Annotated in this window: 42 protein-coding genes; 25 read left to right on the top strand and 17 right to left on the bottom strand. The window is 71.7% G+C overall.

What is annotated here, in order from left to right; all coding sequences use genetic code 11:
- Positions 1-241: 241 nt before the first annotated feature.
- Positions 242-847 (bottom strand): DUF1992 domain-containing protein, encoded by a 606-nt coding sequence (locus tag DEI89_RS15835; RefSeq protein WP_110905024.1) that lies wholly within the window; start codon positions 845-847, stop codon positions 242-244.
- 92 nt (positions 848-939) lie between these two features.
- Between DEI89_RS15835 and DEI89_RS15830 the strand changes: the two genes are divergently transcribed.
- Positions 940-2,004, top strand: coding sequence for a sodium:calcium antiporter (locus tag DEI89_RS15830; protein ID WP_110905023.1), 1,065 nt, complete (start codon positions 940-942; stop codon positions 2,002-2,004).
- Here the strand turns inward: DEI89_RS15830 and DEI89_RS15825 are convergent.
- A complete protein-coding gene (locus tag DEI89_RS15825; RefSeq protein WP_110905022.1) occupies positions 1,991-3,805 on the bottom strand; it encodes a glycoside hydrolase family 15 protein in 1,815 nt (604 codons plus the stop codon). The two genes, DEI89_RS15830 and DEI89_RS15825, sit on opposite strands and share 14 nt — an antisense overlap.
- Positions 3,806-3,956: 151 nt before the next feature.
- Here DEI89_RS15825 and DEI89_RS15820 point away from each other — a divergent pair, with 151 nt between their 5' ends.
- The 6 genes from DEI89_RS15820 to DEI89_RS15795 all read left to right on the top strand — a co-directional run bounded on the left by DEI89_RS15820 (position 3,957) and on the right by DEI89_RS15795 (position 12,336).
- Complete coding sequence (locus DEI89_RS15820; RefSeq protein WP_110905021.1) at positions 3,957-5,123, top strand: RtcB family protein; 1,167 nt, start codon at positions 3,957-3,959, stop codon at positions 5,121-5,123.
- Positions 5,124-5,245: 122 nt separating this feature from the next.
- Positions 5,246-6,103, top strand: coding sequence for a DUF1206 domain-containing protein (locus DEI89_RS15815; RefSeq protein ID WP_146236830.1), 858 nt, complete (start codon positions 5,246-5,248; stop codon positions 6,101-6,103).
- A 116-nt stretch (positions 6,104-6,219) separates the two neighbouring features.
- The gene (locus tag DEI89_RS15810; protein WP_110905019.1) at positions 6,220-7,764 is read left to right on the top strand and encodes a GAF domain-containing serine/threonine-protein kinase; all 1,545 of its coding nucleotides are present in this window, start codon (positions 6,220-6,222) and stop codon (positions 7,762-7,764) included.
- Positions 7,765-7,822: 58 nt separating this feature from the next.
- On the top strand, positions 7,823-10,162 hold the full coding sequence (treS, locus tag DEI89_RS15805) for a maltose alpha-D-glucosyltransferase (protein WP_258366279.1): 2,340 nt from the start codon (positions 7,823-7,825) through the stop codon (positions 10,160-10,162).
- 94 nt (positions 10,163-10,256) lie between these two features.
- Complete coding sequence (locus DEI89_RS15800; RefSeq protein ID WP_110905018.1) at positions 10,257-11,132, top strand: SMP-30/gluconolactonase/LRE family protein; 876 nt, start codon at positions 10,257-10,259, stop codon at positions 11,130-11,132.
- A gap of 97 nt (positions 11,133-11,229) precedes the next feature.
- Entirely contained in the window at positions 11,230-12,336 is a 1,107-nt protein-coding gene (locus DEI89_RS15795) for an alpha/beta fold hydrolase (protein ID WP_110905017.1), read from the top strand.
- A gap of 121 nt (positions 12,337-12,457) precedes the next feature.
- Here the strand turns inward: DEI89_RS15795 and DEI89_RS15790 are convergent, their stop codons facing one another.
- The 4 genes from DEI89_RS15790 to DEI89_RS15775 all read right to left on the bottom strand — a co-directional run bounded on the left by DEI89_RS15790 (position 12,458) and on the right by DEI89_RS15775 (position 15,127).
- The gene (locus DEI89_RS15790; RefSeq protein WP_110905016.1) at positions 12,458-13,258 is read right to left on the bottom strand and encodes an SDR family NAD(P)-dependent oxidoreductase; all 801 of its coding nucleotides are present in this window, start codon (positions 13,256-13,258) and stop codon (positions 12,458-12,460) included.
- A 13-nt stretch (positions 13,259-13,271) separates the two neighbouring features.
- Entirely contained in the window at positions 13,272-13,778 is a 507-nt protein-coding gene (locus DEI89_RS15785) for a Dps family protein (RefSeq protein ID WP_110905015.1), read from the bottom strand.
- Between the two features lie 108 nt (positions 13,779-13,886).
- The gene (locus DEI89_RS15780; protein ID WP_110905014.1) at positions 13,887-14,402 is read right to left on the bottom strand and encodes a MarR family winged helix-turn-helix transcriptional regulator; all 516 of its coding nucleotides are present in this window, start codon (positions 14,400-14,402) and stop codon (positions 13,887-13,889) included.
- A gap of 167 nt (positions 14,403-14,569) precedes the next feature.
- Positions 14,570-15,127: an NADPH-dependent FMN reductase gene (locus DEI89_RS15775; RefSeq protein WP_110905013.1), complete on the bottom strand. Its 558-nt coding sequence runs from the start codon at positions 15,125-15,127 to the stop codon at positions 14,570-14,572.
- Positions 15,128-15,254: 127 nt separating this feature from the next.
- On the opposite strand from DEI89_RS15775, the gene DEI89_RS15770 reads away from it, so the two are divergent.
- From DEI89_RS15770 to DEI89_RS15750, 5 genes are all read left to right on the top strand, one after another.
- Positions 15,255-16,895, top strand: coding sequence for a glycoside hydrolase family 13 protein (locus DEI89_RS15770; protein ID WP_110905012.1), 1,641 nt, complete (start codon positions 15,255-15,257; stop codon positions 16,893-16,895).
- Between the two features lie 122 nt (positions 16,896-17,017).
- On the top strand, positions 17,018-19,249 hold the full coding sequence (locus tag DEI89_RS15765; protein WP_110905011.1) for a DUF11 domain-containing protein: 2,232 nt from the start codon (positions 17,018-17,020) through the stop codon (positions 19,247-19,249).
- Between the two features lie 111 nt (positions 19,250-19,360).
- Positions 19,361-20,002, top strand: coding sequence for a DUF308 domain-containing protein (locus DEI89_RS15760; RefSeq protein WP_258366276.1), 642 nt, complete (start codon positions 19,361-19,363; stop codon positions 20,000-20,002).
- Positions 19,999-20,262 carry a hypothetical protein gene (locus tag DEI89_RS15755; protein ID WP_110905010.1) on the top strand — a complete coding sequence of 88 codons (264 nt, stop codon included), beginning with the start codon at positions 19,999-20,001 and terminating at the stop codon, positions 20,260-20,262. The genes DEI89_RS15760 and DEI89_RS15755 overlap by 4 nt, the downstream gene beginning before the upstream one ends.
- Positions 20,263-20,347: 85 nt before the next feature.
- Complete coding sequence (locus tag DEI89_RS15750; RefSeq protein ID WP_309146538.1) at positions 20,348-21,733, top strand: MFS transporter; 1,386 nt, start codon at positions 20,348-20,350, stop codon at positions 21,731-21,733.
- Between the two features lie 92 nt (positions 21,734-21,825).
- On the opposite strand, the gene DEI89_RS15745 is transcribed toward DEI89_RS15750, so the two are convergent.
- Positions 21,826-22,734 (bottom strand): LysR family transcriptional regulator, encoded by a 909-nt coding sequence (locus tag DEI89_RS15745; protein WP_181421697.1) that lies wholly within the window; start codon positions 22,732-22,734, stop codon positions 21,826-21,828.
- A gap of 48 nt (positions 22,735-22,782) precedes the next feature.
- On the opposite strand from DEI89_RS15745, the gene DEI89_RS15740 reads away from it, so the two are divergent.
- Together DEI89_RS15740 and DEI89_RS15735 are read left to right on the top strand one after the other, a co-directional pair.
- Positions 22,783-24,042, top strand: a complete 1,260-nt coding sequence (locus tag DEI89_RS15740) for an MFS transporter (RefSeq protein WP_110905007.1) — start codon at positions 22,783-22,785, stop codon at positions 24,040-24,042.
- Between the two features lie 158 nt (positions 24,043-24,200).
- Positions 24,201-24,866, top strand: coding sequence for a hypothetical protein (locus DEI89_RS15735; protein WP_146236829.1), 666 nt, complete (start codon positions 24,201-24,203; stop codon positions 24,864-24,866).
- A gap of 72 nt (positions 24,867-24,938) precedes the next feature.
- On the opposite strand, the gene DEI89_RS15730 is transcribed toward DEI89_RS15735, so the two are convergent.
- The gene (locus tag DEI89_RS15730) at positions 24,939-25,841 is read right to left on the bottom strand and encodes a cation diffusion facilitator family transporter (RefSeq protein ID WP_375537780.1); all 903 of its coding nucleotides are present in this window, start codon (positions 25,839-25,841) and stop codon (positions 24,939-24,941) included.
- A gap of 47 nt (positions 25,842-25,888) precedes the next feature.
- On the opposite strand from DEI89_RS15730, the gene DEI89_RS15725 reads away from it, so the two are divergent.
- Both DEI89_RS15725 and DEI89_RS15720 read left to right on the top strand, forming a co-directional pair.
- A complete protein-coding gene (locus DEI89_RS15725) occupies positions 25,889-26,560 on the top strand; it encodes a DUF4166 domain-containing protein (protein WP_110905004.1) in 672 nt (223 codons plus the stop codon).
- A 19-nt stretch (positions 26,561-26,579) separates the two neighbouring features.
- Positions 26,580-27,563 (top strand): epimerase, encoded by a 984-nt coding sequence (locus DEI89_RS15720; protein WP_110905003.1) that lies wholly within the window; start codon positions 26,580-26,582, stop codon positions 27,561-27,563.
- Here DEI89_RS15720 and DEI89_RS15715 read toward each other — a convergent pair.
- On the bottom strand, positions 27,535-28,596 hold the full coding sequence (locus DEI89_RS15715) for an EamA family transporter (RefSeq protein WP_258366275.1): 1,062 nt from the start codon (positions 28,594-28,596) through the stop codon (positions 27,535-27,537). The two genes, DEI89_RS15720 and DEI89_RS15715, sit on opposite strands and share 29 nt — an antisense overlap.
- A 71-nt stretch (positions 28,597-28,667) precedes the next feature.
- Here DEI89_RS15715 and DEI89_RS15710 point away from each other — a divergent pair, with 71 nt between their 5' ends.
- The gene (locus DEI89_RS15710; protein ID WP_110905002.1) at positions 28,668-29,582 is read left to right on the top strand and encodes a LysR family transcriptional regulator; all 915 of its coding nucleotides are present in this window, start codon (positions 28,668-28,670) and stop codon (positions 29,580-29,582) included.
- A 267-nt stretch (positions 29,583-29,849) separates the two neighbouring features.
- Here the strand turns inward: DEI89_RS15710 and DEI89_RS15705 are convergent, their stop codons facing one another.
- From DEI89_RS15705 to DEI89_RS15695, 3 genes are read right to left on the bottom strand one after another with little or no spacing between them, the layout of a single operon-like run.
- Positions 29,850-30,296: a hypothetical protein gene (locus DEI89_RS15705; RefSeq protein WP_110905001.1), complete on the bottom strand. Its 447-nt coding sequence runs from the start codon at positions 30,294-30,296 to the stop codon at positions 29,850-29,852.
- The gene (locus DEI89_RS15700; RefSeq protein ID WP_110905000.1) at positions 30,293-31,426 is read right to left on the bottom strand and encodes a hypothetical protein; all 1,134 of its coding nucleotides are present in this window, start codon (positions 31,424-31,426) and stop codon (positions 30,293-30,295) included. Before DEI89_RS15700 ends, DEI89_RS15705 begins: the two co-directional genes overlap by 4 nt.
- The gene (locus DEI89_RS15695; protein WP_110904999.1) at positions 31,423-31,965 is read right to left on the bottom strand and encodes a hypothetical protein; all 543 of its coding nucleotides are present in this window, start codon (positions 31,963-31,965) and stop codon (positions 31,423-31,425) included. The genes DEI89_RS15700 and DEI89_RS15695 overlap by 4 nt, the downstream gene beginning before the upstream one ends.
- Before the next feature lie 133 nt (positions 31,966-32,098).
- Between DEI89_RS15695 and DEI89_RS15690 the strand changes: the two genes are divergently transcribed.
- Positions 32,099-33,241: a geranylgeranyl reductase family protein gene (locus tag DEI89_RS15690; RefSeq protein ID WP_110904998.1), complete on the top strand. Its 1,143-nt coding sequence runs from the start codon at positions 32,099-32,101 to the stop codon at positions 33,239-33,241.
- A 47-nt stretch (positions 33,242-33,288) separates the two neighbouring features.
- On the opposite strand, the gene purB is transcribed toward DEI89_RS15690, so the two are convergent.
- The 3 genes from purB to DEI89_RS15675 form a co-directional block, all read right to left on the bottom strand.
- Positions 33,289-34,674, bottom strand: a complete 1,386-nt coding sequence (gene purB / locus DEI89_RS15685) for an adenylosuccinate lyase (protein WP_110904997.1) — start codon at positions 34,672-34,674, stop codon at positions 33,289-33,291.
- Positions 34,671-35,183, bottom strand: coding sequence for a low molecular weight protein-tyrosine-phosphatase (locus DEI89_RS15680; RefSeq protein ID WP_110905026.1), 513 nt, complete (start codon positions 35,181-35,183; stop codon positions 34,671-34,673). Before DEI89_RS15680 ends, purB begins: the two co-directional genes overlap by 4 nt.
- 74 nt (positions 35,184-35,257) lie before the next feature.
- Positions 35,258-35,659: a phage holin family protein gene (locus tag DEI89_RS15675; RefSeq protein WP_110904996.1), complete on the bottom strand. Its 402-nt coding sequence runs from the start codon at positions 35,657-35,659 to the stop codon at positions 35,258-35,260.
- A gap of 52 nt (positions 35,660-35,711) precedes the next feature.
- Between DEI89_RS15675 and DEI89_RS15670 the strand changes: the two genes are divergently transcribed.
- The 6 genes from DEI89_RS15670 to DEI89_RS15645 all read left to right on the top strand — a co-directional run bounded on the left by DEI89_RS15670 (position 35,712) and on the right by DEI89_RS15645 (position 42,163).
- A complete protein-coding gene (locus DEI89_RS15670) occupies positions 35,712-36,818 on the top strand; it encodes a histidinol-phosphate transaminase (RefSeq protein ID WP_110904995.1) in 1,107 nt (368 codons plus the stop codon).
- Positions 36,819-36,823: 5 nt separating this feature from the next.
- A complete protein-coding gene (locus DEI89_RS15665) occupies positions 36,824-37,960 on the top strand; it encodes a thiamine pyrophosphate-dependent dehydrogenase E1 component subunit alpha (RefSeq protein ID WP_110904994.1) in 1,137 nt (378 codons plus the stop codon).
- An 86-nt stretch (positions 37,961-38,046) separates the two neighbouring features.
- The gene (locus DEI89_RS15660) at positions 38,047-39,006 is read left to right on the top strand and encodes an alpha-ketoacid dehydrogenase subunit beta (protein WP_110905025.1); all 960 of its coding nucleotides are present in this window, start codon (positions 38,047-38,049) and stop codon (positions 39,004-39,006) included.
- Between the two features lie 44 nt (positions 39,007-39,050).
- Positions 39,051-40,634 carry a dihydrolipoamide acetyltransferase family protein gene (locus tag DEI89_RS15655; protein ID WP_110904993.1) on the top strand — a complete coding sequence of 528 codons (1,584 nt, stop codon included), beginning with the start codon at positions 39,051-39,053 and terminating at the stop codon, positions 40,632-40,634.
- A 109-nt stretch (positions 40,635-40,743) separates the two neighbouring features.
- Positions 40,744-41,319 carry a GNAT family N-acetyltransferase gene (locus DEI89_RS15650; protein WP_110904992.1) on the top strand — a complete coding sequence of 192 codons (576 nt, stop codon included), beginning with the start codon at positions 40,744-40,746 and terminating at the stop codon, positions 41,317-41,319.
- Between the two features lie 109 nt (positions 41,320-41,428).
- Entirely contained in the window at positions 41,429-42,163 is a 735-nt protein-coding gene (locus DEI89_RS15645) for a GntR family transcriptional regulator (protein ID WP_110904991.1), read from the top strand.
- Between the two features lie 61 nt (positions 42,164-42,224).
- On the opposite strand, the gene DEI89_RS15640 is transcribed toward DEI89_RS15645, so the two are convergent.
- Positions 42,225-42,677: a PTS glucose transporter subunit IIA gene (locus DEI89_RS15640; RefSeq protein WP_110904990.1), complete on the bottom strand. Its 453-nt coding sequence runs from the start codon at positions 42,675-42,677 to the stop codon at positions 42,225-42,227.
- The gene (locus tag DEI89_RS15635) at positions 42,674-42,910 is read right to left on the bottom strand and encodes a glucose PTS transporter subunit EIIB (RefSeq protein WP_110823137.1); all 237 of its coding nucleotides are present in this window, start codon (positions 42,908-42,910) and stop codon (positions 42,674-42,676) included. Before DEI89_RS15635 ends, DEI89_RS15640 begins: the two co-directional genes overlap by 4 nt.
- A gap of 180 nt (positions 42,911-43,090) precedes the next feature.
- On the opposite strand from DEI89_RS15635, the gene DEI89_RS15630 reads away from it, so the two are divergent.
- Positions 43,091-44,359, top strand: coding sequence for a PTS transporter subunit EIIC (locus DEI89_RS15630; RefSeq protein WP_110904989.1), 1,269 nt, complete (start codon positions 43,091-43,093; stop codon positions 44,357-44,359).
- Positions 44,360-44,480: the final 121 nt, after the last annotated feature.

The following is a 44,480-nucleotide window of genomic DNA, read 5'->3' as shown; positions in this document are numbered from 1 at the left end:
CCTGACCGGCACCACCGTCCACGTCTCCGACGACGCCGCGAAGCTGCTCAACGACACCTTCAAGACCGACGCCGTCACGGGCGGCCTGCTCGTCGGCACCGCCACCATCACCGCCCAGATCAAGTGAGCACGATCAAGTAACACCCCGATCTGACACACCACGACAACGCCGCCCCGCACCCGCGAGGCGGCGTTCTCGCGCGTCCGGTCCCAGCGCGACGGCCGGGAGGCCCGGATCACCTCACCCGCGTCGGCGCCACCACCGGGACGGTCGGATCTCGGCCGCATGCGCGGCCGCAGCCGACGCGGCGGCCGCGGCACGGGCCTCCCGTCGGTCCCGCCACCGCGCGACCTCGGCGTCGACGTCGCGCATCGGCGTGACCACCGGCGGCCCGCCGAGGAGTTGCCGACGCGCCTCCTTCACACGCGCGTTGAAGTCCACCAGGACGTCCCGGACGTCCGACTCCACTGAGAGTGCGTCCAGGTGGTCGTCGAGCTCGGCGTCCTCGGTCCGCAGGGCGAGGGCCGGCGGCGCGATCCCGCGGATGTCCTCACGCTCGATCTTCGACTTGATCCACCAGTCCGGGTCGTGCTGGCCGTCGAGGCCCGGCAGCGGCTTGCCGTGGTACGGATTGCCCTCGAACACCCCGCGGCGCTCGGCCTCCGCGATCCGGGCACGGGCGTGGGCGGCGACGTCGGCGGCCTTGAGCAGCTGTCGTTCCTCGCGCTCGGCACGGACCTCGTCCGGGTCGAGGGAACCCCGTTCGACCTCGCTGTCCACGAGCTGCTGGTAGCGGTACCGCGCGGCCTTCCGCAGGCGGTCCATCCGGGCGTCGACGTCGTTCATCGTCGGGCCATGATGCCCTGGACCCCCGACGAAGCCGTCCAGCCGGCGCGTACCGGAGGACGACCCAGCCGTCGGGGTGCATCGTCACCCTCGTGGATACCCTGCCCCTCTGGTTGCTCGTCGTCGTCTTCGTCGCCGGTGCGGCCGTGATCTGGATCGCCGGCATCCAGCTGTCCAAGACGACCGACGTGCTCGACGCCCGCCTGCACCTCGGCAGTGCGCTCGGCGGGCTCATCGTCCTCGCCGTGGCGACGAACCTCCCCGAGATCGCGATCACCGTCAGCGCCGGCCTCTCCGGCTCGATCGAGGTCGCCGCGGGCAACATCCTCGGCGGCATCGCGATCCAGACCGTCGTCATCGCCGTGCTCGACGCGTTCGGCAGGCGCGGGAAGGGCGTCAAGCCGATCACCTACCGCGCCGCCTCGTTGACGCTGGTGCTCGAGGCGCTCGTCGTCGTCGCCGTCCTGGCCGTCGTCATCGCGGGCAGCCAGCTCCCGCCGGACCTCGTCGTCGCGCGGCTCACCCCCGACGTCGTGCTCATCGCCGTCATCTGGGCCGTCGGGCTCCTCCTCGTGCAGCGAGCCGGCACGGGACTGCCGTGGCACGAGAGCGGGCACGCGCCGGACGCCAGCCCGCATGCATCCGGCCACCGCACTCGCAAGCAGGACACGACACCGGCGATGAGCACCCGGAAGGCGGTGGTCGTCTTCACGGTGTCCGCCCTCGCGACCCTCGTCGCCGGTGTCGTGCTCGAACGGGCCGGCGACGCGGCTTCGGGTCAGATCGGACTGTCCGGCGTGCTGTTCGGGGCGACCGTCCTGGCCCTCGCGACGAGCCTGCCGGAGATCTCCACGGGCCTCCAGGCCGTCAAGCAGGGCGACGACAACCTGGCAGTGTCCGACATCTTCGGCGGCAACGCCTTCCTGCCGGTGCTGTTCCTCGTCGCCACCGTGCTCTCGGGCAAGGCGGTGCTGCCGCAGGCGAACGCGAGCGACGTGTACCTGACGGCGCTCGCGGCGCTGCTGACCCTGGTCTACGCGGTGGGGCTCGTGTTCCGGCCGCAGCGGCGGATCGTCGGGATGGGCATCGACTCGTTCGTCGTCGTCGTGCTCTACCTGGTGGGGGTCGCCGGCCTGGTGGCGATCACGGTCGGCTGACCTCCTCGATGGTCAGCGCGGCCTGGATGAGCGCCAGGTGCGACAGCCCCTGCGGGAGGTTGCCCATGAACTCGCCGTCCTCGCTGATCATCTCGCTGAACAGACCCACCTCGTTCGCCTGGTCGACCATCTCGTCCATCAGGTGTTCCGCGTCGTCGTGCCGGCCCACGCACGCCATCGCGGCGGCCAACCAGAACGAGCACGCGACGAACGGCGACTCCTCGTCCTCGATGCCGGAGTACCGGTAGACGAGTGGGCCGCGCTGCAGCTGCTCCTCGATCGCCCGGATCGTCGACTCCATCCGGGGCCCACGGTCGAACGTCGACATCGCGTGCAGCAGGATCGAGGTGTCCAGGGCGTCCGAGCCCGGGTACATCACGTAGTGGCCGAGCTCCTCGTCCCATCCGTGCTCGCCGACCCACTGCTCGATGAGCTCGCGGTTCTCGACCCACTTGTCCCGCGGGCCGTCGATCATGCCGGCGTCGTGCAGCTCGACCGCGGCGTCGAGCGCCTGCCAGCAGCCGATCTTGCTCGTGACGTAGTGCTGCGCGTCCTCGAGTTCCCACATGCCCGAGTCCCGTTCCACCCAGCGGTGGCAGGCGTCGTCGGCCAGGTCCTGCAGCACCGACGCGGTCTTCCGGTCGAGCACGTTGCCGGCGTTGACGTACTGGCGCATGATCGCGAAGACGTCACCCCAGACGCCGAGCTGCAGCTGGTCACCGGCGCGGTTGCCGATGGTCACGGGTCCGATGCCGGTCCACCCCGGGACGTCACGCTCCTCGACCGTGTCGCTCTTCGAACCGTCCAGGCCGTAGAAGATCGGCATCGTCTCGTCGTGTTCGGCGATGGTCCGCATCACCCACGAGACGGCCGCGTGCGTCTCCTCGCGCAGGCCGAAGCGCGTGAGCGCGTTGACCGTGTACGCGAGGTCCCGGACCCAGGCGAACCGGTAGTCCCAGTTCTTCCCGCCGTCGCGGTTCTCCGGGAGGCTCGTGGTCGGCGCCGCCGCGATCGCTCCGGTCGGCGAGGAGATCAGCAGCTTCAAGGCGAGGGCGCTCCGCTGCACGGCCTCGGACCATGGTCCGTCGTAGGAGAACTCCGTCGACCACGTCGACCAGTTCTCGATCGTGCGGTCGATGCCCTCCATCGAGCGCTGCGGGTCGGGCATGAAGATCGGTTCGTCGTGCGTGCCCACGATCGTCAGGATGTGCTTCGACCCCTCGGTCGTGTGGAAGCGTCCCGAGAACCGCGGCCCGTCGTCGTGCACCGGTTCGAAGCCCTGCTCGACGACCGCGATGGTGATGCCGTCGATCCCGATGACGGTGCCGTTCACGGTGTCGAGACGTTCCGGCTCGGCGGTGTTCAGCAGCGTGCCCGGGACGACGGCCCACTCCATCTCGACGGACCCCTCGACGCCCTGCACGCAGCGGCCGATCTCGGCCCACGGCAGGCGACCGGCGACCCCCGTCACCATCGCGTCCGTCACGGTGGCCTGTCCTGAGGACGTCGTCCAGGTGGAGAGCAGGACGTTCGTCCCCGGTATGTACTTCCGGGAGACCGAGGCGTCGTCGTCGACCGGCCGGAGGGCGACGTGCCCACCGTGCTCGGCGTCGAGGATGCTCGCGAACACCGGTGGCGAGTCCATCGCGGGGATCGGCAGCCAGTCGATCCGGCCGTCCCGGGCGATGAGTGCCACGGTCCGGCCGTCACCGATCGCGCCGTAGGAGCGGAGCGGGACGTACCCGTCGGTGCGCTCCTCGTTGTCGGTGGCGTCGGGGGTGTCCCGTGTCCGTTCGGTCATGGCTCCATCGTGCCCGGAACCGCTCGACGTGCCGCGGACGCCACGTACCCCGGATGTGCCCTCGTGCAGGTGTTCGTGGGCACGCTACGCTTCTCGGTTCTGCCCGGACGGGCGGACCGTCACCCCGACGTCGTCCGACAGGGACACCACCATGCAGAAGATCACGAACCGCTTGCTCTCCTGGGCCTCGATGCTCGAGGAGAGCACCGAGCAGCAGGCCCGCACGACCGCGGACATGCCCTTCGTCTACCCGCACCTCGCGCTGATGCCGGACGCGCACCTCGGGCTCGGCGCCACCGTCGGGTCGGTCATCCCGACCCTCGGCGCGGTGATGCCCGCCGCGGTGGGCGTCGACATCGGCTGCGGCATGATCGCGGTGCGCACCGGGTTCCATCGCTCCGACCTACCGACGGACCTCCGGTCGCTCCGGGAGTCGATCGAACGGGCGATCCCGGTGTCCGCCGGGGCGTCGAACCGGACGATCGTCGAGACCGCCGCCCCGCGCATCGCCGACCTCGAAGCCCGGGCCGAGCGGGCCGGCTTCGACCCGGCCGGGGCGCTCGCCAAGTGGCGGAACCAGCTCGGCACGCTCGGCTCGGGCAACCACTTCATCGAGGTCTCGCTCGACGAGGACGGCCGGGTCTGGCTGTTCCTGCACTCCGGCTCCCGTGGTGTCGGCAACAAGATCGCCCAGCGTCACATCGCGGTCGCCAAACACGCCATGGAACGCTGGTGGATCGAGTTGCCGGACCCCGACCTCGCCTACCTGGTGGAGGGCACCGCGGAGTTCGACCGGTACATCGCCGAACTGCGGTGGGCGCAGCACTTCGCCCTGCTCAACCGCGAGGAGATGATGGACCGCGTCGTCCGGCAGCTCGCGGGCGTGGTCGACAGCGAGGTGCAGGAGCTCGAGCGGATCAACTGCCACCACAACTTCACCCAGCGTGAGGAGCACTGGGGCAAGTCGGTCTGGGTGTCCCGCAAGGGTGCGATCCAGGCGAGGTCCGGGCAGCCCGGGCTCATCCCGGGGTCGATGGGCACGGCGTCGTACGTGGTCGAGGGGCGGGGCAACAAGCCGTCGCTCGAGTCTTCGCCGCACGGCGCGGGCCGGTCGTACTCGCGGTCTGCGGCCCGGCGCACGTTCACACACGAGCAACTCCGGCAGGCGATGGTCGGCATCGAGTACCGCGACACCGACGCGTTCCTCGACGAGATCCCGGCCGCGTACAAGCCGATCGACCAGGTGATGGCGGACGCCGCCGACCTGGTCACGGTGCGGCACACGCTGCGGCAGATCGTGAACGTCAAGGGGGACTGACCCCGCGACACGACGACGGACGGGAGGCCCGTGACGGCCTGGCCACGGGCCTCCCGTCCGCCGCGGCCTCACCGGACCGGGACCGGCCGGACAGGGACCGCGTGGTCGGGCAAGCTCATGGGGTGACCGACGCAGCACAGGACGCAGCCCGCGAGACCGGACGACAGGCGCGCCGGGCCGCCGACAGCCGGTGGTTCGAGACCACGGCCAGGGCCGGGTTCGTCGGCACCGGCGTCGCGCACCTGCTCATCGGGTACCTCGCGGTGTTGCTCGGCATCGGCACCGCCGCGGCCGGCAGTGGCGCGCAGGGCTCGCAGTCGGGGGACACCGACCAGTCCGGCGCCCTCGCGCAGCTCGCCTCGGTGCCCGGCGGGGTCGTGCTCCTCTGGATCGTCGCCGTCGGGACCGCCGCACTGACCGTCCGACTCGTCGTCGAGGCCGTCGTCGGCGGGCGCACCGACGACGCGCGCGCCTGGCTGGCCCGGGCGTCGAACGTCGGCAGGGCCGTGGTCTCCGGAGTGATCGCGTACTCCTCGGCCAGTCACGCGCTCGGTGCGGGGAAGAGCTCGAGCGGGTCGACGCGGAGCGCGGCGGCCACGGCCCTCGCGACACCGGGCGGGGTCGTGCTCCTGTTCCTCGTCGCGGCCGTCGCGATCACCATCGGCGTCGGCCTCGTCGTGATCGGCCTCCGCGGGTCGTGGGAGAAGAAGCTCCGTCCGCAGCCGCGGTCCCTGCGTCGGCCCGTGGCGGTGCTCGCGACGCTCGGCTACATCGCGAAGGGGGTCGCCGTGGTCATCGTCGGGGTGCTCGTGGCCGTGGCGGCCGTCCGGAGCGACCCGGACCAGGCGAGCGGGCTGGACGGGGCGTTCGATGCCCTCCGGTCGATGCCGGGAGGCTCCGTCGTGCTCGTCGTGGTGGGGCTCGGGTTCGCGGCGTTCGGCGTCTACAGCTTCTTCCGGGCACGGTACGCGCGGATCTGACCGCGCCCACGGGATCGTGGCGGACGGTGCGGCCCCCGTGATGGGATGATGCATCGTCGAGTTCTCGACACCAGCGTCGGCGCATCGCGAGTCGCCCACACCGAAGACGAGGAAGCATGGTTCCGACGGAGGGACAGCAGGAGAGCGCTGCGCTCCTGGCAGGCCGGTACCGCTTGGAGCAGGTGATCGGTCGCGGCGGCATGTCCGTCGTCCACCGGGCGTGGGACGAGAGCCTGGACCGGCCCGTCGCCGTGAAGCTCTTCCACCCCGGCATCGTCGACATCGCGCGCCAGGAAGCCGAGCAGGGCGTCCTGGCCTCGCTCGACCACCACAACCTGGTCAGCCTGCTCGACGCCGGCGTCGTCGAGGACGAGCGCGGGTCCGTGCAGCGGTTCATCGTGATGGCGCTCGTGCACGGCCAGGACCTCGAGGAGCGGTTGTCGCTCGGGCCGCTCGCCTCCCGGCACATCGCCGAGATCGGTTTCGACATGGCCGAGGCGCTCGACTACATCCACGCGGAGGGCGTCGTCCACCGCGACATCAAGCCGTCGAACATCCTGCTCGTCGACTACGGCAACGGGTCCGACCGAGCGCGGGCGCGACTCACCGACTTCGGGATCGCCCTGGCCGCCGGGGTCGAGCGACTCACCGCGGACGGCGTGACGACCGGGACTGCCGCGTACCTCAGCCCGGAGCAGGCGCGCGGCACCGAGGTCGGCCCGGCCAGCGACGTGTACTCGCTCGGCCTGGTGCTGCTGCAGTGCTTCACCCGGCGGCGCGAGTTCCCGGGATCGCTCGTCGAGTCGGCGCTGGCGCGGCTGTCGCGGGACCCGGTGGTCCCGGAGCCGTTGCCCGAGCACTGGCGGCAGGCGCTCGCGGCCATGACCGCGCAGGACCCGGCGGCTCGGCCGGTCGGCGGTGAGCTGGTCGCGTTGCTCCGACACGTGGTGATCGCGGACACGGCAGCGGACGAGCCGCAGGCTGACGTCCCACCGACGACGGGGCCCACCACCGGGGCGCCCGGCGGCACCGCTGCCGCCGCGGCGGGCACGGCCGACAGCGTCCCGGCGCGCCCGACGACGCTGGATGTCCTGCCGGAGGAAGCGCTGCAGCGGACCACCGCGATGGCGGCCCGGCTGTTCGACGCGCCGATCGCCCTCATCGAGGTGCTCGACGAGGACCGGGAGTGGTCGCAGTCCTACGTCGCGGACGGCATCGACAAGTCCGCACGGAGCATCACCTTCCGCAACGGCTTCGCACCGGTGCCGGTCCCGGTCGTGATCCCGGACGGGTCGACCCACCCTGAGATGCGGAACAGCCCGCTCGTCACCGGTCCGCTCGGCATCCGGTTCTACGTCAGCGTGCCCCTGGTCCGCCACGACGGCGTGACGATCGGCACCCTCGCGGTGCTCGACTCGCGTCCCCGCACGGCCGACGACGCCGACATGGCGAACCTGCGGGACCTCGCCGCACTGGCGGTCACCCAGCTGGAGCTCCGGCAGGAGTCCCTGCGCACCAGCGACGCGTTCCCCCTGCCGCACACCGGGGGAGCGCACACCGTCGGTCCCCGCACCGGAGGCTCCCACGCGGGGGCCCTGCACACCGGTGGCAGGCACACCGGGGATGTCCGCGCCACGCCGGAGCCGGACCGCGCTGGCTGACCACCGGTGAACCGGCGGTCGTCCCCGGCATCGCGTGACTAGCGTGGGGTCCGTGGACATGGACGACGAGGCATCCCGGATGGACGAGCGGGTCGCGGACGAGCAGATCACCGGCGACCGGCTCCCGGTGGGTGGTGTCCCGGAGCGGGGCGCCGACCAGGGCGACGACGAACCGGGCACCGAGGACACGACGTCGTCGGTTCCCGAGATCACCTACGACGAGCAGCTGTACCCGGCGCGACCCCGTCGCCTGCGGCCCCGGGTGAACCTGCGCGGCGGCAGTCTGCAGCGCCGGTTCTCCGACCCGCGCGCGGCGAACGGTGAGAACCCCGCCTACATCGAGTGGCTCGTCCGACAGTCGATGCTCAAGGACGCGGACGTCCTGAGTCGCCAGCTGTCGGGGACGCCCGCCATGTGGCGGAACCCCTACGCCCGACCGGACGCCCGGCGTGCCGTGGCGACCTCGGACGTCTGGTTCACGGCCTACCCGATCTCGCTCATCACCCGCCAAGGGGAGTCCTTCCTGACGGCGCTCGCCGACCCCGAGCTGTGGTCGGCGTTCGAGCAGATCGGCATCAACGGCGTGCACACCGGCCCGGTGAAGCGCGCCGGCGGCATCCGCGGCTGGCAGGAGACCCCCAGCGTCGACGGCCACTTCGACCGGATCGGGACGCAGATCGACCCGACCTTCGGCGACGAGGAGACGTTCCAGCGGATGACCGACGTCGCCGAGGAGCACGGCGGCAGCATCATCGACGACATCGTCCCGGGGCACACCGGCAAGGGTGCCGACTTCCGCCTGGCCGAGATGGCGTTCAAGGACTACCCCGGGATCTACCACATGGTGGAGATCCCGCCGGAGGAGTGGCACCTGCTCCCGACCGTGCCGGAGCACCGCGACTCGCTCAACCTGGACGCCGCGACCGAGTCGGCCCTCGCCGAGCGCGGCTACATCATCGGTGAGCTGCAGCGGGTGATCTTCCACCAGCCCGGGGTCAAGGAGACGAACTGGAGCGTCACGGCCCCGGTCGTCGGCGTCGACGGCACCACCCGGCGCTGGGTCTACCTGCACTACTTCAAGGAGGGGCAGCCGTCCGTCAACTGGCTCGACCCGACCTTCGCCGGCATGCGTCTGGTGATCGGTGACGCCCTGCACTCGCTCGGCGACCTGGGCACCAGCGCGCTCCGGTTGGACGCCAACGGGTTCCTGGGCGTGGAGAAGAGCGCCGAAGGTGCACCGGGCTGGTCCGAGGGACACCCGCTCTCGCACGCGGCGAACCACGTCATCGCGGGCATGGTGCGCAAGGTCGGTGGCTTCACCTTCCAGGAACTCAACCTGACGATCGAGGACATCCGTGACACCGGAGCCGTCGGCGCCGATCTGTCGTACGACTTCATCAACCGGCCGGCGTACCACCACGCCCTCGCCACGGGTGACACCGAGTTCCTCCGTCTGACCCTCCGCACCTCGCTGGAGCTCGGCGTCGAACCGGTGAGCCTCGTGCACGGTATGCAGAACCACGACGAGCTCACCTACGAGCTCGTGCACTGGGCGACCCTGCACCAGGACGACGTCTACACGTTCCACGGCGAGGAGACCACGGGTGGAGCGCTCGCCGAGCGGATCCGCGCGGACCTCACCGAGGCGCTGACCGGCGAGGCCGCGGACTACAACCTGGTGTTCACGACGAACGGCATCGCCTGCACGACGGCGTCGCTCATCGCCGCGACCCAGGGGCACACGACCCTCGACGACATCGAGGACGAGGACGTCCCGCAGATCCGCGACGCGCACCTGCTGCTCGCCGCCTTCAACGCCTGGCAGCCCGGGGTCTTCGCGATGTCCGGGTGGGACCTGCTCGGGTCGCTGACGCTCCCGCGGGAACTCGTCACCGACCTCATCGCCGAGGGCGACACCCGGTGGATCGAGCGCGGCGCACACGACCTGCTCGGCGTGGCACCGGACACCGAGCGCTCTGCGTCCGGCATGCCGCGGGCCCGCTCCCTCTACGGTCCGCTGCCGGAACAGCTCGAGCGGCGGGACTCGTTCGCGTCCCGGCTCAGCGAGCTCCTGCGGGTCCGCACCGAGTACGGCATCGCGTCGGCACGCCAGGTGGACGTCCCCGAGGTCGCGCACCGCGGGATGCTCGTGATGGTGCACGAACTCGAGTCGACGGACGAGACGGGTGAGCCGGTCGTGCAGATCACCGTGCTCAACATGACGGACACCGCGCTCGACGGGACCATCCGGTCGGAGTCGCTCCCGCACGGTGCGACGGTCCTCGACGCCACGGACCACAGCGAGCTCGGCACCGTCGACGACCTGTGCAGCTTCCCGCTGAGCATCGGCGCGTACGGCTCCCGCTTCCTGGTGCTCCGCCGCACGACCGAGCAGTGACGACGGCGCCGGCCGCCGTCCCGGTCCCGCGTGATCGGGACGGCGGCCGGTCGGCTGAACCCCGGCGGACCACGGCACCGGTAGACCGGAGGACATGACGACGAGCGCCACTGCCGGTCCTGCCACCGTGTTCTCCGACGTGCAGGTCACCCTCGCCGAGAGCATCGTGTGGGACCCCGACCAGGGGGTCGCCCGCTGGGCGGACATCCCGAACGGCACCCTCATGACCGCGGACGCGGACGGCCGGGTGCTGCGCACCGCCGAGCTCGGCCCGCCGCTGGCCTCCTTCCAGCCCAGGGCGGGCGGCGGCTTCGTCGCAGCACAGGACGACACCGTGGTGCTGACCGACGACGAGGGTCACGTCGAACGACAGCTGGCGAGCGTCGAGCACGCGAACCAGGAGATGCGCTTCAACGAGGGCAAGTGCGACCCGTTCGGACGGTTCCTGGTCGGCAGCATGGACCCGACGGACGGACCGCCCGCCGGGGTGCTGTACGCGTTCTCGCCGGACGGGTCGGTGCGGGTCCTGCGGACCGGGTTCGGCACGACCAACGGCATGGAGTGGAACGACGACGGCTCCGAGATGTACGTCACCGACACCGACACGGAGACGATCTACCGTGGCTCCTACGGCCCGGACGGTGTCCTCGGCGACCTCGTGCCGTTCATCCAGGGGTCAGCACACGACGGGCTCGTGCGCGACGACGCGGGCTGCTTCTGGGGCGCGATCTACGGCGAGTCCCGGGTCGAGCGCTACGGCCCGGACGGCACGCACCTCGAGACCGTCGAGATCCCGGCGCCGAACGTGACCTCGGTGGCGTTCGGCGGCACGGACATGTCCCTGCTGCTCGTCGGGACCGCGCGGGAGAACATGACCGAGGAGCAGCTCGCCCGGGCGCCGCACTCCGGTTCCGTCTTCGCGGTGCCGACCAGCGTGCACGGCCGTCCGGCCTTCCCGTTCGGCGGCTGAGTCCTGCCGCAGTCGATCCGGGTGCGGACCGGCATCGCGGGGACGGTCGCACGGCCGCGGTAGCCTGGGCGACCGCCAGTGACCGCGAGGAGCGCCAGTGAACGACGTGCACCACCCGGGGGGCCCCTTCCCACCCGGCGCACCCGACCCCGGCGGTGCTCCCGCCCGCACCACCGACCCGGCCCTCGAGGTCCGCGTCCACCGTGTCGCCGTCGACGGCACGCACGTTCGCGTCGGTTCCTCCGGGCAGCCCGGTGACCGTGCGTTCGTGCTCGTCGCGGGACCCGGCATCGCGGAGACCTCCCCCGAGCGGCTCGTGTCGCACCTCGACGGGAACGGCCCGGTGCACGCGCTGGACCTGCCGGGCTCCCCGGGAGTGCCGTGGTTCCGGGGAGCCGTCTCGATCGAGCGCTACGCCGATGCGGTCGAGCAGGTCATCGACCACCTCGGGTTGCACGACCCGGTGCTCATCGGCCACTCGATGGGAGCGCAGGTCGTCGTCGAGGTCGCGGCCCGTCGACCGGACGTCTCCGACGTCGTGCTCATCAGTCCGGTCCTCGAGCCGGGTTCGCGGTCGGTGTGGAAGGCCACGATCCGGTTCCTGCGGTCGGCGGTGCACGAACCATCCGCGGTCCGCTGGCACGGGGTCACCACGTCCGCGCTCGGTGGGTGGCACTGGTTCCGCACGCTGTTGCCGGCGATGATCGCCTACCCCATCGAGGAACGCGCCGCCGACGTGCAGGCACACACCCTGGTCGTCCGCGGCGAGCACGACGCGCTGGTGCCACGCTCCTGGATCCGACGCCTGGCCCGGGTGCTCCCGTACGCGGTCCTCCGAGAGGTCGTCGATGGTGCGCACTCGGTGATGCAGGCCCGGGCCGACGCGGTCGCACGGATCGTGGTCGCGCACGTCGACGGTCGTCTGCGGGACCGTGGCGTCTCGTCCCTGCAGCGTGTCCGTGACGACTCGATCGCGTCCGACCTCGACCGCCTCAGCGCGACGGACCGCTGGCTCGTGGTGCGGTCCCGCTTCCTGCAGCTCATCGGCAGGGCGGAGCGCGACGACGAGCAGCTCGGAGCGGCGGAGCAGGCGCACGTCGGCGCGACGACGGACGGAGACGGGGCGCCGGTCGTCCCCGGGGTCCGCGGGACAGTGGCCGACACGGCCCATCCCCGGCCCCGCGGCGACCGCCGCCCGTTCTGACCCGCGGGCGCACGGCAGGCCCGTCACCGGTTCCGCAGAGCCGGTCACGGGCCTCTCGTGTGAGCGTCCCGACCGACCGTCGGCGGCATGCCGACCGTCTGTCCAGGGCGCACGCGTGCGCTCAGATGGTGGCGACGGAGCCGGAGTCGACGCGGTAGTTCGAGCCGTTCACGAAGCTGGCGAGTTCGGAGCAGAGGAACGCCACCACGTTCGCGACCTCTTCCGGCTCACCACGACGCTTGAGCTCCAGGTACGGGCGCTCCTCGTCGAGGAAGCTCGAGATCGCCTCGTCGAACGACGTGCCGAGCTGCTTCGCCCGCTTGTCCATCATGGCGTCAGTCATCGGGGTGTGGATGAATGCCGGGGAGACGGTGTTCACGAGCAGCCCCTCCTTCGCGTAGGACCGCGACAGGCCCTTGGCGAACGACAGCACCCCGGCCTTCGCTGCGCAGTACGGCAACTCGTCGTCGTACGGTTGCGTGGCGTCTTCGGACACCAGGTAGACGATCCGCCCCCAACCGCCGTTCCGCAGGTCCCCGATGAACTCGCGGGTGATCCGGACCGGCCCCATCAGGTCGACGTCGAGCGTCTCCTGCCAGCCGGCCTCGTCGATCTCGTGGAACATCCCCTGGGCGCCGGTGACGCCTGAGGACTGCACCAGGATGTCGATCTCGCCGACCGCGTCCCGCACCTGCTCGTGCAACGCGGCGAGGCTCTCGGCGCTGCGGACGTCCGCAGCGAACGCGTGGAGTCTGCCGGGCGGCGCCTCGAGCTGGTCGGCGCTGGTGTCGAGTCGGCTCTGCTCGATGTCGGTGACGACCACGGTGGCACCCTCCGCCAGGAGGATGCGCGCGGTGTTCCAGCCGATGCCGGAGTCACCGCCGAAGACGAGCGCGGTCTTGCCCTGGATGCCGAGGTCCACGTGTGGCCCGGACTTACTCGTGCTCAGATGCTTCGGCCACCGCGGCGGTCGTCGCGCTCGCCAGCGGCGTCCGGGGGGCACGGTTCTCTGCACTGACCATCCAGGCGAGCTGCTCGAGGCGCTCGATGAAGCCGTGCAGCAGGTCGGCGGTCGTCGGGTCCTCGTCGTCGACCTCGTCGTGCACGTCGCGCATGGTCGCGGTGGCCTGGTAGAGGCGCAGCGTGACCAGGTCGATGGCATCGTGCGTGAGCACCTCGCCGTCGGGGAACGCGTCGAGGTGGGTGCCGGCAGCGACGGTCGCGGCACGGCCGTCCGGGACGGCGTAGAGCGCGCGCATGCGCTCCGCCATGTCATCGGCGAACTCACGAGCCGCGTCGACGATCTCGTCGAGCTGCAGGTGGAGGTCACGGAAGTTGGTGCCGAGGATGTTCCAGTGGGCCTGCTTGCCCTGCAGGTGCAGGTCGATCAGGTCGACGAGGACCTTCTGCATGTTGGCGGCGAGCTTGTCCGATGCGTGCATGTGACGACTCCTTCTTCGCGGGACTGACCCTTCTGGTCTACGCGCTCCGCGACGACGAGTTCCCAGTGGGTGTCGAGGAACCGTGGCCCGGGCATCCCGACCGGGACGTCAGTGCGCGACGACGGGCGGGTCGACCTGGTCGACGGCGATGCGCATCTCCTCGAGGAACATCGCGACGACGCGGGCGTCGGTCGAGGACAGGTCCTCGGCGATCTGCATCATGCGGCGGTGCATGATGCCGAGCGTGGCCCGGACCTCGGCGTCGGTCTCGGTGGTCGGCACGATGATGAGCCCGCGGCGGTCGGTGGGGTGCGGCTCACGACGCACGTGCCCGCTCTTGACCAGACGGTCGACCAGGATCGTCGTCGAGGCGGACGAGATCTTGAGGTAGGCGGACAGGTCCTTCGGGCTGACCGAGCGGCCGGCGCGCTGGGCCTGCAGCAGGTGGCGGACCGCCAGCAGGTCCGTCTCGCCCATGCCCATCGAGTCACGGGTACGGCGGCGCATCGCCGTCTCGGAGGCCCGGTAGCGACGCAGTGCGTTCAACACGGCGACACCGCGCTGGGTGGCGTCGTCGTCCGGGAACCAGTAGCCGGACGGCTCCTCGATCTCCTGCGTCGTCATCCGATGATGGTAATCCGTCTGGTGACGAGGCTGCCGAACGATCTCCTGGACATGACGGACGGGAGGCTGCCCACCCGCTGGTGGGGAGCCTCCCGTTCGTCGTCGGTCGTGCTGGTCCGTGTCCTGTCCTGTCGTGTCGGTTCGGGTCCGTCGCGACGTCGGGTGGGCTACGCGGCGACGGACTCGTCGGCGGCGTCGGCGAGCGCGGTCAGGGCGCCACGGACGAGGCCGACGACCTCTTCGTCCTCACGCGGGTGCGTCTCGGCGAAGCGGACGACGGACTGCGGGATCGCGACCTTGACGTCCTCCAGGACCTTCGCGCCCGCGATGCCGGCGGCCTTGCGGGCGTCGTCGTGGGCCCAGACGCCGCCGTACTGGCCGAACGCCGACCCGATGACCGCGAGCGGCTTGCCGGAGATCGGCGACGAGCCGAACGGACGCGAGGCCCAGTCGAGTGCGTTCTTCAGCACGGCCGGCATCGTGCCGTTGTACTCGGGGGTGACGAGCAGGAGGCCGTCGGCGTCGGCGACGGCCTGACGGAACGCGACCGCAGCGGCCGGCGGGGTGTCGCCGTCGATGTCCTCGTTGTAGAACGGCAGGTCCACGATGCCGTCGAAGACCGAGAGCTCGATGCCCTCTGGAGCGTGCTGGACGGCTGCCTCGGTGAGTTTGCGGTTGATGGATCCGGCGCGGAGGCTGCCCACGAGGGCGACGATCTGGGTCATGACGTTCCTTCTGGTCGTGATGGTTCGACCGACAACCAATCCATCCCGCGCGGGATTCCCGCGCTGACCAGGCGGGCGTGTCCCGGGCCTCCCGACACGCGGAGCAGCCGTCGGTAGTGTCGGCCAGGTGACCCCGAGACGCACGCCGAGCGACACGCCCCGCACCACCGACCCGAACTGGTGGCGGCAGGCCGTCGTCTACCAGGTGTACCCGCGCAGCTTCGCCGACTCGGACGCGGACGGCATCGGGGACATCGCCGGCGTCACCAGCCGGGTGCCCTACCTGGCGGAACTCGGTGTGGACGCGCTCTGGCTCTCGCCGTTCTACCCGTCGCCCCTCGCCGACGGCGGGTACGACGTCGCCGACTACCGCGACGTCGACCCGAAGCTCGGTTCCCTCGATCAGATCGACGAGCTCATCCACGCCGCCCACGAGCACGACCTGCGCGTGATCGTCGACCTCGTGCCGAACCACACCTCGGACCAGCACGAGTGGTTCCGTGCCGCGCTCGCCGCGGCGCCCGGTTCCCCGGAACGGGCGCGCTACGTCTTCCGCGAGGGTGCCGGGACGGACGGCGAGCAGCCGCCGAGCGACTGGGTGTCCAACTTCGGCGGCAGCGCCTGGACCCGGGTCCCTGACGGACAGTGGTACCTGCACCTGTTCGCGCCGGAACAGCCCGACCTGGACTGGTCCAACCCCGAGGTCCACCAGGACTTCGAGCACACCCTGCGCTTCTGGTCCGACCGCGGGGTCGACGGATTCCGCGTGGACGTCGCGCACGGGCTCGCGAAGGACCTGTCGGAGCCGTACCGCCCGTCGAACGAACAGCAGCTGCCGCTCGACGGCTCAGACCCGCTGTACGACCGCGACGAGGTGCACGAGATCTTCGCCGCCTGGCGGAAGGTGCTCAACAGCTACTCGCCGCCCCGTGCCGCGATCGCCGAGGCCTGGGCGCCGGCGCCCCGCCGCGTCCTGTACGCCCGGCCGACCGAGCTCGGGCAGGCGTTCAACTTCGACCTCCTCGAGGCGCCGTTCGACGCGACCGAGTTCCGCACGCTCATCGCGCAGAACCTGGACGGAGCGCAGACCTCCGGGGGCTCGAGCACGTGGGTGCTCTCGAACCACGACGTCGTGCGGCACGCCACCCGGTACGGGCTGCCCGACGGTACGGACACCGACGAGTGGCTGATGACGGACGGGCAGACGCCGCCACTCGACCGTGACGGGGGACTCCGACGCGCGCGGGCTGCGACCCTCCTCGTCCTCGCGCTGCCCGGGTCGTCCTACGTGTACCAGGGCGAGGAACTCGGCCTGCACGAGGCGCCCGCGATCCCGCACGACCAGCTGCAGGACCCGAAGTGGCCCCGGACCGGGCACACCGTCAAGGGCCGGGACGGCTGCCGGGTGCCGATCCCCTGGACCGAGACCGGACCCTCGTTCGGCTTCGGTGACGCCGCACCGCACCTGCCGCAGCCGTCGGACTTCGGCGCCTCGAGCGTCGAGGCCGAGGACCGGGTGCCCGGTTCGACGCTGTCCTTCTACCGGGAGGCGCTGTCTGCCCGTCGGCGCCTGCAGCAGGGCGAGGAGCTCGAGTGGATCGAGACGTCGTCGCCCGAGGTCGTCGCGTTCGCGCGGCACGACGGGTGGCGGTCGTACACGAACTTCGGCGCCGAGCCGGTGCCGATGCCCGAGGGCGCCGTCGTGGTGACGTCCGCGCCGCTCACCGACGGCGAGCTCCCCGGGCACACCACCGTCTGGTTGGCGTAGTCGCGGGAGGGCCGCCCACCACCTGACCAGCTCCTCCTGCACAGCAGCCAGGCTCGCAGCGTCGCTCCACAGGTCGTCGACCAGGCCCCTGGGGGAGATCGCCGCGGCGCCACGATCGTGGCATGACACATGACACGAAGCGCACCGGTCCACCTCCGTTCCCCGCACCTCCGGACGTCCGGCCAGGGCTCCGTCGCCGGGCTGCTCGACGGGGGCTGCGGCGCTGGGCAGCCGGGGCGGCGGTCGCCGTCGCTCTGGGCGCGGCGACCCCGCTCGGCGTCAGCGGGACCGCCGCGGCGGACGACCTCACCTTCCCGTTCTCGACCGGGTTCGCCACCGCGGACGGCGGCACGCTGAGCGGTGACGCCCACATCGTCGACGGTCGACTCCGCCTGACGGACGCCGTCTTCAACGCTGCGGGTGCCTGGGCGATGGACGACTCGTTCCCGTCCGACCGTGGACTCGACATCGAGTTCGACTACGCGATGTACACCGAGGACGCGCAGGGGGCGGACGGCCTGCTCCTGTCCCTGGCCGACGGCTCCGTGCCACCGGGTGTCGGCGCCTACGGTGCCGCCCTCGGGTACTCCTGCCGGGCCGCGGACACCCAGGGACAGTCGACCTGCACGTTGCCCGGTCTGCCGGGCGCGTTCGCGGCCGTGGCCCTCGACCAGTACGGCAACTTCTCGCTGCCGTTCAACGACAGCGGCCCCGGTCGCACCCCCGACACCGTGACGATCCGGGGTTCCGGTGACGGCACGACCGGGTACCGCTTCGTCCAGCACGCCGTGATCGACGGCGGGGTGGCGACCGGTTCCCGCGTCCCGCGGAAGGTGCGTGTCGTCCTGCAGCCCGAGGACGACGGCCTGACCCTCACCGTCCGGCTGTCCTTCCCGGGCGGTGCCGACCGCACCGTACTCGACCACGTGCAGTTGCAGGGCCCGGGCCAGGCGCCGCTCCCGGAGACCCTCCGGCTGGGTTTCACCGCGGCCACCGGGTCGTTCCGGAGCGTGCACGAGATCGACGCGCTCCGTGTGGCCCAGCCCGCCGACCTCCGTGTCGAGCACGACATGCCGCCGGTCGTCGCCGGGGACCGTGTCCGGTACACCGTCACGGCGTCGAACGTCGGGGTGAACGCATCCGACCCGAGCCCGGTGACGGTGGACGTCCCCGACCAGCTCCGTGACGTCACGTGGACCTGCAGCGTGCCCGGCCCCTCGACCTGCCGCGACGCGTCGGGGAGCGGGGACGTCTCGACCGCGGTCGGACTCACCCCCGGTGCTGCGGCGACGTTCACGATCGAGGGGCGACTCGACCCCGGGGCCTCCGGTCAGATCGCGAGCACGGCGACGATCGACACCGCTCCCGGGTTGTCCGACACGAACCCGTCGGACAACACCTCGCGGGATGCGGCGCCCGTTGCCACGATCGCCCAGGTGTCGACCGACAAGAGCGTGACCCCGGGACAGGTCGAGCCGGGTGACGAGCTCGAGTACACCGTGACCGCACGCAACGACGGCCCGTCGACCGCGCGCGACGTGGGGGCCGTCGACGACCTGCCGGCGCAGCTGACGTTCGTCGGTCCGGGTGGCTCGGGTGGTGCGTGCACGGCTGCGGGGCAGCGGGTGACGTGCACCGGTGGCGGGGACCTGGCTCCGGGACAGGAGCACGCCTTCCAGTTCCGGGCGCGGCTCGACCCGCAGTACTCCGGAGACGGTTCCGACGTGGTGAACGTGGCCACCGGGACTTCCCCGACCGACCCGGACGGTGGCGAGGAGTCGCCGGAGGTGCCGATTCAGGTCGTCGACCCGGACGAGCCGGGTGAGCCAGATGGGCCGGGTGACCCGGACGGGCCGGGAGAGCCTGACGGGCCGGGTGACCCGGACGGGCCCGGTGAGCCGGACGGGCCCGGCGACCCGGACGGGCCGGGCGACCCGGACGGCCCCGGCGGGACCGGAGGGCCGGACGCGACAGCGACGCCGGGCACCGGCGGGCTGCCGGGCGCGGTCTCCGGACCGGGCGGGCCGAGCGCCTCGACCCCGGCGGGCACCGAGCCGGGGGACGCAGCACCGCCACGGGCGGGCGCGCTGGCCTACACGGGAGTGCAGGGACTGGCGCTCGTGGGGCTGACCGGGCTCCTGCTCACGACCGCCGGGGTCATCGTGTGGGTGCTCCGCCGCCGCCGGACCCATGACGGAGCGGAGTCCACCGAGTCGTGGCAGGTCACCGAGCAGAGCGCCGAGACGGGCCGGTGCGCGCAGACGGACCAGTGCACGCAGGCGGGACAGTGCGCAGGCCGGTGCTCTGGATCGGGCCTGTTCTCCGAGTTGGCCCAGCAGGCCGGACGGGGGTAGGACACCGGCGGGGTGGGTGCACCGCCCACCCCGCCGCGGTCCCGCCGGACAGGTGCCCACATCGACGGCGGTAGGATCGACCGTACGAACCGACAGCCCGAGAGAGGTCCCGTGTCCCACTCCGTGGACGACGCCGCGCAGCGAGCACGGTACTGGCCGGTCCCGGTCCTCCGGGCCGTTCCGGCAGCCGTGATCGCGATGGTGATCACGTTCTCCCCGAACCACTCGGCCGGCTTCGGCCTGGTGCTGTTCGGTGTCTTCGCCCTCGTGGACGGCGCGGTGCTCGCCTGGGGCAGCGCGTCCCGACTCCCCGGGGACGACCGCTCACGACGCTCGGGTCTCGCGCAGGCTGCGCTCTCGGTCGTGGCCGGTGTCGCGGCGCTCGCGTGCAACGGCCTCGGACTGCCGGCGTTCATCACCCTGGTCGTGGCGTTCGCCGTCCTGACCGGCGCACTCGAACTGTCACAGGGTCTGCGGGCCCGTCGGCGCTCGCCGTTCGCCCGCGACTGGACGACGGTCGGCGGCCTCACGCTGTTGCTCGCGATCGCGTTCCTGCTGACGCCGCCGGACTACTCGCAGCAGCTCGGCGGGGTGGAGCGGGTGACCGGCACCCTCGACGCGTCGATCGTCCTGGTCGGTCTCCTCGGCGCCTACCTCGCCATCGCGGCGGTCTTCCACCTGATCGCCGGCCTCTCGCACAAGTGGGGAACGGCTGCCCCGGCGGTCGCCCCGGACGGAGCACCACACGCATGAGCACCCCCACCCGCCGCGACCGTCTGCGTCCCGCCGAGCTCCTCGGGATGTCCGCCGTGATCGCGGTCGTCGTCGGGCTCGTCGTGCTGATGTCGACGCGTGAACCCACGCTGTCCTTGATCTTCTTCGGCGTGAGCTTCGTCGTCGTGGTCGTCGTCATGGCCATGCTCCAGCTGACCTCGACCACCGACCAGGACGACAACGACATGCTCGGCGGCCACAACACCCCCGGACGAGGAGACGACGACGGCTTCCACTGAGTCCACGACCCGACGAACCACGTCGGGATCGCACCGGCCCGAGCAGGGTGATCCGCGCCTCCCGGCTCGCTACCGGCACCGGTACCTGATCCTCGCGGTCTGCTGCATGAGCCTGTTCATCGTGTCGATGGACGCCACCGTGGTGAACGTCGCACTGCCGTCCATCGGCCGCGAACTCCACAGCACGATCTCCGGCCTGCAGTGGACCATCGACGCCTACACGCTCGTCCTCGCCAGCCTGCTGCTGCTCTCCGGTTCGACGGCGGACCGCATCGGCCGGCGCACGACGTTCCAGGTCGGGCTCGCGCTCTTCACGGCCGGGTCGCTGCTGTGCTCGCTCGCCCCGAGTGTCGGCTGGCTCGTCGTCTTCCGCATGGTCCAGGCGGTCGGCGGGTCCATGATGAACCCGGTCGCGATGAGCATCATCACGGCGACCTTCGACGACGCGAAGGAGCGAGCCCGCGCCGTCGGCGTCTGGGGTGCGGTCGTCGGTGTCTCGATGGGCGTCGGACCGCTGGTCGGCGGCGCGCTGACGGACACCGTGGGGTGGCGGGCGATCTTCCTCATCAACGTCCCGATCGGGATCGCCGCGGTCGTGCTGACGTTCCTCTTCGTCCCGGAGTCGCGTTCGCCGAAGCCGCGGAAGCTCGACCCGCTCGGGCAGGGCATCGTCATCGTGCTGCTCGCGAGCCTGGTCGGCGGTCTCATCGAGGGTCCGCGCCTGGGCTGGGCATCGCCTGGCGCGCTCGGACTCTTCGTCCTCGCGGCCGCGGCGCTGGTCGCCCTCGTGGTCGTCGAGGGGCGCACCGCCGAGCCGCTGATCGACCTCCGGTTCTTCCGGAGCATCCCGTTCTCCTCCGCCGTCGGCACCGCACTCGTGGCGTTCGGTGCGAACGGGGCGTTCCTGTTCCTCAGCGCGCTCTACCTCCAGGAGGTCCGGGGGATGACCCCGTTCGAGGCGGGCCTCTGGACGCTTCCCTCCGCCCTGATGACGATGCTCGTGTCGCCGATCTCCGGCCGGCTCATCGGCACCGTCGGTACGAGGGTGCCGCTCGTCCTCGCCGGCATCGGGATCGCCGGTGCCGGTGCGGTCCTGACGACCGTGCAGGCGTCGACGCCGATGTGGGTCCTCGTGGCGGCGTTCGTGCTGTTCGGCTTCGGGTTCGGCATGGTGAACGCACCCATCACGAACACCGCGGTGTCGGGGATGCCCCGCGCCCAGTCCGGCTCCGCTGCCGCCGTCGCCTCGACCAGCCGGCAGACCGGGGTGTCGCTCGGAGTCGCCCTCGCCGGGACGGTCACGGGAGCGAGCGCGGTCGCGACGGTCGGGTCCGGGTTCGCGGTGGCCACGCACCCGATGTGGTGGATCGTCGTCGGGATCGGCGCGGCGATCGTCCTCGTGGGCTTCCTGTCGACCACGGCGGCCGCACGACGGTCCGTCGAGAGCATCGCGCCGCTGCTCCGCGGCTGACGCACGGGCGGCGGTCCCGCTCGGTGCGGCCACCCGGCGCTGGGACGCCACCGCCCGGGACGTCCGTGCCCGGGACTTCCGTGCCCGCGACGTCAGCGCCGCGCTGCGACGATCGCCCGGGCCAGCGCCTGCGTCGCCCGGTTGGGCTCCGGGACGCTGCGCATCGCGAGTCCGATCCGGAGCGGCTCGACCTCGTCCTCGAGCTCCAGCACGGCACCGTCGTGGCGGACGCCCGAGTCCGGGACGACGCCCACGCCGATGCCCGCCGACGCGAAGCGCACCACCGCGGGCATGTCGTTCATCTCGGCGACCACCCGGCGCCGGATGCCGAGCCGGTCGAGTACACCGTCCAGGATCATCCGGTTGGCGAACCCGTGCGCGGTGTCCACGAAGGACTCGTCAGCCAGTTCCGCCAGCGACACCGAGGAGCGACCGGCGAGCGGGTGGTCGGCGGCGACGAACACCCGGAACGGCATCTCGCGCAGGGGTTCGACGACGACGCCGGACGGGGTCGTCGGCAGGCCGGTGTACGCGAGGTCCAGCCGTCCCGCGACCAGGTCCTGCACGAGCCCCGTGGTCCCGCTCGGTGAGGTCATGAGCTCGACGGCGACCAGCGGATGGCGCTGCCGGAAGCCGCGCAGGACGCCGGTCAGGTCGACGACGTCCATGCTCGTGAAGATCCCCAACCGGACCCGGCCGCGGAGTTCGGCGTCGGACACCGCGGCGACGTCGCGCATCCGGTCGAGCGACTCGAGGACGGCGCGGGCATGGGGCAGCAGGTCCTCGCCGGTGGCGGTCAGGACGAGGCGTCGGCCGCCGCGTTCGAAGAGCCGCACTCCGAGCGTCCGTTCCAGGCTCGCGATGCCGGCCGACACGGTCGACTGTGCAGCCCAGAGCCGTTCGGCCGCACGGGTGACGCTGCCCTCGGCCGCGACGTTGAGGAACTGTTCGAGCAGGCGGGTCTCCATGCCACCATCATCGATGATCTCGATGGCGCACATCAAGATGATCCGTTTGACCCGATGAACGGGCCGCGCGAGCATCGGAGCATGTCAACCGTCATCGAACCTCCGGCGACCGGCTCACCGGCCACGGCTCCGGCCCCTCGCGGCCGTCTTGCGCACACCCGCCGGCGCCACGGCTACGGCTTCTGGGCCGTCGCCTTCGCGTTCACCTCGGTGATGGCCTTCGCGACCGTCCCCGCGCCGCTCTACGTCATCTACCAGGCACGAGACGGTTTCCCGACCTTCACCACGACCGTCGTCTTCGCCGCCTACGGGCTCGGTGTGGTCGGGTCCCTGTGGCTCGCCGGGCACCTCAGCGACGTGCACGGTCGTCGCCCGCTCATCCTCGTCTCGATCGCGCTGGAACTCGTCGCCGCGGTCCTGTTCCTGGTCTGGAACGACGTGACGGGTCTGATCGTCGCGCGACTCGTCACCGGTCTCGGCGTCGGGACACTCACCGCCACGGCGACCGCGCACCTCGGCGAACTCAAGGTCCGGGCGACCGGTGACGAGTCCTCCGCGAAGGGCGCGAGCGTCGCAGCTGGCGTGGTGAACCTCGGCGGACTCTCCCTCGGCGCGCTCATCGGCGGCGCGCTGGCCGAGTTCGTCGGACGGCCGCTGATGGTCCCGTACGTGGTGTTCGTCGTGGCACTCGTGATCGCGTTCGTGGTCGTCCTCGCCGTCCCGGAGACCGTCGACCGTCCGACCGAGCCCGTGCCGTACCACCCGCAGCCGCTGCGGGCACCCGAGGGCCAGGGCGCCGCGTTCTGGGCCGCCGGCACCGGTGCCTTCGCCGCGCTCGCCGTGCAGGGGCTCTTCACGTCGGTCGCGCCGACGTTCCTCGGCACCACCTTCCACGTGACCGACCGGCTGGCCGCCGGTGCGACGACCTTCGGCGTCTTCGCCGCGAGTGCCCTGTCCCAGGTGGTGTTCGCGAAGCTCCCGCAGCGCACCCAGATCCGTCTCGGCGTCGTCCTGCTGGTCGGCGGGCTCGCCGTCCTCGCGGTGTCCGCGGTGGTCCTCCAGGTCGCCGGCTTCATCGGTGGTGGCGTCGTCGCGGGTGCCGGCGTCGGCCTCCTCTTCCGCGCCTCCATCGGCAGCGCCGGTGCCCTCGTCGGCCCGGAGGAGCGCGGCGGGGTCCTCGCGGCCACCTTCCTCATCGCCTACGCCGGGCTCACCGTGCCGGTCGTCGCGGTCGGCGCCGCGCTGCTCGTACTGCCCACCCTGCCGGTCCTCATCGGGTACGTGGTGCTCGTCGCGGCGCTCGCGGTCTTCGCCGGAGCCCGACTGGCCGCACGCGCCTGACCGGCACGCGCCTCCCGGCCGAGACGGGCCTGTCTGCGAGAGACGCCGCGGACTCGGCGAGACGCCGCCGGATCCAGCGGCGTCTCGTCCGCTCGGCGGCGTCTCGGGCATGCGGCCCTCCGGCCGGGAGGCCCGCACCCCTCCGGCATACTGGCCGCATGCCCGCCCAGCGCTCTCGTTCCACCCTGACCGGCACCGCCGCTGTGGTCGCCGCCGTCGTCGTGATCGGCGGCTTCGCGCTGACGAACGCCCGTGAGGGTGACGACGCCGTCCTCTCCGCGGCTCCCTCGGCAACGGCGACCGCTCCGGCCGGCCAGGGCGCCGACACCGGCAGCACCGACACCGGCAGCACCGACACCGGCAGCACCGAGACCAGCAGCGACAGCAGCGTCGCGGTCATCACCCGCAGCGGCCCGGACCTGCCCGGCACCGCGGTCCTCGACCGGTGCGCGTCGGACGGCCGCGCCTCGGTCGCGCGGTACGACACGGCCGCACTCGGCGAGGTCGTGCTGCAGTGCGGCACCTCGGCGCAGGGCTACGAGCACATCCGCGTCCGGCACACCCGCGACTGGCAGGACGTCCTGGCGGGGCACACCACGCAGCGGGACTGGGACGACGCCATGCTCACGGCGGTGCGGGCGGCGCTGACGAATCCGCAGAAGGGGCTTCCCGTCGACGCCGGGGACGGCAAGGTCTGTTACGCCGCACCCGTCCGCTTCGACGACGGCAGCACGCCCAGCCCGGACGGGTTCGTCAAGGTGATCGTCTCGGCGACCACCGAGCGGGTGATCACCGCGTACCCGACGCGCGACTCCGACTGCTGACCAGCTGGCGCCGGCCGGCCACCACGCCGAGACGATCGTCGGCATCGGCATCGGCATCGGCATCGGCACCGGTCAGGCGTGCACCTCGTGTTCGTGCCGCTGGTGCGAAGCGGGCTCGAGCTGGAACGTGGAGTGCTCGACCGGAACGTCGAAGTGCTCGGCGACGCACTGCTGCAGCTCGTCGAGGATCGCCGGCGCGTGCGCGGTCGTGAAGCAGTGGTCGTCCACCACGACGTGCGCGGTGAGGTTCGGGACGCCCGTCGACACCAGCGTGGCGTGCAGGTCGTGCACCGCGATGACGTGGTCGAGCTCCAGGATGTGTCCGCGGACGGCGTCCAGGTCCAGGCCACGCGGGGTCGCCTCGAGCAGCACGTCGGCGGTCTCGCGCAGGAGCTTCACGGCCCGGGGCAGGATGAGCACGCCGATGAGCAGTGCGGCGACGGAATCGGCTCGCTGCCACCCGGTCAGGAACAGCACGACGGCCGCGACGATGACGGCGACGGACCCGAGGGTGTCGTTGAGGACCTCGAGCCGAGCGGCCCGCGAGGTGAAGCCCTCACCGGATGCCCGGACCAGCACCGCGAACGCGACGAGGTTGCCGATGAGCCCCACGAAGCCGAAGACCAGCAGCGGTCCGGCGCCGATCTCCTCCGGGACGAACAACCGTCGCACCGCCGAGATCACGACGTAGACGCCGACGGCGAGCAGGATCGCCGCCTGGGCCGTCGCGCCGAGGACCTCGGCGCGCTGGTACCCCCAGGTGCGCCGTGCGGTCGGGATGCGCCGGGCGAGCCGGGTGGCGACGAGGCCGATCCCGAGCCCGCCGGTGTCGACGACCATGTGCCCGGCGTCGACGAGCAGTGCGAGCGACCCGGTGACGACCGCGCCGACGATCTCGGCCAGCAGGATGCTCGCCGAGATGCAGAACGCGATCAGCAGCGCACGCTCGGACGCGTGTCCGTGCTGGTGTCCCATGTCGCCCATCGTAGGAGCCGCCTCCGACGGCGTGCCAGGATCGGAGCGTGACCGGGTCGCCGTACCAACTGAGCGCGCCCGACGACGGCCTCGCGGCGCTCCACCCGCGGCTCCGCACCTACTTCGGGGCGGTTCCGCCCGGACACGTCGGCCGCGGCACCGGCGTCTTCTCCGTCGTCGGCACCCCGAGGCGCTGGCTCTGGCCGCTCCTGGCCGCCTTCGCGCGGGACGGGGTGATGTTCCCGGTGTGGGAGCACGACGTCCCGTTCACGGTCGAGAACCGCCCGGTCCAGGTGCGTCGCGGACGGCCGGGAACGGACCCCGGCCGGGAGGCGCGCCCAGCGGTCCGCGCGCACCGCACCTTCCACTTCGCGAACGGTGACCGCACCATGGTCGACGCGATCACGGCGGAGCCGGAGGGACTCGTCGACCACCTCGGCCACCGCGGCCGGGTGAGCGCGCTGCTGGCGGTCGAGGTCCCCGTGGCCGGACCCGACGCGGGGGCGCTCCGCCTGGTCTCCACCCGCGTGACCGTGCATGCGCTGGGTCGGGAGTGGAGCCTCCCGGTCGTCATCGCGCCGCGGGTGGAGCTGACGGAACGATTCGATGACGATGCGGACGAGCAGCGCGTGTCCCTGACGCTCTCCGCGCCGGTGATCGGCACGCTGTACCGGTACGAGGGGGCGTTCCGGTACGCCGTCGTGCCCGACGACGTGTGACCGGAGCCGGGAGGACAGCATGGACGAGCAGCAGCAACAGCGGCGTGTGGTGGTGGCGGGGGCGAGTGGTTTCGTCGGCCGGCACCTGCAGGACGCGTTCCGCGCCGAGGGGTACCAGGTCGTCACCGTCGGCAGGACCGGTGACGCGGTGTGGGGCAACACCCTGCGGATCCGCGAACTCGTGGTCGGTGCCGACCTCGTCGTGAACATGGCGGGCAAGAGCGTCAACTGCCGGTACGGGCGCCGGAACCGAGCGGAGATCATGCGCTCCCGCGTCGACACCACGCTCGAACTCGCCGAGGCGATCCGGTCGGCCGAGCACCCGCCGCCGCTGTGGCTGAACGCCTCGACCGCGACGATCTACCGACACGCCGACGACCGGCCGCAGGACGAGGCGACCGGTGAACTCGGCGAGGGGTTCTCGGTCTCCGTCGCCCGCGCGTGGGAGGACGCACTCTTCGCGACGGACCTGCCCGGGACACGGCGTGTGGCGCTCCGGATGGCGATCGTGTTCGGCGACGGCAGTGCGTTGCTGCCGCTCCTGCGGTTGGCGCAGGTCGGACTCGGCGGTCCCCAGTACGACGGGCCGTGGTTCCCGACCCGAGCACGCCTGGCCGCGGGGACCTACCACCACGACCGGCACACCCACGGGCGGCAGCGCTTCAGCTGGGTGCACATCGACGACGTCCTCGGTGCGATCCGGTTCATCCGCGACCATGAGGACATCGACGGACCGGTGAACGTCACCAGCCCGGAGCCGTCCGACAACCGCACCGTGATGGCGACCCTGCGCGACGCCGTCGGGCGCCGCTTCGGCCTGCCGACCTGGCGGTGGATGCTCGAGCTCGGGTCGTTCGCCATCCGCACCGAGACCGAGCTCGTGCTGAAGAGCCGGTGGGTGGTACCGACGCGGCTGACCGAGGCCGGCTACGTGTTCCGCTACCCGCACCTGCACGGCGCGCTCGCCGGGATCATCACGGAACGGCGTCAGCACCGGGGCTGAGCTCGGCGGCCGGGGGCTGCTGCCCGCGGGACGCCGGTGTCGGCGCCGACGCCGACGTCCACGGTCGAGACGCCGGCGTCTGTGCAGGACGCCCCGGTGTGCTCGAGACGCCGCCGGATCCCGCGGCGTCTCGGACGCCCGGCGGCGTCTCGCGACCGGCAGCGCCGGCCCGCGGCGGCCGCGACGACCACAGCACCGCGCCCACGACCACCGCGCCCGCGAGCACCTCGACCAGGTCCGGGACCTCGCCGAACGCCGCCCACGATGCCAGCACCCCGACGACCGGCACCAGCATCGAGAACGGCGCGACCGTGCTCGACGGGTACCTGCCCATCAGCCGCGACCAGATGCCGTAGCCGACGACGCTCGCCGCCAGCACGATGTAGAGGACCGCGAGGTCCGCGGGTACGGCGGCGGCGGTGAACGCGGTGCCGAGCGCCTGCCCGATCCGGTCCGGCCCCTCGACCAGGAACGACAGGACGGCCATCGGGATCGGCGGCACCACGGCCCACCAGAGGGTGAGGTGCAGCGGGTTCACCGGGCCGGCCTTCCGGGTCGCGACGTTGCCGATCGCCCAGCCGAGGGCGCCGCAGAGCACGAGCACGACGGGCAGCAGTGCCGCGGTCTGGGCGCGGTGCAGGGCGATCACGGCGAGGGCGGCCACGGCGATGCTGACCCCGACCACCTGCCGGGCGCTCAGCCGTTCGCGGAGCAGCACCCCGGCGAGCAGCACGGTGAACGGCGCCGAGGCCTGCACGACGAGCGACGCCAACCCCGAGGGCATGCCGGCCGCCATGCCGAGGTAGAGGAACGCGAACTGCAGCACGCCGAGCGTCGCGCCGACCAGGACGATCCACCGGAACGGGATCGGCGGCCGCGGCACGAACAGCAGCGTCGGGACGGCGAGCAGCGTGAACCGGAGTGCGGCGAGCAGGAACGGCGGGTAGTGCTCGAGGGCGATCGCCGTGGCGGGGAAGTTCAGCCCCCACGCGACGGCGACGACGAGGGCCAGGATGCGGTCGCGGAGCAGCACCGGACGATCGTCCCGCACCGGACGCGGTAGCACCAGCGAACGTTCCGACACTGTCGTTGTAGGGTCCCTGCATGGTCGGCTTCGACATCGCCCTGCTTCCCGTCCTCCGCGAACTCGCCGAGCGGGGCAGCGTCACCGCGGTCGCGACGGCGACGCACCGGACGCCCAGCGCGGTGTCCCAGCAGCTCCGGACCCTCCAGCGGCAGGCCGGTGTCCCGCTCGTCGAGCGCATCGGCCGCGGTGTCCGGCTCACCGAGCACGGCCGGGTCCTGGCGGGCCTCGCCACCGGCGTCGCCACGGCACTGGCGACCGTCGAGTCAGCGTGGGCCGAGCACCTGGCGGGGGGCACCGGCACGGTCGACCTGGCGGTGTTCCCCTCGGCCGCCGAGCTGCTGCTGCCCGGCCTGCTCACCCGGATGCGTGCGCACCCTGGGATCGCGCTGCAGCTCTCGGACGTCGACGTCAGCGAGGGGGAGTTCGCGCCGCTCACCGCCGACCACGACATCGTCATCGGCCACCGCCCGGACGGCGGGCGGGGCGCGGACCGCCGGAGCGTCGAGACCGTCCCGCTGCTCCGGGAACCGCTCGACGTCGCCCTGCCGCTCGACCACCCGCTGGCGGACCGGCACCGCGTCGGCATCGAGGACGTCGTCGGCGCGACCTGGATCGGTGTCCCGGAGGACTACCCCATCGACCGGGTGCTCACCGCGATGGCCGCCGCGACCGACGCACCGCCCGAGGTCGCGTTCCGCACGATCCACCTGCCCGTCATCGAGAACCTGGTGGCGGCCGGACACGGCATCGCGCTCGTCCCGCGGTACACCTCACGGACTCGGGCGCCGGGCCGGTTCCGGCTGGCGACCCTGGCGGACGTCCGCGCCGGACGACGGATCGAAGCCCTCGTCCGTCCCGACCGTGCGGTCCGACCCGCGGTCCGGATCGTCCTGGAGGCCCTGGTCGCCGAGGCCACGGCCGTCACCGCCTGAGGCGGCCCGGACGGGCCGCATCGCTCCGCTACGCACCATGCGTATTGCCCGGTGTACCGGGAGCCGCTACGCTGCAGGCGTAGCGCGGGGGGTGGTACGGGGCGACCGGTCGTACGGGGTGCGTGGTTGAGGGGGTCGGGTGGTCGGGCTGCATCGCCAGCCCGAGCGCGCGAACCACGCGACGACCGGCCGGCCCCGGCCAGCCCGCGTCTCGGCAGGTCCCGTCTGGGCAGGTCCGTCCGGGCAGGCCCGGTCCCGAGGCCCGTCTCACGACCGGCCGCGTGCCTCCTCGATCTCCTGCAGGAGCGCCGTCAGGCGGTCCAGGTGCTCGGCGGTCACGTCCTGGTTCAGCGTCCGGGCGGCGTAGAGGCTGACCGGGCTGGTTCGCTCCGCCAGGGTGAACCGGAGTGCGGCGTCGATCGTCTCGGTGAGCTGGCTCGCCGGACCGGTCAGGTACGACGGGTCGATCTCGAAGTACTCCGCGATCGCATGCAGCAGCCGCTCGTCATCGACCACGTAGCGGTTGCCCAGGCGCATGTACTCCCAGCGGGACCGGCTGAGCTTGACGTCCCGGTCGGCCAGCCAGTCGCGGATCTTCGGGTACGTCACCGGGCCACCGTCAGGGGCGGTGATGGTGCTGCAGAGCAGGTGCAGCTTGCGGGCGAGCTCGGCGCGCTGGGTTTGCTGTGCCTCGGTGAGCTTGTCGTGGTTCATGGCGTCGACTCGATCCGTTCCGGGTCTCGTTCGGTGTGCTCGTCGCCGGCCGGGACGTCGTCGTCGGGCAGGCTGAGTTCGTCGATCAGGGAGTCCGTCACGCCGGTCGTGGCGGCGACGCCCATCAGGTGGATGACCCCGCGTTCGTACCAGCGGGGCCGGAACTGGCGGAGGCGGATGTTGTCCTCGAGTTCCGCCCACCGCTGGTAGAGCGCCACCTCGGCCTCTTCTCCGCGGCTCCGGAACGCGTGGGCCCGACGGACGCTCCGCGGGTAGACGCTGAACTCCGGGTGCGCCTCCATCGCGCGATCGGTGATCGGCAGGCTGACCAGGAGCAGCAGGCGGCGCCACACCGGCACCACGACCGGGCGGGCGGCCGCGAACACGACCCCGACCGCGGTCAGGCTCGCCATCGACACCACGGCCAGTTCCCAGAGCGGGTCGACGGTGCCGACCATGGCGAAGTGCCGGTCGACGAACAGCCGCACCGCGCCCGCGGCCAGGCTCTCGGTGATCCAGGCGAGGTCGACGAGCGCGGCGATGCCGATCAGCCAGACGCCCCACCGCGTCGTCCACTCGCCGTAGAGGGGCAGCCCCCGGAACGCCACCGCGGCGACCTGCACGCCGTACAGTCCGACGCAGATCGGCAGCACCGCGGCGAACAACTCGCGGGTCGGTTCGCCCGTGTACCGGCCGAGGAACGGGTCCGAGACGGCCCAGTCGCTCATCGCGAAGAGGGTGACCTGCACGGCGACGGCCACCAGGACCAGTCCCCACGTCAGGCGTTCGCCGAGGGGTCGGCGCTCACCGTGCTCGGCGCGGATGACCATGACCTCGAGGCAGCCGAGCGCGACGACCACCGCGGACCGGTACACCAGGTTGGTGACGTTGTGCCCGCCGAGCAGACCGTCGACCCAGAGGTAGACGAACGGGGCCTGCAGCGTGCACCCCAGCGCCCAGACGAGCACCCCGGGTACGAGCATCGAGCGGGGGCCGGTCTGGTCGTCGGCGTCCGGATGCGCCGGCAGCGGCTGGCGCACGTTCGGGGACAGCATCGACAGCGCTGCGAGGCCGACGGACGCCACCGTCACCACGCTCGCCACGAAGACCCAGCCGTCCAGGAGGTTCATCCGCCGAACACCCGCCCGAACCGCACGTCCCGGCCCCGTGCGCGGGCGTGCCGCATCACGCGCACACTGAGCTCCACGCCGACGAGCTCCGCCAGGCGTTCCTCGTCCTCCGAGAAGTCCGTGTGCCCGTAGAGGAACTCGAGGTCCGGCGTGTACTCCTGCTCGAGGGTCTCCCCGGACCGGACCACCCGGCGGCCGGGCATGATGCCGTCGACCTTCTCCTGGACGAACCGCGCGAACCGAGGGTCGATGCCGTGCGACTCCGCCGGTCCGTCCGGGCTGATGAGCATGTGGCCGTGCTCGTGGTTGATGACGACGAGCTGCGTGCCGGAGGGCGCCGGCGGGTAGGACACGACCGCGGTCCCGTCGTCGTACCCGGCCCAGAGCCCGTGCACGTCCTGGTGTGCGAGCCCGCGGACCAACCGGTAGGTGACCTCACGGCCGGTGACCTCCTGCACGAGGCGGCGGATCGTGGACATCGGGACCGCGCCCGGCAGCCCGTGGTCGTCGACGATCTGCACGGCGGTGTTGCGGCTCACGTCCCTCGACACGGATCCCGCTCCCCACTCCTGGCCCCCGGCGGGGCAGCCTGCACGCCCGACGCAGTCAGCGTAGCCGCTCCCATCGCCGCGAGGGCGGTCGTGAGGGCGGTCGCCGGTAGGCTCTGGCCCCATGCAGGACACGGAATCCGATCAGCCCTGGGACGTCGTGGTCGTCGGAGCCGGCCCTGCCGGTGCCACCGCAGCCCGGCACGCAGCGCTCGGCGGCGCCCGCGTCCTGCTCCTCGACAAGGCGGTCTTCCCCCGGTACAAGACCTGCGGTGGCGGCATCATCGGGCAGTCCCGACGGCGGCTCAACGACCGCGCCCTCGCGACCATCGAAGCGGACCTACCCGAAGTCGGTTTCTCGCACCGCATGGGCCGCGTGACCCGGGTCCGCACCGAGGTGCCGTTCGTCGCGATGGTCGACCGTGAGCGGTTCGACCAGGCGAACGTCGACGCTGCGCAGGAGGCCGGGGTCGTCTTCCGCGACGGCGCCAACGTCCGCGCGCTCGCCGACGAGGACGGCCGCACCCGGCTGACGCTCTCCGACGGCGACGAACTGGTCGCGCGCGTCGTGATCGGCGCCGACGGCTCCGGCGGTCGGGTCGGACGGTACGTCGGCGCCGTGATGGCCGTCACGGACCTCGGACTCGAGGTCGAGGTCCCGCGTCGCCCCGAGGACGCCGCCACCGGTGTGCTCCTGGACTGGGGCCCGCACCCCGGCACGTACGCCTGGGTCTTCCCGAAGGCCGAGACCCTGACCGTCGGGGTCATCGAGCAGAAGGGCCACGCCGACCAGACCCGTCGGTACCTGGACGACTGGATCGAGCGCCTCGGCCTGCACCCGACCGACCAGGACCGCAGCAGCGGGCACCTCACCCAGTGGCGCACGGGGGACTCACCGCTCCGCAGCGGCACCGTCCTGCTCGCGGGCGAGACAGCGGGCCTCCTGGAGCCGTGGACGCGCGAGGGGATCTCGTTCGCCCTGCGGTCGGGGGAGTGGGCCGGGACCGCCGCTGCCGCGCACGTCGCCGGTGACCGCGCGGCGCTCGACCGCTACGAGTCGCAGGTGCGCGCGGAACTGGTCCCCGAAATCGACGCGGGAGCACAGCTGCTCCGTGTCTTCACGCGGTTCCCGGCCGGCTTCCACTTCCTCATCTCGAAGACGCCGTTCGGCCGCGGCTACTTCGTCCGGTTCTGCCGCGGCGAGACGACCCTCGCCCGGGCCTTCCGGCACCGCTGGGTGCGGAAGGTCACCGGCTGGCTCGGCTGACCACCGGCCGGCCGGGCCGACGAGGCGGCCGGCCGGTCGGGTCCGGCTCAGACCTCGAGGTGGTCGACGAGTTCGTCCGCCAGGCCGGTGTAGGTCGCCGGGGTGAGGTTCGTCAGTCGGGCCTTCGCAGCATCGGACACGTCGAGTCCGTTCACGAACGCCACGAGCTCCTGCCGCCCGATGCGCTTGCCCCGGGTGAGCTCCTTGAGCATCGCGTAGGGGTCCTCGATGTCCGACTGTCCGGCCGTGACCTCGGCGCGGATGACGGTCTGGATGGCCTCGGCCAGGACCTCCCAGTTGTGGTCGAGGTCCTCGGCCAAGCGGATCTCGTTCACCGCGATCTCGCCCAGACCACGGCGCAGGTTGTCGAGCGCGAGCAGCGAGTGCCCGAACGCGACGCCGATGTTGCGCTGGGTCGTGGAGTCCGTCAGGTCGCGCTGCAGTCGGCTCGTGACGAGGGTCTCGGACAGCGTGGAGAACAGCGCCGACGAGATCTCGAGGTTGGCCTCGGCGTTCTCGAACCGGATCGGGTTGATCTTGTGCGGCATCGTCGACGACCCGGTCGCGCCGGCGATCGGGATCTGCGTGAAGTACCCCATCGAGATGTAGGTCCACACGTCGGTCGCCAGGTTGTGCAGGACCCGGTTCGCGTGCCGCACCCGGTCGTACAGCTCGGCCTGCCAGTCGTGCGACTCGATCTGCGTCGTCAGCGGGTTCCACGTCAGACCGAGGCCCTCGACGAACTCGCGGGACAGCGCGGGCCAGTCGGCCTCCGGATCCGCGGCGAGGTGCGCCGAGAACGTGCCGGTCGCGCCGGAGAACTTGCCGAGGTACTCGCCCCGCTCGACCTGCGACAGGATCCGCTCGAGTCGGTAGACGACGACCGCGATCTCCTTGCCGAGCGTGGTCGGCGTCGCGGGCTGGCCGTGGGTGTGCGAGAGCATCGGCACGGCCCGGAGGCTCGTGGCCATCTCCCGCAGGCGCTCCACGACCGCGCGTGCGGACGGCAGCCAGACGTGCTCGACGGCGTCACGGACGGTCAGCGCGTAGGAGAGGTTGTTGACGTCCTCGCTGGTCGCGGCGAAGTGCGTCAGCTCGGCGACCGCGTCGAGGCCCAGGTCGCTGAGGCGACGACGGACGAAGTACTCGACCGCCTTGACGTCGTGCCGCGTCGTCGCCTCGATCTCGGCGAGCTCCGCGATCTGCTCCTGGCCGAAGTCGTCGACCAGGGCGCGGAGCGCGGCCTTGTCGTCGACGGACAGCGGGGAGGTGGTGAACATCGCGTGGTCGGTGAGGAACACGAGCCACTCGACCTCGACCCGGATCCGGGCACGGTTGAGGCCGGCTTCGGACAGGTGCTCGCCCACCGTGTGCACGATCGGGTAGTAGCGCCCGTCGAGCGGGCTGATCGGCTGCGGGGGAAGGGGGGTCATGGGGCTCCCTGGCGGACTGCCGGCTCGAGCTGGTGGAAGAGCGCCCGGCAGGCCCGTTCGACCGTGCTGAGCACCCGGTCGAACTCGTGTCGGTCCGCGTAGTACGGGTCCGGCACGTCGGCCTGCTGAGGCCAGGCGTCGTCGTACCGCAACAGGAGCGTCACCTTCGCGGCGTCGTCCATGGTGGGGGCCCACGAGCGCAGGATGCGTTCGTGGGAGCGGTCGAGTGCGACCACCAGGTCGAGGTCCGGGAACCGGTCCGGGTCGAACTGACGGGCGCGATGCCTGCTGCCATCGTATCCGCGTGCCGCGAGGGCTGCGATCGTGCGCTCGTCGGCGGGTTCGCCGACGTGCCAGTCCCCGGTGCCTGCGGACTCGACCACGAACCGGTCCGCCAAGCCGGCGTCGGCGGCCACCTGCGCGAAGACGATCTCGGCCATCGGGGACCGGCAGATGTTGCCGCTGCAGACGAAGGAGACACGGAAGGGCGACGGGGCGCCGGCGTCCATGGTCATGTGCACATCATGGCCCAGCCGGACGCCGGACGCGATGCCCGGCCACCAGGCGCGATGGTCGACCGGCCTCAGGCCCGACCGCGGCCGCCCAGGACCGGACGGGCGACCAGGCCGACGAGCCAGGCGAAGACCGCCAACACGAAGGCCCCGACGATGCCCCAGCCGAACGACTCCACCGACAGGCCGAAGCCCAGCCCGGTCGAGATCCCGGCGACGATGAGCAGCAGGACCGCGTTGACGACGAACGAGATCAGCCCGAGCGTCAGGACGTAGAGGGGGAACGCCACGATCCGGATCAGCGTGCCGATCACCGCGTTGACGATGCCGAACACCAGCGCGACGAGCAGGTACGTCAGGACGGTCTCGACGGGACCACCGTCCCCGAAGGAGTCGACGGCGACACCGCTCACGAGGAGCGTGGTGAGCCAGAGGGCGACGGCGTTGACGATGAGCCGGACGAGGAACCGCATGGCCCCATGATGCCCGCCCTCCCCGCGAACAGGCCGCCGGTACGCTGGGGCGGTGACCGACCAGTCCGTGCCGACCGTGCACATCCGCCCCGAGATCGCCGTGCTGCCGCCCTACAAGCAGGGACGTCAGGCCGCGCCGGACGCCCTGAAGCTCTCGAGCAACGAGAACCCCTTCCCGCCGCTGGCCGGGGTCGTCGAGGCGGTGCAGGCGCAGACGGCCTTCAACCGCTACCCCGACGCCACCGCGCTCGCGGTCCGTGCGGTGCTCGCGAACCGGTTCGGCACCACCGTGGACGAGGTGCACGTCGCCCCGGGCAGCGTCGCGATCCTGCACGAGCTGGCGAAGGCGACCTCCGGCCCGGGCGACGAGGTCGTCTACGCCTGGCGGTCCTTCGAGGCGTACCCGGGTGTCGTCACGGTCGCCGGAGCCACGAGCGTGCAGGTCCCGAACCGTCCCGACGGTGGCCACGACCTCGACGCGATGGCGGCGGCGGTGACCGAGCGCACCCGCATGGTCATCGTGTGCACGCCGAACAACCCGACCGGCCCGATCGTCACCGGCGCGGAGTTCGGCGCGTTCATGGAGCGCGTGCCGACCTCGGTGCTCGTGGTCCTCGACGAGGCCTACGCCGAGTTCGTCACCGACGTCGACGCGGTCCGCGGGCCGGCACTGCTCGAGCGGTACCCGAACCTCGTGGTGCTCCGGACCTTCTCGAAGGCGTACGGACTCGCGGGCCTCCGGGTCGGGTACGCGCTCGGACCGGCATACGTCCTCGACGCCGTCCGTGCCTGCGCCATCCCGCTGTCCGTCACGGCGCAGGGCCAGGCGGCCGCGCTGGCCAGTCTCGAGCGCGAGGGCGAGCTGCTGGACCGCGTCGCCGAACTGGCCGAGCGCCGGGACCGGATCCGCGCGGGGCTGCTCGAACAGGGGTGGGACGTCCCGGCGGCGCAGGGCAACTTCGTCTGGCTGCCGACGGGTGAGCACACCGCCTTCGCCGCCGAGGCCTTCGAGCACGCCGGGCTGATCGTCCGGGCCTTCGCGCCCGAGGGCATCCGCATCTCGATCGGGGAGCACGAGGCTGTCGCAAAGCTCCTCGAAACCGCGAGTGCCGTTGTGGAACGTCTCACAACGACGGCTCCTGAGCGGCCGGTACGCTGACGGACATGTTGTTCCGCGCCGCGGCTCCTGCGACGACCCCCGTCCAGCTCCTCGATCCCGAGGGCCGGTTCGTTGAGACCGACGAGAACGCCGAACTCGCCGCCGTCGCCCGGGCCCTCCCCGATGAGACCCTGCTCGCCATGCACCGCCAGATGGTGCTCACCCGACGCTTCGACCACGCCGCCGGCAACCTGCAGCGCACCGGTCAGCTCGGACTCTGGGCGCCGAGTCACGGGCAAGAGGCGGCGCAGGTCGGCTCCGCGTTCGCGCTCCGCCCCCAGGACCACCTCTTCCCCTCGTACCGCGAGCACGCCGTCGTGATGCAGCGCGGGGTCGAGCCGATGGAGATCATCTCGCTCTTCCGTGGCCAGGCCCACGGCAACTGGGACCCGGACGCCCGCGGCAACACGCACATCTACACGCTCGTCATCGGCGCGCAGACCCTGCACGCCACCGGCTACGCCATGGGTCAGACGCTCGACGGCGTCGTCGGCACCGGCGACCCGGACGTCGACGAGTGCTCGATCGTCTACTTCGGTGACGGTGCGACCAGCCAGGGCGACGTGAACGAGGCGTACGTGTTCGCCGCCTCGCACACCGCGCCGGTCGTCTTCTTCCTGCAGAACAACCACTGGGCGATCTCGGTGCCGGTCTCGGTGCAGTCCCCGACCCCGCTCGTCGACCGTCCGCGCGGCTTCGGCATCCCGAGCATCAAGGTCGACGGCAACGACGTGCTGGCCTCGTACGCGGCGAGTCTCGTCGCGACCGACCACGCCCGCAGCGGTCAGGGCCCGGCGTTCGTCGAGGCCGAGACCTACCGCATCGGTGCGCACACCAGCTCGGACGACCCGACGCGGTACCGCGGCGACGACGAGCTCGCCGGCTGGGTCGCGCGCGACCCGATCACCCGGTCCGAGGCGTACCTGCGCAGCAAGGGCGCCACCGACGCGCAGTTCGCCGAGTTCGACGCCGAGGGCGAGCAGATCGCCGCCGACATCCGGACCCGCACGAGTGCCCTCCAGGACCCGCCGATGGAGGCGATGTTCGACAACGTCTACCGTGAGCCGCACCCGCGCATCGACGAGCAGCGCGCATGGCTCCGGGACTACGAGGCCGGCCAGGACGCAGGAGCCCACGCATGAGCACCACCGAGCAGCTCTTCGACTACACGTTGCGCACGCACCCCGGTGCGGGCGAGGTCCCCGAGGACCCGACCCCGACCCTCCCGATGGCCAAGGCGCTCAACGCCGGCCTGGCGAAGGCGATGGAGGCGGACGACAAGGTCCTGCTGATGGGCGAGGACATCGGCCGTCTCGGCGGTGTCTTCCGCATCACCGAGGGTCTGCAGGACCGCTTCGGCGCCGACCGCGTCCGGGACACCCCGCTCGCCGAGTCCGGCATCGTCGGCACCGCGATCGGCCTGGCGCTGCGCGGCTACCGTCCCGTCATCGAGATCCAGTTCGACGGCTTCGTCTGGCCCGCCTTCAACCAGATCACCTCGCAGCTGGCGAAGATGGCGAACCGACTGCCGGCCCACATGTCGCTGCCGATCGTCATCCGGATCCCCTACGGCGGGCACATCGGCGCGATCGAGCACCACCAGGAGAGCCCGGAGACGTACTTCGCGCACACCCCGGGGCTGCGCGTGGTCAGCCCGAGCACCCCGAACGACGCCTACTGGATGATCCAGGAGGCCATCGCGTCGAAGGACCCGGTGGTCTTCTTCGAGCCGAAGTCGCGCTACTGGCCGAAGGGCCAGGTCGACCTGGTCGACGGCCACGTGCCGATGCACACGACCCGCGTCGCCCGCACCGGCACCGAGGTCACCCTCGTCGGCCACGGTGCGATGGTCGCGACGCTCATGCAGGCCGCCGACATCGCGGAGGCCGAGGGCACCAGCTGTGAGGTCGTCGACCTCCGATCGATCTCACCGATCGACTGGGAGCCACTGCTCGCCTCGGTGCGCAAGACCGGCCGCCTGGTCATCGCGCAGGAGGACTCGGGCTTCATCAGCGTCGGCAGCGAGATCGCCGCGACCGTCGCCGAGCGGGCGTTCTACACGCTGCAGGCCCCGCCGCTGCGGGTGTCCGGGTTCGACATCCCCTTCCCGCAGTCGAAGCTCGAGCACTTCCACCTGCCCGACGCCGACCGCGTCCTCGAGGCCGTCGACCGCGCCCTCGCCTACTGACCCGCACCACTTCCGTACGAACGAACCCTGCTGAAGGAGCCGACGTGGCCGTCGCCGAATTCCCCCTGCCCGACGTGGGGGAGGGCCTGACCGAGGCCGAGATCGTCCAGTGGCGCGTCGCCCCCGGTGACGAGATCGCCGTGGACCAGGTGCTCGTCGAGATCGAGACCGCGAAGTCGCTGGTCGAGCTGCCGTCGCCGTTCGCCGGCACCGTCACCGGCCTGCTCGTCGCCGAGGGCGACACGGTCGAGGTCGGCAGCCCGATCATCCGCGTCGAGTCCGACGCGGCCGCCGCCGGGCAGTCGGCGGGCACGGCCCCCGTCGCCGACACCGCCCCGGCCGAGCAGGCCCCGGAGCCCGCCCCGGCCGCGCAGGCCCCGGCGCCCGCTCCGGTGGCACCCGCGCCGGTGGCGCCCGCGGCCGTCGCGCAGGCTCCGGTCCCCGCTCCGGCCGCTCCGACTCATGCAGCTCCGGCTCACGCCGCCGCTGCCCCGGCCCCGGCCCAGGTCGCCGTGGACGCCGGTGTCGTCGGCACCGACGAGGGCTCGGGCGCCGTGCTCGTCGGTTACGGCTCCGCCACCTCCGCACCCTCCCGCCGGAAGCCGGGTGCCCGCCGGGCCGCGGCCGCCGCCGCGGAGGCGTTCCGGGCCTCCAGTCGGGAAGTCGGACTCGAGTTCGTCACCGACGACGGCGAGGCGACCACGGCCGACGCCGTCGCGGCCCAGGGGAGCCGGCCCGCGCGTCCCACGATGCCGAGCGCCTCGGCGCTGCAGGTGATGGCGAAGCCGCCGATCCGGAAGCTCGCGAAGGACCTCGGTGTCGACCTGACCATCGTCGTGCCGACCGGCCTCGCCGGCGAGGTCACGCGTGACGACGTGATCCGGCACGCCAAGCAGGCCAGCGTCTTCCGCAACATCGAGACGCCCGAGTGGGGCGGTGTCCGCCAGGAGACCATCCCGGTCAAGGGCGTCCGCAAGGCCATCGCGACCGCGATGACCACCTCGGCGTTCACGGCGCCGCACGTGTCGCTGTTCGTGGACGTCGACGCGACCCGCACCATGGAGTTCGTCAAGCGCCTCAAGGAGTCGCCGACGTTCGCCGGGGTGAAGGTCAGCCCGCTCCTCATCATGGCGAAGGCCGTGATCTGGGCCGTCCGTCGCAACCGCTCCGTGAACTCGTCGTGGACCGACCGCGAGATCATCGTCCACCACTTCGTGAACCTCGGGTTCGCTGCGGCCACCCCGCGCGGGCTGCTCGTGCCGAACATCAAGGACGCGCAGGACATGTCGCTCCTCGAGCTCGCGAAGGCGATCGAGGAGATGACCCTCACGGCCCGTGACGGCAAGACGTCCCCGGCGCAGATGGCCGACGGCACGATCACGATCACGAACATCGGTGTCTTCGGCATGGACACCGGCACGCCGATCCTCAACCCGGGCGAGGTCGCCATCGTCGCGATGGGCACCATCAAGCCGAAGCCGTGGGTCGTCGACGGGGACGTGCGCTCGCGCATGGTGACCACGATCGGTGCCTCGTTCGACCACCGTGTCGTCGACGGGGACGTGGCGTCGCGCTTCGTGCACGACGTCGCTTCGGTCATCGAGGAGCCCGCGCTCCTGCTCGACTGACGACGAGCGTTGCCCGACCGGGCCGGACGACGCCGACGGATCGGTCCGGGTCGCGCGGTCTTGGTGTGCCGTTCACGCCGATGTCGGCGGAGCGGGGGATGATCAGCACATGGTCCACCAGCTGCTCGTGCCGCAGCAGGAGATCCGGACGGGTCGCCTGGTGCTCACGCCCGTGACGCCCGCGGACATCGACGCGGTCCACGAGCTCTTCTCGGACGCCCGGACCTGGACGCACCTCCCGGCCGGGCGACACACCTCCCGCGCCGCGACGCAGGACCTGGTGCAGCGGAAGATCGGCGGGCGCGTCCGACACGGGCTCGGCTCGTGGGCGATCCGAGCGGCCGACTCCGGTGTGTTCCTCGGCATCGGCGGTGTCGATCTCACCGCCGGCGGCGTCTGGAACCTCGGGTACCGCCTGGCCCCGGAGCACCACGGCCACGGCTACGCGACCGAGGTCGCCCGGGCCGCGGTGGACGCCGCACGCGAACTGCGCCCGGACGTCCCGGTGACCGCCCGGGTGCTCACGAACAACTCGGCTTCGGCTCGTGTGCTCGCCCGGGTGGGGCTGACCCAGGTCTGGCAGGGGCCGACACGGACGGCAGCGCCCGAGGGCGTCGAGTGCCAGGTGTGGAGCGACCGGACGCTGACGCCGGCGCAGCTGGACTGGCTCGTCGCGAACGCCTGACCGGCCCGGTGCAGAGCCTCCGCGGCGGTTGCACGCGCGGGTGCGGCCGGTACTGTGGGTGAACTGGTCATGTCCGCACAGGACCACCTGATCCACACGAGGAGTCCGCTTGCCGAGCCGCATCACCGAGGGTGCTGAACCGAAGCACCAGCAGCTGCGGCGGATCCTGCTCGACCAGATCACGACCCGCCTCGCGCCGGGCGCCGCTATCCCCTCGGAGCGACAGCTCATCGCCGAGTACGGCGTCTCGCGCATCACCGTGCGGGAGGCCCTGGGCCAGCTGGTGAACGAGGGACACCTCGAGCGCGTCCGCGGCAAGGGCACCTTCGTCGCGAACCGCCCGATGCAGTCGACCCTGCACCTGGCCTCGTTCACCGAGGAGATGCGCGCGATGGGGCACGTGCCGACGACGGTCGTGCTGATCCGGGAGGAACGCGTCCCGCCCGCCGCGACGGTCGCGGCCCTGCACCTCGGCGAGGGCGAGACCGCGCACCACCTCAAGCGCCTGCGGATGGCCGACGGGGCACCGGTCTCGGTCGACGACGCCTGGCTCGCCGCGGACGTGTTCCCCGGCTTGCTCGACCACGACCTGTCCGGCTCGGTGTACTCGATCGCGGCCGAGGTGTACGGGCACCCGATCGACCGGGCGCAGCAGACCGTGGCCGCCAACCCGGCGACCGACGACGTCGCGACCCTGCTCGGCACGAGGACCGGGGCGCCCCTGCTCGAGTTCGACCGGGTGTCGTACTCGGGGCCGCGGGCGGTCGAACACGCACGGAGCTGGTACCGCTCGGACCGCTACCGCGTGCAGATGGAGGTCACGGCCTCCCGGGCAGGAGCCTGACGCGGAGCGGGCCGGGAGCGAGCGGCTGCTCGCTCCCGGCCCGTCCGGTCGTCGGGGTCGGTCAGACCTCGAAGAGCGCGTCGCCCTCGGCCACGGTGGTGCCGACCGTGCCCTGCGGGACGGAGTCCGGCGTCGACCCGAGCACGACCACGGGGACGACGGGGGAGTACCCGGCCGCGGTGATGGCCGCGGGGGTGAAGCGCACGACGGGGTCTCCGGCGGCGACGGTGTCGCCCTCCGCCGCGAGGAGCGTGAAGCCCTCGCCCTTGAGCTTCACGGTGTCGATGCCGACGTGCACGAGGACGTCGGTGCCCGCGGCGCCCTGCAGCGCGAACGCGTGGGGGTGCAGCTTGACGATGGTGCCGTCGACCGGGGCGACCGCGGTGACCGGACCCTCGGCGCCGGTCGGGTCGACCGCGACACCGGCGCCGACGAGCTGCTCGGCGAACACCGGGTCCGGGACGTCGGAGAGTGCGACGACCGGGCCGGCGAACGGCGTGCGGACGACCGTCACAGTTCGTCCTGGATGTCCTGCGCCAGGTTGTCCGCGATCGGACCGACGATGACCTGCCAGCCGGTGCCGCCACCGACGACGGCCTGGGCGCCGGCGGCCTTGAGTGCGTCCTTGTCGACGAGGTCGCCGTCCTCGACCTCGACGCGGAGGCGGGTGATGCAGCCCTCGACCTCGTCGATGTTGTCGGTTCCGCCGAGTGCGGCGATGATGTCGGCAGCCTTGATGTCAGCCATCTGTTTCCTCCTCGTTACGGGTTCGCTCACAGGTTGACATGCAGTCCACGGTCATCGACACTACGAACTGGTCATGACCGGACAGGACCGGGACCTGGCGACACTGCCGAGGGTACCTGCGCCGTCCACGCGACTCAACTCACCCCGAACAGCTCCACCCGATGACGAGAGGAACTCCGCATGAGCACCGCTGCCACCACGGACGTGCCGGAGAAGAAGACGCCGAAGAAGCAGTCACGCTTCTTCGCGAATGCCCAACGGCTGGGCCGGAGCCTGTTGCTCCCGATCGCGGTCATGCCGGCCGCGGGCATCCTCAACCGGATCGGGCAGCCCGACCTGCTCGGTGCGATCCCCGGGTTCGAGACCGGTGCGAGCGTCATCGGCGCCGCCGGCAACGCGATCTTCACCTGGCTGCCCCTGCTCTTCGCGGTCGGCATCGCGATCGGCTGGGCGAAGAAGTCCGACGGCACGACGGCGCTGGCCGCGGTCGTCGGCTACATGGTCATGTACGAGGTCTTCAAGACGATGTCGCCGATCGTCCTGGCGGGCGTCAAGGACTCGGCCGGCAACCAGGCGACCATCAACTTCGGTGTGCTCGGCGGCATCGTGATGGGTCTCGTCGCCGCGGGCCTGTGGCAGAAGTTCCACCGGACGAAGATGCCCGACTTCCTCGGGTTCTTCTCGGGTCGCCGTCTCGTCCCGATCCTCACCGCGGCCGCCGGCCTGGTCATCGCCGTGCTGATGTCCTTCGTCTACCGGTACTTCGACATCGGTCTCACGTGGGTCGGCGAGCAGGTCACGTCGCAGCCGGTCGTCGGTGGCGGCATCTTCGGGTTCGCCAACCGCATGCTCATCCCGGTCGGCCTGCACCAGCTGCTGAACTTCTTCCCGTGGTTCCAGCTCGGCAGCTTCGCCGGTCCGAACGGCGCCGTCTCCGGTGACATCCCGCGCTTCCTGGCGGGCGACCCCACGGCCGGCATCTTCCAGACCGGCTTCTTCCCGATCATGATGTTCGCCCTGCCCGCCGGTGCCCTGGCGATCTGGCGCAACGCCCGCCCGTCGCAGCGCAAGCTCGTCGGTGGCATCATGCTCTCCGCCGCGCTGACGTCCTTCGTGACCGGCATCACCGAGCCGCTCGAGTACTCGTTCATGTTCGTGGCCTGGCCGCTCTACGTGATCCACGCCGTGCTCACCGGCACCTCGCTGGCACTGGTGAACGCGCTCGGCATCCACGACGGCTTCTCGTTCTCCGCCGGAGCGATCGACTACGTGCTCAACTTCGGCAAGGCGCAGGGGGCGATCTGGCTCATCCCGATCGGTCTGGCGTACGCGGCGGTCTACTACTTCCTCTTCAGCTTCGTGATCAAGAAGTGGAACCTCCGGACGCCGGGTCGCGAACCGGAGGACGAGATCGCCTCGGCCTCGGTCGACGACCTCACCAAGGCGTAGGTCGCCGGGCGCGACCGAGTCACGGACGGGAGGTCCGGTGCCAGTGAACTGGTCCCCGGATCTTGGACTGCTTAGTTGGTTCGAGATCCGGGGATGGTTCTGTTGGGTGGTAACGCGTCAT

This window comes from Curtobacterium sp. MCBD17_030, from assembly GCF_003224255.1.
Taxonomy (GTDB): domain Bacteria; phylum Actinomycetota; class Actinomycetes; order Actinomycetales; family Microbacteriaceae; genus Curtobacterium.
This window is presented reverse-complemented; position numbering and strand designations above follow the sequence as displayed.

What these genes read in the sequence shown, in the direction of transcription:
- DEI89_RS15835 (WP_110905024.1), bottom strand. Translation starts at nt 847, where the DNA reads ATGAACGACGTCGACGCCCGGATGGACCGCCTGCGGAAGGCCGCGCGG.
- DEI89_RS15825 (WP_110905022.1), bottom strand. Translation starts at nt 3,805, where the DNA reads ATGACCGAACGGACACGGGACACCCCCGACGCCACCGACAACGAGGAG.
- DEI89_RS15820 (WP_110905021.1), top strand. Translation starts at nt 3,957, where the DNA reads ATGCAGAAGATCACGAACCGCTTGCTCTCCTGGGCCTCGATGCTCGAG.
- DEI89_RS15810 (WP_110905019.1), top strand. Translation starts at nt 6,220, where the DNA reads ATGGTTCCGACGGAGGGACAGCAGGAGAGCGCTGCGCTCCTGGCAGGC.
- treS (WP_258366279.1), top strand. Translation starts at nt 7,823, where the DNA reads ATGGACGACGAGGCATCCCGGATGGACGAGCGGGTCGCGGACGAGCAG.
- DEI89_RS15800 (WP_110905018.1), top strand. Translation starts at nt 10,257, where the DNA reads ATGACGACGAGCGCCACTGCCGGTCCTGCCACCGTGTTCTCCGACGTG.
- DEI89_RS15785 (WP_110905015.1), bottom strand. Translation starts at nt 13,778, where the DNA reads ATGCACGCATCGGACAAGCTCGCCGCCAACATGCAGAAGGTCCTCGTC.
- DEI89_RS15780 (WP_110905014.1), bottom strand. Translation starts at nt 14,402, where the DNA reads ATGACGACGCAGGAGATCGAGGAGCCGTCCGGCTACTGGTTCCCGGAC.
- DEI89_RS15775 (WP_110905013.1), bottom strand. Translation starts at nt 15,127, where the DNA reads ATGACCCAGATCGTCGCCCTCGTGGGCAGCCTCCGCGCCGGATCCATC.
- DEI89_RS15765 (WP_110905011.1), top strand. Translation starts at nt 17,018, where the DNA reads ATGACACATGACACGAAGCGCACCGGTCCACCTCCGTTCCCCGCACCT.
- DEI89_RS15755 (WP_110905010.1), top strand. Translation starts at nt 19,999, where the DNA reads ATGAGCACCCCCACCCGCCGCGACCGTCTGCGTCCCGCCGAGCTCCTC.
- DEI89_RS15745 (WP_181421697.1), bottom strand. Translation starts at nt 22,734, where the DNA reads ATGTGCGCCATCGAGATCATCGATGATGGTGGCATGGAGACCCGCCTG.
- DEI89_RS15740 (WP_110905007.1), top strand. Translation starts at nt 22,783, where the DNA reads ATGTCAACCGTCATCGAACCTCCGGCGACCGGCTCACCGGCCACGGCT.
- DEI89_RS15735 (WP_146236829.1), top strand. Translation starts at nt 24,201, where the DNA reads ATGCCCGCCCAGCGCTCTCGTTCCACCCTGACCGGCACCGCCGCTGTG.
- DEI89_RS15730 (WP_375537780.1), bottom strand. Translation starts at nt 25,841, where the DNA reads ATGGGACACCAGCACGGACACGCGTCCGAGCGTGCGCTGCTGATCGCG.
- DEI89_RS15720 (WP_110905003.1), top strand. Translation starts at nt 26,580, where the DNA reads ATGGACGAGCAGCAGCAACAGCGGCGTGTGGTGGTGGCGGGGGCGAGT.
- DEI89_RS15710 (WP_110905002.1), top strand. Translation starts at nt 28,668, where the DNA reads ATGGTCGGCTTCGACATCGCCCTGCTTCCCGTCCTCCGCGAACTCGCC.
- DEI89_RS15705 (WP_110905001.1), bottom strand. Translation starts at nt 30,296, where the DNA reads ATGAACCACGACAAGCTCACCGAGGCACAGCAAACCCAGCGCGCCGAG.
- DEI89_RS15700 (WP_110905000.1), bottom strand. Translation starts at nt 31,426, where the DNA reads ATGAACCTCCTGGACGGCTGGGTCTTCGTGGCGAGCGTGGTGACGGTG.
- DEI89_RS15690 (WP_110904998.1), top strand. Translation starts at nt 32,099, where the DNA reads ATGCAGGACACGGAATCCGATCAGCCCTGGGACGTCGTGGTCGTCGGA.
- purB (WP_110904997.1), bottom strand. Translation starts at nt 34,674, where the DNA reads ATGACCCCCCTTCCCCCGCAGCCGATCAGCCCGCTCGACGGGCGCTAC.
- DEI89_RS15680 (WP_110905026.1), bottom strand. Translation starts at nt 35,183, where the DNA reads ATGGACGCCGGCGCCCCGTCGCCCTTCCGTGTCTCCTTCGTCTGCAGC.
- DEI89_RS15675 (WP_110904996.1), bottom strand. Translation starts at nt 35,659, where the DNA reads ATGCGGTTCCTCGTCCGGCTCATCGTCAACGCCGTCGCCCTCTGGCTC.
- DEI89_RS15665 (WP_110904994.1), top strand. Translation starts at nt 36,824, where the DNA reads ATGTTGTTCCGCGCCGCGGCTCCTGCGACGACCCCCGTCCAGCTCCTC.
- DEI89_RS15660 (WP_110905025.1), top strand. Translation starts at nt 38,047, where the DNA reads ATGGCCAAGGCGCTCAACGCCGGCCTGGCGAAGGCGATGGAGGCGGAC.
- DEI89_RS15650 (WP_110904992.1), top strand. Translation starts at nt 40,744, where the DNA reads ATGGTCCACCAGCTGCTCGTGCCGCAGCAGGAGATCCGGACGGGTCGC.
- DEI89_RS15635 (WP_110823137.1), bottom strand. Translation starts at nt 42,910, where the DNA reads ATGGCTGACATCAAGGCTGCCGACATCATCGCCGCACTCGGCGGAACC.
- DEI89_RS15630 (WP_110904989.1), top strand. Translation starts at nt 43,091, where the DNA reads ATGAGCACCGCTGCCACCACGGACGTGCCGGAGAAGAAGACGCCGAAG.